Raw genomic sequence first — 45565 nt, forward strand, 5'->3', positions numbered from 1 at the left:
ATCTGGAACTCGCTGTTCCGGTTCATCCTGCCCGCCGTGGGGATCGCCTGCCTGCTGATCGCGGGCAAGGCCACCAACCCCACCGTCGCCAAGGCGGGCTGGGCCGGCGCGGTCTCGATCCTCGCGCTGGTGGCCGTGGTGGCGGCCGCCCTCTACTGGGACCGCGCCGCCGCCCTGCTCGGCCGTGCGCTCGACCGGCTCGTACGGCTCGCGCCCCGGCGGTTCCGCCCGGCCGAGCACGCGGCGTCGGCGGCCATCGAGCGGCTGCGCAGGGACACGGCCGGGATCATCCACACCCGGTGGGCCGGACTGTCGCTGGGGATGGTCGCGTTCCTGTCGCTGCAGTGCCTCATCATGGCCGCCTGCATGGTCGCCACCGACTCCTACCCGGGGCCGGCCGAGACCGTCGCCGTGTTCGCGCTGAGCCGCGTCCTCACCACCGCCCTCGTCACGCCCAGCGGGGCGGGGATCATGGAGGGCGGCGTCGCCACCCTGCTGATCGGGGCGTTCGGCCAGCCCGCGGGCGGGGCCACCGCCGCGGCCGTGCTGTTCGGCTTCTGGACGTACACGATCGAGATCCCGTGGGGCGGGCTCGCGCTCGGCGGCTGGGCGCTGCTGCGCAGGCGGGAGGCGCGGGCCGTCGGGCCGGACGCCGACCCTGACTCGGACCCGGACGCGGACCCGGCCGCCGTGCGGCACTCCCGCGCTCTCTGAGCCTCTCGCCAGTCCTGCCGCGAGACTCACCCCGATATCGCCCGTGATCACCCGGTTGATCGCCTAATATCGCAGGGCGAGAAGGTGAGGGCGCACGGCTTGGGGAAAGCCTTGTGCCCGCTTCGGGGCGCGCATACGGTGACGCCTGACAGACGCCTGCCATCCCGTCCGCCCTGGCAAACGACAACAGCAGAGGAGCGCCCCATGACTCCCCCGACGAGCCCGGTGACGTTCCGGGTCCTCGGGCCGGTGGGGGCGCACGACGGCGCCGCCGAGCTCGACCTCGGCGGGCTGCGGCAGCGGGCGGTGCTGGCCCGCCTCCTCGCCGCGCGCGGCCAGGTGGTGCCGGTGGACACCCTGCTGTTCGACCTGTGGGACGACGACGCGGCCAAGGGCGCGCAGTCGGGCCTGCAGGTGTACATCTCCCGGCTGCGCCGGGTGCTGGAGCCGAACCGGCCGCGCGGCGGGCCGAACCGGCTGCTCGTGACCGTCGCGTCCGGCTACGCCCTGCGCGCCGCGCCCGAGCAGGTCGACGCGCTGCGCTTCGAGGCCACGGTCCGGTCGGCCGGAGAGCGGCTGGAGGAGAACCCGCAGTCCGCCCGGGCCCGGCTGGAGTCGGCGCTCGCGCTGTGGCAGGGCACGCCGTACTCGGACTTCACCGACCAGTCGTGGGCCGAGGCGGAGGTGGCGCGGCTCAGCGAGCTGCGCCTGGTGGCCAGGGAACGGCACGCCGACGCCGGGCTGCGGATGGGCCTGCACGCCGAGACCGTGCCCGACCTGGAGGCGCTGACCACCGAGCACGCCCTGCGCGAGGAGGGCTGGCGGCTGCTCGCGCTCGGCCTTTACCGGTGCGGGCGCCAGGGCGACGCCCTGGCCGCCCTGCGCAGGGCCCGCACGATCCTGGACGACGAGCTGGGCATCGACCCCGGTCCCGCGCTGCGGAAGCTGGAGTCGGACATCCTCGCCCAGGATCCCGGGCTCGACCTCGTGCTGCCCGCGCCCCGCCGGCCCGTCGAGATCACCGCGACCTGGCCGCCGCGCCCGGTCGCGACCGGGGACGCGCCGCCGCTGGAGCCCGAGCCGTTCGTCGGGCGCGACGCCGAGCTGGCCGCGCTCGCCTCCGCCGTGCCCCGCGCGCAGGCGGGCCGGTTCACCGTCGCCGTGATCAGCGGCGACCCCGGCGCGGGCAAGACGACGCTCGTACGGCGGCTGTTCGAGCGGCTGGAGCAGGAGGGCTGGATAGGGGCGACCGGCGGCTGCCCCGACAGCACGGCGACCCCACCGGGCTGGGCCTGGGTGGAGGTGCTGCGCGCCCTCATCTCCCGCAGGGGCGCGGGCGAGTACGCCGCGCTGCTCGCGCCGCTGCTGGACGACGCCGCCCCGGACACGGGCGACGACGAGACGTCGGGGGGCTTCCGGCTGCACCGGGCGGTCGGCGGCTACCTGTCCGCGGTCGCCAGGGAGGCTCCGCTGCTGATCCTCCTGGAGGACCTGCACTGGGCCGACGACCAGACGCTCGCGCTGCTGCGCGCGCTGCCGAGCCTGCTCGCCGCCAGCCGGGTGCTGGTCGTGGTGACCTGCCGCGACGGCGAGCTGAACGACCAGCAGCAGGACGTGCTGGCCGCGCTCGCCCGGCTCGACCCGGTGCGGGTCGGCCTCGGCGGCCTGGACGACGCGGCGGTGGCGGAACTGGTCCGGGCGACCTGCGTGCGCGAGGTGGACGAGGAGGTCGTCAGCACGATCGTCGAGCGGGCCGGGGGCAACCCGTTCTTCGTGAAGGAGACGGCCCGCCTGTTCGAGGCCGAGGCGGACATCTCCGAGGTGCCCTCGGGCGTGCGCGACGTGTTGCGGCGGCGGATCGCCCGGCTCCCCGAGCGGGCCCAGCAGGTGCTGCTCCAGGCCGCGGTGATCGGCCGCGACGTCGACGTGGACGTGCTCGTCGACGTCTCGGGCGACGAGGACGCGGTGGTGGACGCGGTCGAGGCGGCGCTGCTCGCCGGCCTCGTGACCGAGCCCGGCCCCGGGAAGCTCAGGTTCGACCACGACCTGGTCAGGGACACGTTCTACTCCGACGCCTCCCGGCTGCGCCGGTCGCGGCTGCACGCGGCGGTCGCCTCCGTCATCGAGCAGCGCAGCCCGAACGACGTCGCCGCGCTGGCCCACCACTACGACGCGGCGGGCACGGTGGAGACGGCCGCCAAGGCGGTGCGGTACGCCGGCCTCGCGGCCGAGCAGGCCGAGCGGAGGTTCGCCCACCGGGAGGCGGCCACCCTGTGGCAGCAGGCCATCGCCGCCTTCGACCGGGCGCACGCGGGCCGCGGACCCGTACGGAACCGGCTGGAGTTACAGCTGCGCATGATCAGGGCGCTGGCGCTGTGCGGCGACATGACCGCCGCCCGCGCGCACCGGGGAGAGGCGATGGCGGTCGCGCTGCCGTTCGGCGACCTGGAGCTGACCGCCCGCGTCGCGGCGGCCCTCGCGGTGCCGCACAAGGGCATCGCCCGTGACTTCACCCGCACGGCCTGGGAGATCGTCGACGTCACCGAGAAGGCCCTGGTCGAGCTGCCGGCGGGAGAGCAGTCGCTGCGGGCCAGCCTGCTCGCCACGCTCGCCCTCGAACTGGAGGGGTCGGCGACCGAGCGCGGCTACCAGGCGTCGCTGGAGGCCGAGGAGCTGGCCAGGTCGAGCGGCGACCCCGCGCTGCTCGCGATGGCGCTGAGCGGCCGGCTGCGGCAGTCGTACACGCTGACGCAGGTCGACGAGCGGGAGACGATCGGCCGCGAACTGCTGCGGGTCGGCGCGGAGTCGGGTCAGATCGCCGTGCAGACGCTGGCGCATCTCGTGCTGCTGGAGTGCGCGGCGGCGCGGGGCGCCTTCGCCGAGGCCGACGAGCACCTCGCGCAGGCCGAGCGGCTCGGACGGCGTTACGACCTGCCCGCCCCCGCCGCCGTCGGCGCGTGGTACGCCGGGCAGCGGCTCATGATCACCGGCGACTACGCGGGGGCCGAGCGCGCCTACCGCAACGCGGCCCGGCTGACCGCGCGGGCGGGCATGCTCGAAGGCCGCCAGGACCTGCCGCTGATCGCCACGTTCTGCCTGCACCTGGTGGACGGGCGGGCCGCGGAGATGGTCGATCCGCTGAGCGAGGCCCATCAGCGCGGCGCCAAGTGGACGCTCGACGCCTACGCCGTGGCGCTCGCCGCCGCGGGCCACGACCGGGACGCCCGGGTGGTGGCCGCGAGCCGGGAGCCGGTCCGCACCGACTTCCTCTACGAGCTGACGCTCATCTGGCGCGCGCTCGCGGGGATGCTGCTCGACGACGAGGGCCGGATGCGGGAGGCGTACGAGAAGCTAGCGCCCTTCCACGACCGCATCGCCGGGGCGGGCACGGGGGTGGTCGCCCTCTGGCCGGTGGCCAAGACCCTCGGGGACCTCGCCGTACGGCTCGGCCTGCCGTCCCGGGAGCACTACGAGAAGGCGCTGGCCGTGGCCGAGCGGGTGGGTGTGCCGCGCTGGGTCGCCGAGGCCGGCGCGGCGCTCGGCGGATGAGTCCAGGCCCGCGCCGGAACTGTGGACCGGAACTGTCCGGCCAGAACTGTGGAGGCGAGTTCGCGAAGGCCCCTGTCGGTGGTGGGCGCGTTCCCCGGCCGCGTCACACCGCACAACTTCGCGAACCCGTCGCCTCGTTGTTTTCGTCACTCTCAGGTGTACGGAGGGTGGATTGACCGTGAGTTGCCATCTGCTTGCAGACGTGGCGTTCGGTGACGCTAAGGTGAGGCTTGCCTGATGACTCCCCCCGGACCGGTGGTGAGAGCACGTGCGAATCCCTGACCCCACGGCGGCCTCGGTGTTCGGCCTGCCCCTGTGGCTGGTCGTCGCGGTCGGCGCGGTCGCCCTGTTCGGCGCGTTCCAGGCGTACTACTGGATCGGCCGCAGGCTCGGCGACGCCCTCTACCGCTCCCGGGTGGGCCGCAGGATCGGCCGGGAGCGCATCGAGCGCGTGGAGGGCGTGGTGCGCCGGTGGGGCGCGCTCGCCGTGTACGGCTGCTTCTGGGTGCCCGGTCTCCGGCACACCCTGCCGTGGGTGGCCGGCGCGCTGCGGGTGGACTACCGCTGGTATCTGGTGGCGAGCGCCCTCGGCTGCCTGACCTGGGTGCCGGTGACCTCCTTCGGTCTCTACTCGCTCCTGTGGGCCTGGCTGTCGCTCGCCGCCCGGTCCCCGGCGCTGGCCGCCGCGGCCGTGCTCGCCGCGGCCGTCGTGGTCGCGCTGCTCCTGCGCCGCCGCAGGAACCGGCCCGGCGCCCCCGCCCCCGAAGCCGTGCGATCATGTCGGGATGCGTAACGGGGTACTCATCGCGCTGACCGCCGCCGCCCTCGTCACGGCAGGGGCCGCCGCGGCGCCCGCGGACGCCCGCCCGGTGTCCGCGGCACACTCTGGGACAGCACACGCGGCGCGGTCCGCGGCGCCGTCGGTGACGGCCCGCGAGGCCTATCTGGTCGACGTCACGACGGGAACGATCCAGTTCGCCAAGCGCGAGACGCGGCGGGTGCCGGTCGCGAGCCTCACCAAGGTCATGACCGCGTACGTCGTGCGCCGCCGGGCCCGGCTGGACGACGTGGTGACGATCACCAAGGCCGACGTTAAGCACGCGCTGGCCGGCGGCGCCTCGGCGGCGGGGCTCCGGGCGGGCGAGCGGCTCACCGTGCGCGACCTGCTCTACGCGCTCATGCTGCCCTCCGGCGCGGACGCCGCGCACGCCCTGGCCGAGCGGTACGGCCCCGGGACGGCGAAGTTCGTGGCGCAGATGAACGACACGGCGAAGCGTCTCGGGCTGCGCGACACCCGTTACGCCAACCCCGACGGGCTGCCTTCCAAGGGCTACTCCACCGCCCGCGACCAGGCGACGCTGGCCGTGGCCGCGCTGGGGGACCCGGTGATCGCGACCGTCGCCCGGAGCCCCAAGCGTGCGGTGACGAAGTCGCGCCTCCACCGGGCGCACGTGTGGCGCAACACCAACGAACTGCTGAAGGACGGCGCGGTGGGGCTGAAGACCGGCTACACCCGCCAGGCCGGATACTGCCTGTCGTTCGCCGTCACCCGCGACGATCGCACGTACGTCGGGGTGCTGCTGGGCGAGCGCAGCGAACGGGCGCGCTACACCACCGCGCGCAGGCTCCTCGACTGGATCGACGAGCAGGGGCTCGCACTCCCCTGAGTAAGCCCCCTGAGTCAGCCCCCTGAATCGGCTCCTGGGCGGCCTCGGAGCAGGCCGTGGCAGGCGACGGCCGCGGCGGCGACCACGTTGAGCGAGTCGACGCCGAGGTCCATCGCCCGGGGGCTCATCGGGATGCAGACGGGCTGGTCGGCCTCGTGCAGCCAGTGGGACGACAGCCCGTCGCCCTCGGACCCGAGCATGAGGGCGACCCGGCCGGACAGCGGGGCCTCGTCCAGCGGCACGGCCGACTGGTCCGGCGTGAGCGCCAGCAGGCGGAACCCGGCCGCCCTGACCTCCGCCAGCCCGCCGTGCCAGTCGGTCATCCGGGCGTACGGGATGGCGAAGACCGCGCCCATCGACACCTTGACGGCCCTGCGGTAGAGGGGGTCGGCGCAGCGCGGCGACAGCACGATCGCGCCGACGCCGAGCGCCGCCGCGCAGCGGAAGATCGCCCCCACGTTGCCGTGGTCGACCAGGTCCTCCAGGACGAGGATCCGCTCCGCGTCCGACAGGAGGGCGCCGACGGAGGGCAGTTCCGTCCGTTCCATGGCGGCGAGCGCGCCACGGTGCACCGGGAAGCCGGTCACCCCCTCCATCACCTCGTCGGAGACCAGGTAGATGGTGGTCCCGCCGACGACGTCGGCGAGCGCGTCGAGCCACTTGGCCGTGGTGAGCACCGAGCGCACCGGATGGCCGGCCCCGATCGCGCGCCTGATCACCTTCTCGCCCTCGGCGACGAACAGCCCGCGCTCGCTCTCCACGCTCCTGCGCAGGTCGACGTCGCGCAACCGCACGTAATCCGCCAGACGGGCGTCGGCGGCGTCCTCGACCGGGATGACCACCGGCCCAGGGTACGCCGTTCGCGAACCATGCCAGACGGAACCATGCTCAGACGGAGAAACGGCCGTAACACCATGCTTCGCCCTGCCAGTATCGTCCCCTAAGAAATTGTAGAGAAAGGGGGCACCGTGGGCGGACGGCACCGCACAGACGAGCTCGATGGCGGCTTCGAACCCCCGTACGAACCTCCGTACGAGCCCCCGCCGCGGCGGCGGGCCGGGCGGGGCTCGGTGCTCGTCCCCCTGGCCGGGGCGGTCGCCCTGGCCGTGCTCCTCGGCGTCGCGGCGTACGTGGTGGTGAACAAGAGCCCGGGTTGCGCCGGCGAGAAGGTGTCGCTGTCCGTCGTGGCCTCACCCGACATCCAGCCGGCCATCAAGAAGATCGCCTCCAGGTTCGGCCAGGCGGGCAAATCCGTGGACGGCAGGTGCGTCGCCGTGACGGTCAAGGCCGCGCAGTCCGCCGACGTCGCCAACGGGCTGGCCGGCACCGGACCCACCAGCGGCAAGCTCGACCCCGACCTGTGGATCCCCGACTCCAGCCTCTGGCTGACCGGCCTGAAGAGCGCGCCCAAGCCCGCGGCGAACGCCGCCAGCACCCCCGTCGTGCTGGCCGCTTCCAGGGCCGGCGCGGACAAGCTGCAGTCGGCCTTCAGCCCGAGCTGGACCGGCCTGATGAGCGCCGCGAACGCCGCCAACCCCGACGGCCTGGCGAAGAAGGTGCGCGTGCTCGCGCTCGACCCCACCCAGAACGCCGCCGGTCTCGGCGCGCTGCTGGCCGGGGCCGCCGTGCTCAACCAGGGAGGCGGGAGCGAGGAGACGCTCGTCGGCGTGCTGCGCAGGCTCTCGGAGTCGACCGTGCCGTCGCCCGACAGCCTGTTCGCCACGCTGACCAAGGCCGCGGCCCGCATTCCCGTCGGCGTGACCTCCGAGCAGGCCGTCTGGTCGTACAACACGACGACGACCCCCTCGAACCCGGCGGTCGCGCTCTATCCGGCCGAGGGCACGGTCAGCCTGGACTACCCGCTGATCGTCACGGCCCGGGACGCCGCGGCGCGCAAGGCCGCGCAGGCCTTCGCCGCCGAGGTCTCCTCGCCCAGCGGCAGGAAGACCGTCCAGGACTACGGTTTCCGCACACCGGACGGCAAGGGCGGCAGCCTGCTCAAGCCGGACAACGGCGTCAGCGCCAAGAAACCGGCCACGATCCCGCTGCCGGACGCGGCGGCCGTCACCCGCCTCTCCCAGGCCTGGCACCAGATCAAGCTCGGCACCAAGCTGCTCGCGCTGATGGACATCTCCGGCACCATGGCGCTGCCCGCCGACAAGAGCGGCATCACCCGGATGCGCGCGATCACCGACATCAGCGTCGAGGGCCTGAAGCTGTTCCCCGACAAGGCCGAGATCGGCATCTGGGCGTTCTCCGACAACCTGCAGGGCAAGGGCGTCGACTGGAAGCCCGTCGTGCACATCGGGCCGCTGGCCCAGCAGATCAACGGTGTGACCCGCCGTGACGTGATCACGAAGGCGCTGCAGAGCGCGCAGGCCATCCCCACCGGGAACACCGGCCTGAACGACACGCTCTGGGCCGCCTACCAGAAGATGACCAAGGAGTACGAGCCCGACAAGGTCAACACGATCCTGCTTTTCACCGACGGCGTCGGCAACGACGACCCGAACGGCGGCATCTCCAACACCGAGATCCTGCGGAAGCTGAAGGGCGCCTTCGATCCCAAGCGGCCGGTCAGCCTCCTGATCATCTCCTACAACACGCAGAAGGACGAGGACCGGACGCAGATGACCTCCATCGCCAAGGCCACGGGCGGCGCCGCGTTCTTCCCGCAGACGGTGCTGGAGATCCGCAACATCTTCCTCAAGGGCATCGCGCGCCGCCTCTGCGCGCCCGACTGCGGGGACGGCGGGCAGCGGTGACCTCCTGATTCACAAGGGCCGCATCAGTCTCTGTTTTCGCAGGTCATGCCGGTTGGGCATGATTTCGGGCACGGCCGCGCGGCCCGTAAACGGCGCCCGTCAGGGCGGCGTCCCACTCGTGTGGGGATCGGCGACATCCGGTTCCGTCACACGGGGAGGAATATCCGTTGCCCGAATGGCCCGGCGTCGGGCGAGCCGACGACCATCGACTGCTGGAGGCGCTGCGGCGCGGCGACGCCGAGGCGGCGGCCGCCCTGTACGACGCGTACGCCGACCGGCTGAGCGACTATGCCTACACCCTGCTTCGCGACCTGGAGGCCGCGGCGCGCGCCATGCACGACGCGCTGGTCGCCGCGGCCTGCTACGCGGATCGGCTGACCGAGCCCGCCCGGCTGCGGGCGTGGCTGTACGCGCTGACCCGGTCCGAGTGCGCCGCGCCCGAGACCACGGGCGGCCACGCCGGACCGGTGATCGCTCTCGACGAGTCCGCCGATCCCCCGCTCGCCGCGCTCGTGCAGGAGGTGCTGGGGGAACTCGGCGCCGCCGAGCGCGAGGCGCTCATCCTCGCCGTACGGCACGGCCTGACCCCCGCCGAGGCCGGATCGGTCCTCGGGCTGTCCTCCCGGCAGGTGTCGGCGCGGCTCGGCCGGGCCCGGGACCACCTGGAGAACGGCGCGGCGGCCCTCGTGCTGGCCAGGGTCGCCCGGGCCCACTGCCCCGGCCTGTCGGCGCTGGTGGACAACGGCGTGGGCGCCGACTGGCGGGACGGGCCGCTGAGCGACCCGCTGCGCAAGCGGCTGAGCAGGCACGTCGCCGGCTGCGAGATCTGCCGGGAGGGCCGGGGCAGGCACGTGTCGGCCGAGCGGCTGCTGGACATGATCCCCGTCGCGTATCCGCCGCTGTCCGCCCGCCGCCAGGTGATCGACTCGATCCTGCGCACCGACCCCCCGGCCGACGCCACCGCTCCCCTCGACCACCGCGGCTTCCCGGCCGCCGCGGGGCCGAGGCGGGCCCGGCGCAGCGGTGGGCACAGCAGTGGGCACGGGGGTGGGCGCAGCGGTAGGCAAGGCGGTGGGCACGGGGGAGCGCGCAGACGGCCCCGGCCGCTCAAGGTGGCCCCGGTGCTGCTCGCCGCCGCCTGCGTCTTCGCCACCGCGGGCGGGCTCGCGCTGGTCTCCGGGGAGTCCCCCGCCGACCGCCTGGAGGCGGTGCGCGTGCCCCCCGCCGCTTCCCCTGCCCCTTCCCCCGCGCCGGACCCCGCCCTGGACCCCGCGATGGATCCCGCGCTGGATCTGGACGAGGGCGACCCGCCGGCCGACGAGGGCCCGGCCGACGAGCAGGCCGACGACCAGAACGACGGCGACCCCTCCGCGCCTCCGGACGACTCCCCCCACCCGGCCGCGACCGCCCCGCCCCACACCCTCCCACCGCCGGGGCGGTCGCGGCCGACATCCTCCCGTACGACCCGCGCGCCGAGGCCGTCGCTGACCGCCCTGTGCCCGGGCGACCTCGGCGGGGCCACCGGCGCGACGATCACCCTGGCCGCGCGCGGCTCGGTGATCGAGTGGACGGCCGCCGCGTCCGGCGGCGTCACCGTCTCCCCCCGGCAGGGCAGGCTGCGCGCGGGGGCGAGCGGCCGGATCACGCTCGCCGTCGCCGATCCGGCGGTCCCGGGCAGCGGTGTGGTGACCTTCCGGTCGGCCGCGGGCCGGCCGTCCTGCCGGATCTCCTGGGACGGGCAGGAGGGGAACGGCGACGACGGTCCCGGCCCGACCACCCGGCCCAGTGACGACCCCGGTGACGGGTCCACCCCCAGCCCGAGCCCCGCCGACGATCCGGTGTCCTCTCCTTCCTCGTGAGGAGATCCGCACCGGGCGGTAACAATCAGGCGACCTGAGGTGTCGAGGAAAGTTTGAAAGGGGAAAAACGACGCGACCGAGGATTTGAGGGGGCATTGTGGCCCAAGCATGGCTGCCCGGCGCAAGCCGACTTCCCTCCCCCGGGGACTCCGGATCGATGCTCGGAGGAGCCCCGAGGACCGTCTGGTTCATCTGGCCCGCCGATCCCCACGGGGTTTCGGCCAGATCCGTCGCCCAGCGGCTGATCCATCTCCGCCGACCCTCCCACCTGGTGTGGAACCCGGTGACCGGGGAGATCGTCCAGTTGCTCCCGCCCACCCTGGCGGGCGGCGCGCTGGCGGCGGACCGGGGCAGGAACGGACGGGTCTGCGTGCAGATCCACGTCATCGGTTCGGCGAGGGAACCGTTCACCGACACCAAGCTCGACGGCCTGGACGACATCCTGGCCTGGCTCGACTCCTGGGGGGTGCCGCGCCGCTGGCCGGCCGGTCCCCCGCTGCCCTATCCCCACTCCCTGGCGGCGGAGCGCAGCAGGCGCCTGTGGGCGCGGGGCGGGCACTTCGGCCACTCCCAGGTGCCCGGCACCCGGGAGGGCGACCCGGGGTCGATCGACATCGCCCGCATCATCGGAGAGGACGCGCCCGGCCTGGAGGATGCCCTGCCCAGGGGCGGGCTCAGGCTTCTCCAGGAGGTATGAGCGCCCGGATCACCGCGCATCCGCGCCGTACCCCGGCGAGGGAGGCGGAGCCGTACCCCAGCACGAGGCCGTGCACCCGGGGCGGCCCGAGGTGGTGGCGTTCGGTCGTGTCCAGGAGCACGCCGTGTTCCCCGGCCCGCCGTACGAGGCCGGGGACGACGGCGGCGGACAGCGCGACCATCACGTGGAGCCCGGCCGTGTCGCCACGCACGCACGGCCCGAGCGCCTCGACGATGGCGGCCCTCCGGCGGGCGTACTCCAGCCGCATCCTGCGCAGGTGCCGGTCGAGGTCGCCGCGTTCCAGCAGGGTCGTCACGGCCCGCTGGACCGGCCCCGACGTGCGGTCGGCGACGCGCGCCCGGCGCTCGGCGACCCTGCCGAGCAGGTCCGCCGGGGCGACCAGCCAGCCGAGGCCCACGTCGGGACCGAGCGACTTCGACAGCGTGCCGAGCAGCACCACCCGCGCGGGGTCGAGCCCGTAGAGCGCGGGCAGCGGCGCGACGTCGTAGCGGAACTCGGCGTCGTAGTCGTCCTCCACGACGATCGCGCCCGTCCTGCGGGCCCAGGCGAGCAGCCGCTCCCTGCGCGGGATCGGCAGCCTGCCGCCCACCGGGAACTGGTGCGCGGGCGTGGTGTAGAGCACCCGCAGGTCGTCGGGGAGCGCCTCGACGATCACGCCCTGCTCGTCCACCGGGCAGGGCACGACCTCCGCCCCCCGCGAGGCGAACACGCGCCGGGCCGCCCCCCAGCCCGGCTCCTCGACCCCGGCCCGGGTTCCCGGACCCAGCAGCGTCGCCGCGACCAGGTCGAGGCCGTTGCCGGTGCCCCGGGTCACCATGACGTTCCCCGCGTCCACCGGCACCGCCCGGGCCCTGCGCAGGTGCCCGGCCAGCAGTTCGCGCAGCTCCGGGTGGCCGTAGGGGTCGGGGAAGGCGTTCAACGGCAGGTCGCCGGCGGATCGCCAGGCCCGCCGCCAGGCCGCCCGGTCGTACCCGAACACCCACGGCCGCCCCGGCCGCAGGTCCACCACGTCCCCGGGAGCGGCCGACGCCGGGGCGTCCTCTCCCGTCCCGGCCGTGCCGGTGGCGGCGTGGTCCGGGACCGCGTACTCGTACGGCAGCGCGTCCTCGGCGACGTAGGTTCCCGATCCGTGCCGTCCCTCCAGCCACCCCTCCGCGTAGAGCTGCTGGTAGGCGTCGGTCACGACGGTCCTGCTGACCCCCAGCAGGACCGCGAGCCTCCGGGTTGACGGCAGCCGCTCCCCCGCCTTGAGCCCGCCCGTACGCATGGCCTCCCGCAACTGGGCGGCGACCTGGACGGCGAGCGGCGCCGGAGCGGCGCGGTCCACCGTCACCGGCACATCGATGGTCAGGCGCACAGCGTTCTCCGCAAAAGTGTTCTCCGCAAAAGTGGTCTCCGCAAAAGTGGTCTCCGCAAAAGTGGTCTCCCCGCGGCGGCCAGAAGTGGACATGTTCCACCAGTCCACCCTGGACATAACGTAACGGACATGCTCTCCACGACCCCGCGCACCACCCTGAACCGCTCGAAGGACCGGGCCCGCACCGACCGCGCCGACCTGTACGCCATCCTGGACGCCGGTCTCGTCTGTCACCTCGGCGTGCTGGCCGGCGGCTCCCCCATGGTGATCCCCACCGGCTACGGGCGGATCGGCGACACCCTCTACCTGCACGGCTCCACCGGGGCCGCCTCGCTGCGGGCCGGCTCCGGCGCTCAGGTCTGCGTCACCGTGACCCACCTCGACGGCGTCGTGCTGGCCCGTTCCGCGTTCCACCACTCGGTGAACTACCGCTGCGCCATGGTCTACGGCACGGCCCGGCTCGTGGACGACCCCGAGGAGCGGCTCGCCGGGCTGCGGGCGATCACCGAGCAGCTCGCGCCCGGTCAGTGGGACGTCGTACGCCCGCCCGACCGGAAGGAGATGGCCGCGACGGCCGTGCTCGCGCTGCCATTGGAGGAGGCGTCGGTGAAGGTGCGGCAGGGACCGCCCAAGGACGACGAGGAGGACTACGACCTGCCCGTCTGGGCGGGCGTGCTGCCGCTCGCCGTGTCCTGGGGCGTCCCCGAGCCCGACCCGCGCCTCACCCCCGGCATCCCGGTTCCGCCACACGTCGGGGACCGCCGGTACTGACACCAAACCTAACTGAATCATGACTTTTCATCGCAATGGCGGGGTCGTCACTAAGCTACGGTTTCGGATTCGGCGGGGGTCCCGGGCGATGAGGAGACCGTTATGTACGGCCAGACGGACGCCTGGCGCGTCCCCGGCTATACCGAGATCAAGGAACTCGGCGTGGGGGGCGGCGGGCGGGTGGTGCTCGCCCGGCACGACGCCGACGACGTCCCGGTGGCGATCAAGTACCTGTCCGATCAGTTGATGACGGACCTCCACTTCGTCGCCCGGTTCCGGCACGAGGCCCGGCTGCTCGCGGCGATGGATCCCAATCCGCACGCCGCCCGCTTCTACGAGTACGCCGAGACCTCCCGCGGCGCGGCCATCGTCATGGAACTGGTCGACGGCGTCTCGCTGCGCGCGATGCTGCGATCGGAGGGGCCCACCGGCCCCGAGGCCGCGCTCACCGTGCTGAAGGGCTCGCTGCTCGGCCTGGCCTCGGCGCACGAGATCGGGGTCGTTCACCGGGACTACAAGCCGGAGAACGTCATGGTCGAGGCCGACGGCAACAGCAAGCTCGTCGACTTCGGCATCGCCGTCCAGGCCGGCGAGGGCGTGAACGCCTCCGGCACCCCGCCGTACATGGCGCCGGAGCAGTGGTCCGGCGGCAGGGCGGGCCCGGCCGGCGACGTCTACGCGGCCACCGTCGTGTTCTTCGAGTGCCTCACCGGCAGCCGGCCGTTCCGCGCCCAGAACATCGCCGCGCTGGCCCGCCAGCACCAGACCATGCCTCCGCCGGTCGACGAGGTGCCGCCGCCGCTGCGCGGGCTCGTGGAGCGCGGCATGGCCAAGCGGCCCGAGGACCGGTACGCCTCCGCCGAGGAGTTCCTGCGGGAACTGGAGACCGTCGCCGCCGGCGCGTACGGCCCGGCCTGGGAGGAGCGGGGACGGCGGCGGCTCGCGGCGCTCGCCGGGCTGCTGGTGCCGTTCTTCCCCCTCAAGAAGGACGTTCCCGAGGCCGGCACGACGCTGGCCGAGACCCGGCTGGGCGGCCTGCTGGGCCAGGCCCGGATGAAGATCGGCCTGACCCTGGCCGGAATGGTCGTGATCGCGGCCGGAACCGTGGCGCTGGTGCAGACGGTCAGCGGGACCACCCTGCAGGCGGGCACGACGATCGCGACGCCGAGCCCTCTCGGGATCGATCCCTCGACGACCGGCGACACTCCCACTGAGGAGCCGGAGGACTCGGAGCCCTCCCCCGCGCCCTCCCCCGTCTCCACCAGCCCGAAGCCGGTCGCCTCACCGACGCCGGTCGTCCGGCCCACCGCGACCGGCCGGCCGAACGTGAACCCGACCCTCCGGCCGACGCGCAGGCCGACCGTGAAACCGACGGTCAAGCCCACCGTGCGGCCGACGCCGCGGCCCACGGCCCGGCCCACGACGCGGCCGAAGCCCTCGGCGAAGCCCACCTCGCAGCCCGACCCCACGGTCACCGCGTCGATCCCCGGCGACCCGCCGACCACGCGGCCCTCCCCCAGGCCGAGCGCCACCCGGACCTCGACGCCGCCCACGACGCGGCCCACCCCGACCGTGAGCGAGCCCGGCGGCGGTTCGCCCTCGGAGGAGCCCCCCCGGTGACGACCGGCCTCGTTCCCGCCACACTTGCCGTGGAGCGTACGCGTGGACGGCACCGGAGGCGGCGCAGATGCGAGAAGGCGTGACGGTCGCAGGGCACCGGCTCACCGGCCGCACCCGGATCAGCGAGGCCGGCGTCTGGACGGACGCGGTCTCCCCCGGCGGCAGGCCGTCCGGCGTGCTGCGGTTCGAACCAGCGGCGGCGGCCCGGGCGAGGGAACGGCTGGTCGCGACGGTCGCCGACGACCTGCGCCTCCAGCGCGGCGGGGCCGCCGGGCTGCTGCCCGTCGTCGACCTGGTGGCCGCGCGCGACGAGGTGTGGCTGATCACCGGCCGCGCGATGCCGTCCCTCGACGAACTGCTGAGGAGCGCCGGCGGGCATCTCGACGCGGGCAGCGTGGCCGCCGTCCTCCTGGAGACGGCGCAGACGCTCGCCTCCGTACACGCCGCCGGGCTGACGCACGGCGCGTTCGGCGCCGGAACCGTCGTCGTCTCCGAGGACGGCGCGGCGCTGCTCGCCGAGCGCGGCCTGGTGGCGGCGCTCCGCGGCGAGCACGTGCCGCCGGAACACGACGTCGCGGCCTGGGTGACGCTCGCCCGGCGACTCGCCGCCGGACAGACGGCCGGGCCCGAGGCGGATCTCCTGCACCGGGCGATCAGCGCCGCCACCGCCCACGGGCTGGCCGCCGCCCGTGACACCCTGCTCGCCGGGCGCGAGGGGCTGCCGCCCGGGTTCATGACACGGGACCGGCTCGCCCGGGCCGCACGCGACTTCTTCGGGCCTGTTCCCGGCCCTGTGCCCGGTTCTGGGCCCGGCTCTGTTCCCGGCTCTGTGCCGGCCGCGGGCGAGGCGGTGACCCTGCTCGACCTGCCCTCCGGCATGGACGACGACGTGCTGATGCGGTTCGGGCCCGGCGTGCCGACCGAGACCCCGGCCGAGACCACGGCGGCGCAGATCTGGCGGTCGGGCCGGACCTCCGCCGTCGCCCGGGCGCGCCCGGCCGCCGCCCCGCCCCGGCGCCGCCGGCGTACGACGGCCTGGGCGGGCACGGCGCTGCTGGCGATCCTGATCGCGGCGGTGATCCTGTGGCTCCGGCAAACACCCGCCGTGGAGGCCGCGGTGAGCGGCGTCGACGTCAAGGTGGCCAAGAAGACGGTGCGCTGTGACGGCACGGCCGACTTCGTCGGGGTGGTCACGACCAACGGCGGGGCCGGGACGATCCGCTACCTCTGGATCCGCAGCGACGACCGCAAACGGCAGGAGCAGGAGCAGCGGGTATCCTCCGGAGACACGTCGGTACATCTCCCCCTGCACTGGAAGGTGACCGGCCCCGGATCGTTCAAGGGATCGGCGACGCTCCGTGTCCTTTCCCCCACGACGACCGGAAAATCGATTCAGGACACGGCAAGTTTTACCTACAAATGCTGACTTCATTAGTGTGGCGCGCATGACGACGACCCCTGCCGGCTGGTATCCGGACCCGTACGGCTCCCCCCTCCTGCGATGGTGGGACGGCAATCAGTGGACCGACGCCACCCACGCCCCCGGACAGCCGGGGCAGGAGGCCGCGGCCGCACCCGATCAGACGGCACCGCCCCAGACGGCGCCGGCCCACACCGTGCCGGCCCACACCGTGCCGAGTCAGGCTGTGCCGAGTCAGGCTGTGCCGAGCCAGGCCGCACCGGCCCAGCAGTGGACCCAGCCCTCGGGCGGTCCCGGAGGTTACGGCCCCGGAGGCCCCGCAGGTCCCGGTCCTGGGGGCCCTGGAGGCTATGGCCCCGGGGGTTACGGGCCGCCGTGGGGCTATCAGGGTCAGCAGGGCGCGCCGACGGCCCAGCTTCCCGCGCCCCAGTTCGGCACGCAGCAGCGGAGCACGGCGGTGTGGCCGTGGATCGTCGGGGGCATCGCGGCGGTGGTCGTGCTGGCGCTCCTCATCGGCGGCGCGTTCGTCCTCCTGCGCGACCGTGCCGGAACGGTGACCGCCCGCCCTGAGCCGGCGACGACGGCTCCGCCACGGCTGGACCAGACCGTGCCGCCCCAGCCGAGCCCGGAGCAGTCCCGGCCGCTGCCCACGCTGCCGGAGCCGACCGGCGGCCGGATCAACGACTCGGTGTCCGGGCTGTCCTACGCCTTCCCGGGCGGCAAGTGGGTGGTGCCGAAGTCGCAGGAGATCAACAACCCGGCCAACGAACAGTTCCCGCTGTGGACGAGCGGCTACCAGGCGATGTCCCAGCAGGACTACGACGGCAAGGGCAGCAGCTGGGTGGGCAGCGTCTTCGCCGCCGAACTGCCCCGGGTCATCCCCTACACCGGCCCCCAGGACTTCGAGCGGCTCTCCCAGACGATGCTCGTCGCGTACGAACCCGCCTTCTACGGCCTCCCGCACACACGCAAGGTCCTGCGCAGCGAGGCCATGAAGGTGAGCGGCAAGCAGGGCTGGGTCATCGAGTTCGAGATGGACTTCTCCAAGGCGTCCACCGCCCAGAAGCTCGCCTGGAAGACGGAGCGGGGCGCGTTCGTCCTCGTGGACCGCGGCCAGGGGGTCCAACCGGCGATGTTGTACGTCTCGGTGCCCGACAACCTGGACCAGTCGGTCGTCAAGCGGGTGCTGAACTCGCTCCAAGCCCAGTGACGTCCCTATTACGCTTGAGGCATGACTGACCCGCTGGTTTGGATCGACTGTGAGATGACCGGGCTCGACCTGGGCCGTGACGCGCTGGTCGAGGTGGCCTGCATCGTCACCGACGGTGAGCTGAACCAGCTGGACGAGGGCGTGGACGTCGTCATCAAGCCGCCCGCCGAGGCGCTGGAGCAGATGTCGGACGTCGTGCGGGAGATGCACACGGCCTCGGGACTGCTGCGGGCCCTCTCGACGGGGGTGACGCTGGCCGAGGCCGAGGCGGTCGTGCTCGGCTACATCCGGTCCCACATCCCCGAGGCCAAGCGGGCGCCGCTGTGCGGCAACTCCATCGCGACCGACCGCGCCTTCATCGCCCGGGACATGCCTCTGGTGGACGGCCATCTGCACTACCGGATGATCGACGTGTCGTCGATCAAGGAACTCGCCCGCCGCTGGTATCCCCGGGTCTACTTCGCCTCTCCCGAGAAGCAGGGTGGACACCGCGCGCTGGCCGACATCACGGAGAGCATCCGGGAGCTGCGCTACTACCGTGCCGCGGTCTTCGTCCCGCAGCCGGGTCCCGACTCGGCCACCGCCCGCGAGGTCGCCGAGGCCGTCTCCGGATCGTAGGCGGCGGACCTTCGGACCCCCCGGACCTCGGGAGGGACGTGCGGTATCGAGGGCGCGGAGGACTCGAAAATACCGCTACACTTTCTTCGTACGCCGCGAACGGCGGACATGGTGGGTGTAGCTCAGCTGGCAGAGCGCCAGGTTGTGGTCCTGGATGTCGTGGGTTCAAGTCCCATCACTCACCCCAACGGCGAACGGCCGGTCCTCACGGACCGGCCGTTCGTTTTTCCATGAGCGATTATCACCTCCGCGTATACACTCAATGTATAGTCGCGGACATGACCGTTCCCCTCGCGTTGCTCGGCCTGCTGGAACGGGAGCCGAGCCACGGATACGACCTGAAACGCGACTACGACACCCTCTTCGGCCGGGGCAGGCCGCTGCCCTTCGGGCAGGTGTACTCCACGCTGGGCCGCCTGGCCAGGGACGGCAAGGTCGCGGGCCAGAGCGAACCGGGCGACGGGCCGGACCGCAAGCGCTACGCCATCACCCCGCTGGGCAGGCAGGAGGTCGCCACGTGGCTGGCCGAACCGGTCGCGGCCGAGCCGTACCTGCAGACCGTGCTGTTCACCAAGGTCGTGCTGGCGCTGATGCTGGGCCGGGACGCGGCCGGCTATCTGGACGCGCAGCGCGCCACGCACATGCGGCGCATGCGGGAGCTGGCGGAGATCAAGCGCGGCGGCCCTCTGACCGACGCCCTGCTGGCCGACCACGCCATGTTCCACCTGGAGGCGGACCTGCGGTGGATCGACGTCACCCAGGCCCGGCTGGGGGCCCTGGCCGAGGTGGTGCGCGCGTCGTGATCATCGAAGCTCGGGGGGTCAGCCGCTCCTACGGCAGCACGCCCGCGCTGCGGGAGGCGAACCTGTCGGTTGCCGCGGGCGAGGTCGTGGCGATCATGGGTCCCAGCGGGTCCGGCAAGTCGACGCTGCTGCACTGCCTGGCCGGCATCTTCACGCCCGACAGCGGCGAGGTGTGGTTCGACGGACGCCGGTTGGACACCCTGGACGACGGCCGCCGCAGCGAGCTGCGGCGCACCGCCTTCGGCTTCGTCTTCCAGTTCGGCCAGCTCGTGCCGGAGCTGACCGCTGCCGACAACGTGATGCTGCCGCTGCTGCTGGGCCGCACCAGGAGAAAGCACGCCCAGCGGCGGGCGGCCGAATGGCTGGAGCGGCTGGAGCTGGCCGACCTGGGCGGCCGGCGCACCGGGGAGCTGTCCGGCGGGCAGGCGCAGCGCGTGGCGATCGCCAGAGCGCTGGTGACGCGGCCGCGGGTCGTGTTCGCCGACGAGCCCACCGGCGCGCTGGACACGCTCACCGGCGAGCACGTGATGGACCTGCTGGTGGGCCTGGCCCGCGAGGAGGGCGCCACCGTGATCGTCGTCACCCATGACGCCCGGGTGGCCGCCTGCGCCGACCGGGAGGTCGTGGTGCGCGACGGCCGTGTCTCCGACCCGTACACGATCGGGGCCGTCCGGTGATCCGGCTGGGCCTGCGGCTGTCGCTGAGCAGCGGCAGGGAGGCGGCGGCCAGGCTGGCGCTGATCGTCGTCGGGGTGGCGGCCGGCGTCGCGGTGCTGCTGGCCACGCTGTCGCTGTTCAACGCCTTCCAGGCCACCGGCGGCCGTCCCTGCTGGGAGTGCACGACCGGCTCGGCGCCCAGCGGCTGGGCCCTCGACGCGACGGCCGACGGCGCGCTGTGGAACTACCACGAGGACTTCTACGGGGGCCGGACGATCAAGAGGCTCGACGCCGCCGCGCTCGGCACGCGGGCGCCGGTCGTCCCCGGCCTGTCCCGCATGCCGGGCCCGGGGCAGTACTACGCCTCGCCCGCGCTGGCCGGGCTGCTGGACTCGGCACCCCGTGAGGAGCTGGCCGCCCGCTTCCCCGGCACGCGCGCCGGACTGATCGGCGACGCGGCGCTGTCCGGGCCCGACGAGCTGGTCGTGGTGGTAGGACAGACGCCGGATCAGGTCGTCGCCATGCCCGGCGCCAGGCAGGTCGACACGGTCTCCACCGAGCCCGCGTTCGGCGACAGCGCGGACGTCTACCGGTTCGGCTTCGGCATGGCAGCCGTCGGGCTGATCGTCCCGCTGCTGGTGCTCGTGGGCACCGCCACCCGGCTGGCCGCGGCTCGCCGCGAGACCCGCTTCGCCGCGATCCGCCTGGTCGGAGCGACCACGCGGCAGATCAACGTGCTCGCGACGGTGGACGCCGCGCTGGGCGCGCTGGTGGGCGCGCTGACCGGCCTCGCGATCTTCCAGCTCGTCCGGCCGGCCGTGGCCGAGGTGCGGATCACCGGTGCCCGGTTCTTCCCCGGGCTGGTCTCCCCGCACGCCTGGCAGTACGCGGCCGTGCTCTGCGGCGTACCGGTCGTGGCGGCCTGCGCCGCCCTGTGGTCGCTGCGCCGGGTGCGGATCTCGCCGCTCGGCGTGGCGCGGAAGACCGCCGCGTCCCCGCCGCGAGCGTGGCGGGTGATCCCGCTGCTGGCGGGGCTGGGGATGTTCGCGGGCCCGGTGTACCGGAACGGTGAGCCCGACGATCTGCCGGCCGTCGTCGCGCTCGCGCTGGTCATGGCCGGGCTGATGCTGGCCGGTCCCTGGCTGACCATGGTCGCCGCACGGCTGGCCGCCCGGCTGACCCGGGGCGGAGCGACGCTGCTGGCCGCGCGCCGCCTGGCCGCCGATCCGAAGACCGCCTTCAGGTCGGTGAGCGGGCTGGTGCTGGCGGTGTTCATCGGAACGACGATCGCGGCCCTCGTGCCGACGGTGGTCGCCGGCCAGCAGAAGGTGGCCGGGGGCACGCTCAACGACGTTCTGGGCGCCAGGTTCGACCGGCCGGGCGTCTCCGGCCTCTCACCGCGGGCGGGGACGGAGCTCCTCGACCGGCTGCACGCCCGCCCGGGCGTGGACGTGCTGCCGATCTACGCGCGGCCGGTCAATGCCGGCCCGCGGCCCGACGGCCCGCCGCCCATGCCGTACGTCGTCGAGTGCGCCGACCTGGCCCGCTTCCCCGTACTCGGCCGCTGCCCTGTGAACATCGACGGCAGGGACGCCCGGGCCGTGGCGGGCAACTTCGCCCGCATCGTCGGCGCCGACAACCCTCTCACCGTCGACAGACTCCTTCCGCTGGCGGGCCCGGCCAGCCCGCACGCCTCCGCCGACGGGCTCGACCTGGCGGCCATCATGATCACCACACGCGATCCCGCGACACCGGAGCGGCTGCGCACCCTGCTGTCCGGCTACACCGTCGAGGCGCCGATGACCTTCGGCGAGGTCGCCGAGGTCAGGGCGGACCTCTACGTTCGGGCGGAGAACGTCGCGCTGGCCATGGTCGGGCTCACCCTGGTCGCCGGTGCCTGCGGCCTCGTGGTGGCGGCCGGCGGCGGGCTGGTGGAGCGCAGGCGGCCGTTCACCCTGCTGCGGCTGGCGGGCACGCCCACGCGCACCCTGGCCGCGGTGGTGCTGCTGGAGTCGGCGCTGCCGCTCGTGCTGGCCGCCGCGCTCGCCGCCGGCTCCGGCTTCGGCGTGGCCGAGCCGCTCATCGACGCCCTCGCGATGAGGAGCGCGTCGATCGCGATGCCGGGGCCCGTCTACTTCGCCTGCCTCGGCGGCGGCCTGGCCGCCTCCCTCCTGGTGATCCTCACGACGCTGCCGCTGCTGCGGCGCATGACCACGCCCGACAACGCGCGTTTCGAATAGGAGCTCCCATGAGGCTCATGCCTACTGCGGCGATCACGCTGGCGTTACTCGCCCCCGCACTCGCCCCCGCCGTCGCGGCCGTACCCCCCGCGGAGGCGGCCGGCGGAGGCTATTCGGCCACGATCCGGCGCACCGAGTACGGCATCCCGCACATCACCGCCAAGGACTACGGCGGCCTCGGATTCGGGTACGGCTACGCCTTCGCCCAGGACAACCTGTGCACGCTGGCCTCCTGGGTGGTGACGCTGCGCGGCGAACGCTCCCGCTACTTCGGCCCGAAGGCCGAGTCCGACGATCCGGTCCGCCCGGTCTCCAATCTCGCCGGCGACGTCTACTACAAGAGCGTCGCCGCCTCCGGCGTCGTACGGCGGCTGCTGGCCCGGCCCGCGCCGGTCGGCCCGAGCGACGAGCTGCGCCGCCTGGTCGACGGCTACGTCGCCGGATACAACCGCTACCTCGAGGACACCGGCGTGGCGAACCTGCCCGACCCCACCTGCCGGGGCAAGGCGTGGGTCGGCCCGATCACCGCCACCGACATGTGGAACAACCTGCTCGACCTCGCCCGCATGACGTCGAGCTCCTCGTTCAAGGAGGCCGTCACCGGGATAGCCGAACCCGAACCTGAGGGACCGCAACCCAAGCCGGCGGCCGGCAGCAACGCCTGGGCGCTCGGCCGTCAGGCCACGCGCGGGGGCGGCGGCATGGTGCTGGCCGACCCGCACTTCCCCTGGCAGGGGATCCGCCGCTTCTACCAGGTCCAGCTCACCATCCCCGGCGTGCTCGACGTCTCCGGCGGCAGCCTGTACGGCACCCCGGTCGTCCAGATCGGCCACAACGCCAAGGTCGCCTGGACCCACACCGTCTCCCACGCCCAGCACTTCACCGTCTACCGGCTGAAGCTCGCGGACGGCCACAGCTACACCGTGGACGGCCGGGCCGAGCCGATGGGCGAGCAGGAGGTGGAGGTCACCCTGCCGGACGGCACCGTCTCCGGCCACACGCTCCTCACCTCCCGCTACGGCCCGGTGCTCGCCATCGGCCGGACCGACGAGGCCGCGTACGCGCTGGCCGACGCGAACGCCGCCAACCTGCGGGCGGCCGACGAGTGGCTGGCGATGGCCAGGGCGGGCAGCCTCGACGAGCTGCGCACGGCCCAGCGGACCTACCAGGGGATGCCGTTCGTCCACACCCTCGCCACCGACGCGAGCGGGACCGCCTACTTCGCCGACACCTCGCTCGTCCCCCACGTCACCGACGCCGAGGCGGAGCGCTGCGCCAGGCCCTCGCCCGTTCCGGGCCTCGATGCGTACGTCCTGGACGGCTCGACGTCCGCGTGCCTGTGGGGCAGGGACGGCGACGCCGTCGTGCCGGGCGTCTTCGGGCCGGGCAACCAGCCGAGGCTGGTCCGCGCCGACTACGTGGCCAACTCCAACAACACCTACTGGATGACGAACCCGGCGAAGCCGCTCACCGGCTATCCCGAGGCGTACGGCCAGACGGGCACCGATCTGGAGCCGCGCCCCCGGGTCGGCCTCGACATGATCGCCCAGCGGCTGTCCGGCGCCGACGGGCTTGGCACGCCCGGCTTCACGCTGGAGACGCTGCAGGCCACGGTGCGCGGCAAGCGCAACCTCACCTTCGAGCTCATGCGCGACGACCTGCTGAAGCTGTGCCGCGCCCACCCCGAACTCCTGGACGTGCGCGAGGCCTGCCGGACGTTGGAGAAGTGGAACGGGCGCGCCACCCTGGACGGCGAGGGCGCCGTCCTGTGGCGCGAGTTCTTCAGCCGGCTGGGCCGCCCCACCAAGCCGGGAGAGCCGGTCTTCAGCCCGTGGCGGGTCCCGTTCGACCCCGCGCGCCCGCTGACCACCCCGAGCGGGCTGAAGATCGACGACCCGACCGTACGGCAGGCCCTCGCCGACGCCGTGCTCCGCTTCCGGTCCAACCGGATTCCCCTGACGCTCACCCCCGGACAGGCGCAGAGCTACTCCTCGATCCCGATTCCCGGCTGCACAGAAGGAGAGGGCTGCTTCGACCGGGTGCGCACGGGCGGACCGCTGGGCACGGACGGACGCTATCCGGAGGTGAACACCGGCTCCAGCTTCATGATGGCCGTGGAGCTCACCAAGGACGGCCCCCGCACGCGGACCGTCCTCACCTACTCCCTGTCCGCCAACCCCGCGTCGCCGCACCACACGGACCAGACGGCGCTGTTCTCGCGCGGCGGGTGGGTGACCGAGCGCTTCACGCCGGCCGAGATCGCCGCCGATCCGCGCCTCGAAACCGTCACGGTCCACGGGGGGCATTGACCCGGGCAAGTCAGCCCTCTTAGCCCCCATTGGTGGACATTGCGGGTTATGCTGCCTGACAACCGCCGCGCGGGGGCCCCGGCGATCTCTGACGTCTTCGACGGAGGCCGGATGAGAGGCGACGACCACACCGCCCTTGGGTTGAGTAAGCGAGAGAGCGAGGTCATGGAGCTGATCGCGACAGGTCACTCCAATGGCGAGATCGCCCAGCGGCTGTTCCTGAGCGAGAAGACCGTGAAGAACCACGTGAACCGCATCTACGCGAAGCTGGGCGTGGAGTCGCGGGTCAGGGCCATCTGCCGCTGGCGCGGCGAGGCGGAGCCGTCCGGGGAAGGACGGGAGAGGTGCTCAGACGCCGGCGAGGCAGGCGCGGAGACCGGCGAGGCCGTGCTCAAGCTCGTCGGGCTGGACGGACAGGGCAGGGCGTAGCCGCACCGACCGCTCGCCGCAGCGCAGGACCAGGATCGCCCGCTCCTCCCGCAGCCGGGTGACCAGCCCGCCGGGGTCGGGGACGTCGAAGGCGCACATGAGCCCGCGACCCCGCGCGTTGGCGACCAGGCCGTCGGACTCCAGGCCCCGCAGGGCGCCCAGCAGCTTCTCGCCCAGGATGGCCGCTCTCGGGATCAGCCCGTCCCGCTCGATGATCTCCAGCATCCGGCGGGACCGCACCATGTCGGTCAGCCCGCCGCCCCAGGTGGAGTTGATCCGGCCGCTCACCCGGAACACGTTGTCCGGCACCAGGTCCACCCTGCGGCCCGCCATGATGCCGCCGACCTGCACCTTCTTCGCGAAGGCCACGATGTCGGGGGCCAGCCCGAGCTGCTGGTACGCCCAGGGCGTGCCGGTGAGACCCACCCCGGTCTGCACCTCGTCCAGCACGAACAGCGCCTCGTACTCGTGGCACAGGCCCTGCACGGCCCGCAGGAACTCGGGGCGCATGTGGTTGTCGCCCCCTTCGCCCTGGATCGGCTCGGCGATGAAGCAGGCGATGTCGTGGCGGAACCGCTCGAACGCCTCCCTCGCCTGCGCCAGCGCCCGCTTCTCGGCGCGTTCGACGTCCCCGAGGTGGATCGCCGGGACGTCGACGCGCGGCCAGTAGAACCGGGGGAACCGGTCGGTCTTGACGGCGTCGGTGTTGGTGAGCGAGAGCGCGTAGCCGCCGCGGCCGTGGAAGGCCCGGGTCAGGTGGAGGACCCGGGTGCCGAGACCCGGATGGCGGCCGTGGGCTTCATTCCAGCGGCTCTTCCAGTCGAAGGCGCACTTGAGGGCGTTCTCCACGGCCGCCGACCCACCCTCGACGAAGAACAGGTGCGGCAGTTCCGGGTCGCCGAGCACCCGCCGGAACGTCTCGACGAACTCGGCGAGGTGCACGGTGTAGATGTCGGAGTTGGCGGGCTTGTTGGCCGCCACCCGGCCGAGCAGTCCGACGAACCCGGGGTCGCCGGCGAAGGGGTTGACCCCGAGCGGCGAGGAGGCGAAGAACGTGTAGAAGTCCAGATACCTGCGCCCGTCACGGGCGTCGACCAGCCAGGAGCCCGCGCTCCGGTCCAGGTCGAGCACCAGCCGGAAGCCGTCGACGAGCAGGTGCCGTGCGAGGGCGTCGTGCACAGCGCTGGGGTCCATGTCGCCTCCGCGTCAGGCCGGGAGACGAGATGATTCCCTCACAGTCGGTCATCTATGTGAATGGTTTCCGCCTTACTACCGTCCGGGAAGAATATTTTTCAGACGAGAAGTTTTCCCGACTACGGACGCGACCACCCCGGTGATGACGAAACGAAGGCGGTGGTGTACCTTTGCTTCAGAATCCGTGGCCGACACTGGGTTCGGCAAGCTTTTCTGAGGCAGGGACCATGATCGACCGTACTCACCTGGCCCGGCTGCTCGACCGCGAGCGTGGCCTCTTCCGGGAGCGGAACCCGCGCTCGGCTGCCGCGTACGAGCAGGCGAGAGGGCATCTCTTCGGCGGCGTGCCGATGACGTGGATGAACAAGACGGCCGCGGGCTTCCCGCTGTACCTGGCCGAGGCCCACGGCGCCCGCGTCACCGACCTCGACGGCCACGAGTACGTCGATCTCTGCCTCGGCGACACGGGCGCGATGGCCGGGCACTCACCGCGGGCGACCGTGGAGGCGGTCGCCGACCGGTTCGGCCGCCTGGGCGGCGCCACCGTGATGATGCCGACCGAGGACGCCGCCTGGGTCGGCGCCGAGCTCGGCCGCCGGTTCGGCCTGCCGTACTGGAGCTTCTCGCTGACCGCCACCGACGCCAACCGGTGGGCGATCCGACTGGCCCGGGCGATCACCGGAAGGCCGAAGATCCTGGTGAACAGCTACTGCTACCACGGCAGCGTGGACGAGGTGCTGATCGTGGTCGGCCCTGACGGCCGGCAGGTGTCCCGCGAGGGCAACGTCGGCGCACCGGTCGACCCCACTGTGACCTCCCGCGTCGTGGAGTTCAACGACCTGCCCGCGCTTGAGCGCGAACTGGCGTACGGCGACGTCGCGGCGGTCCTGATGGAGCCCGCCCTGACCAACATCGGGATCGTGCTGCCCGAGCCCGGCTACCTGGAGGGCGTGCGCGAGCTGACCCGGCGGCACGGCAGCCTGCTGATCAACGACGAGACCCACACCTTCTCGGCCGGGCCCGGCGGCTGCACGAAGGCCTGGGACCTGCGTCCCGACATCGTGACGATCGGCAAGGCCGTCGGCGGCGGCATCCCGAGCGGCGGGTACGGCCTGTCGGCCGAGGTCGCCGCGCGGATCGAGGCGATGGACGGGCTCGACCTGATCGACATGGGCGGGGTCGGCGGCACGCTGGCGGGCAACCCCCTGTCGGTCGCCGCCATGCGGGCCACGCTGGAGCACGTGCTCACCGACGACGCGTTCACCGCCATGACCGAGCTGGCGACCCGCTTCGCCAAGGGGGTCGAGGAGATCATCGGCGACCACGGCCTGCCGTGGTCGGTCAGCCGGCTGGGCGCACGCGCCGAGTATCGCTTCACCAGCCCGGCCCCGCGCAACGGCGGCGAGTCGAACGCGGCCGGCGATCCCGACCTGGACGACTACCTGCACGTCTACCTGGCCAACCGGGGGGTGCTGCTCACGCCGTTCCACAACATGGCGCTGATGTCCCCGGCCACCACCGAGGCCGACGTGGACCGGCACCACGAGGTGTTCGCGGCGGCGGTCGCCGAGCTGGTCGCATGATCCCGGACGAGATCGACCGGGTCCTGCTGCGCGAGCTGCAGCGGGACGGCCGGGCCTCCTACACCGCGCTCGCCGAGGCGACCGGCCTGTCCGCCCCCGCCGTACGGCAGCGGGTGCAGCGGCTGCGCGACGAGGGCGTCGTGCAGATCGTCGGGGTCACCGACCCGATGGCGCTGGGCCTGCCGGTCATGGCGCTGATCGGCGTACGCGTCGACAGCGACGTGCACGAGGTCGCCGACCGGATCAGCGAACTGTCCGGCGTGATCTACGTGGTGCTCACGGCGGGCTCGTTCGACCTGTTCGCCGAGGTGGTGTGCCGGGAGCCCGCCGAGCTCCTCGCGGTGCTCAACGACCACGTCAAACGGGTGCCCGGCGTCACCAGGGCCGAGGCGTTCACCTACTTCGGGATCCACACCCACCGGTTCGCCTGGCCCGGTGTCTGAAGGGTCGGCGTCCGAAGGGTCTAGAGGGCCTTCAGGAAGCGGGCGGCGATGGGCACGGCGGCGCTCCGCCCGGTGCCGCCGTGCTCGACGAACACGGCGAAGGCGAGGTCACCCTGGTAGCCGATGAACCAGGCGTGGTCCTGGCCGCCCTGCCAATCCTCCGCCGTGCCGGTCTTGCCGGCCACTCCCTCCGGCAGGTGGGCCTCGGCGGCGGTCCCGTCGACGGTGACCGCGCTCATCATGTCGCGCAGCCCCTCCGCCACGTTCGACGGTAGGGGCACGCTCTGCGGCAGCTCGCCCTGGGACGCCTCGTCCGCCAGCGGGCGGGCCGGCCGCCACTCGCCGCTCTTCACCGCCGCCGCGACCAGCGCCATGCACAGCGGGGTCGCCTCGACCGTGCCCTGCCCGAAGGAGTCCTCGGCGAGCGCGTCGGGGTTCTCCGGCCGTTTCAGGCTGCCGCACGTGTAGCCTCCGCCCTCCCCGCCGCCGTTCTCCCCCTGCACGCCGAAGCCGAACGCCCTCGCCTGCTCGACCAGCCTGTCGGCGTTCAGCCGCTCGACCGTCAGCCTGGCGAAGGTGGTGTTGCACGACAGGGCGAAGGCGTGGCGCAGCGTGACCGCCCCATGGTCCTCGTCGTGGTAGTTGGGGATCGCCCGGTGGAAGGGGATCTGGTACACCGCCGGGCACTCCACCGTGGTGTCGGGGGCCAGCCCTCCACCGAGCAGGGCGGCGGCCGTGACCGTCTTGAACGTCGAACCGGGGGCGTACTTGCGCTCGAAGGCGCCCCGTCCGCCCAGACGGTCGGCGACCGCGAGGATCTCCCCGGTCGTCGGTCGTATGGCGACGATGGCGGCCCGCTGCGGCACGCCGTCGAGCGCCCGGGCCGCCGCCGCCTGAACCGACCACTCGATGGTCGTCCGCACGCCGGCCGGTTGCTGCTTGGGCGTGTAGGCGAGGACGACCTTCGACGGCGATGCCGGGTTCTCGACCCGCAGCTCCCACCCCACCTCGACACCGTTCGTGGGCGCCGCCACCTGGCCCACCAGCCCGTCGAGGTACGCGTCGGCGTCCGAGTCCTGGGGAAACTCCTCTCCCTCCCGGGTCACCGGCCGCAGCGGCCCGGTCGTCGGCGTGGTCCTGACGAGGCGGCCACCGGCTTCGATCTCGGGAAACAGGACGGCCGGCGTCCACAGGACCTTCCAGGTGGCGTCCCGTACGGCCAGGCGCAGGACCGAGTCGAAGCGCCAGGGCCCCTTGTCCGGCTCGTCCCGCTCCTGCGTGAAGGGCACCTCGGCCGTCTCGTCCCCGTCGCGTTTCACGGTCCCGGGCGTGATCCGCATCGAGTTCGACAGCGCGGCGTCCTCGAACTGGCGGTGCTGGTCGGCGAAATCGGCCGGCGGCTCGTCGACGAGGTCGCGCATCGCCTCGTAGTCGCCCTTGGCCCAGGCGTCGAAGTAGGCGGCGGCCGTCTCGTCCGGCGAGCCGTCCGGACGCAGTTCGAGCGTTCGCGGAAGGGTGGGGGACGCGACCGGCGTGGCGACCATCACCGGCTCCTGCCTGCCCGAGCCCACGAGGCCGACCACGCCGAAGACGAAGATGGCCGCGGCGACCGTGACGAGGGCGAGCAGGGCCCTGTTCCGCATACGGTTCTCATATCACGCGAAAGGAGCCAAAGGTGGCAAGGAGCAAAGAACCGTTGCCAGGCCGCTATCAAGTGACCTTCGGCGAGGTGGAGCTCCTGCGCGACCTCGACCGGCCCGACGGGTGGATGCTGATCAGGGACGGCGTGCCCCAGTCGTACGTGGACCTGACCGATCCCACCTATCTGGACTTCTCCTACGTACAGCTCATCGCCGCCGTGATCGACTGCCTGCCGGAGGGCCCGCTCGACGCCGTGCACGTCGGCGGCGGAGCCTGCACGATCCCGCGCTACGTCTCCGCCCGCAGGCCCGGGTCCCGGCACATCGTCGTCGAGCCGGACGCCGGACTGGTCCAGCTCGTACGAGACCAGCTGAGGCTCAAGTCCGTGCCCCGGCTGAAGGTCCGGGTGGCGGACGGCCGCACGGCGACCGCCGCCCTGCCGGACGCCTCGGCCGACCTGTTCGTGCTCGACGCGTTCTCGGGCGCGACCATGCCGGTCGAGCTCGCGACCGCGGAGTACATGGCGGAGATCGCCCGTGTCCTGCGTCCCTCCGGTACCGCCCTGATCAACGTCGCGGACGGCAAGGGCCTGCCCTTCGTCAAACGGGTCGTCTCCACTGCCGCCCGCGTGTTCCCCCATACCGCGCTGCTCGCCGAACCCGGCATCCTGCGCGGCCGCAGGTTCGGCAACGTCATCCTGACGGCGGCCCCCGGGCAGTTGCCCGTCGAGACACTGACTCGCAGGGCCGCGGGCGGCCTAACCCAGGCCCGATGCGTCGCGGACGGGGACCTGACCCGGCTGGTCGCCGGGGCCGCCCCCATCCACGACGGGGACTCCATCCTCGCCCCCGTACCCCCTGCCGACCTGTTCGGCTGACCGGCCAGCGGCATCGAAGGGCCCGCCGTCATAGGCGCCGCCGGGCACTTTGGGGGGTTCGGGAGTCTCGGGGGTTGCGGTAGGTGAAGGCCCAGCGGTCGGCTCCGATCTTGCGGCGGGTGTAGCGGTTCGGGTGGCGGTAGCGGTCGCGGTTGTGGAACTGGCACGCCGGTCCCAGCAGTTTGAGGTCGGTCAGCCCGCCGCTGCACCAGTCCTCGGCGTGGTCGATCTGGCACAGGGTGGCGGGCAGCGGGCAGCCGTCCACCCAGCAGGTCGCATACCGGGCGAAGACGGCTCGCCGCTGCGCCGGGGTCGCCAGACGGACCTTGCGGCCCATGTCCAGCACCTGCCCACCGGCGTCCATCACGATCCGCACCAAAGTGCTGGTACGGGCAAGCCGATGCACGCCGGCGACAGGCAGCAGATGCCCGGTCGCCAGGATCAACCCCGGCAACCCCCGCAACCACACCCCCGGCGGCGGACTGTTCACCCCCACCCCCGGCCACGCGTCATCGTCGCGTTCCACCCCCGGCGGAGCATCGGCTCCTGTCCGGGACGTCCCATGCGGCGCCCCACCTGGCGTGAAGGCATGCCAGTAGCCCTCCGCCGGGCAGTCGTCGGCAGGGCAGTCCTCGCCGGGGCAGCCGTGAGCACGGCGATCCCCAGGGCACTCCCCGCTTGGACTGTCCTCCGTGTGAGCGCCAGTGGCGTCGTCGCTCTTGGTCGGGGGATCAGTCGAGGGATCAGGGGCATGCGTCTGCTCCGCACGAGCGCGCTGCGGATGCCACGCTCGGTGTCTGTGCGTCTCTGCCTCGTCGGCGTGCCCCTGCCGAGTGTCATCGACCTCGCCGACCTCACCAACCTCGCCGAGGTCGGCACGCTCGTCGCCGTGGACCGAATCGAAGTACGGCCAGACGACGGCCGGGCCGCCAGTGGCCGGGCGCTCGGGAGCAGAGGGCTCACTGTCGGCCTCGGTTGTGGCGGCGCAAGGCGTGCCGAAGCCCTCCCTGACGCAGGCGTCAGAGCCGGGGACGGAACCAGGGCCGCAGGAGCCGAGGTCAGGAGCAGGGCCGTCGCTCGGGTCGGCGTCTGAGGGGTCGCTGGTGGGGTGGTCGGCTGTGGGATCACCTGAGGGGTCGGTGCGCGAGGGGTCACTGGTGGGATGGTCGCCCGATGGGTCGCCTGAGGGATCGGCGCCTACGGGCTCGCCTGAGAAGTCGGCTGGGGGGTCGTCGGGAAGGGATTCGGCGTTGACCAGCACCAGGAGCTCGGTCGCGATCTTGTTCTCCAAGAACGCGATGAACGCATCGGCGTTCCGCACACTCGGGGTGCGGTCGTCGCCCTCGGCCTTCGGCTTGGCGTAGACGTCCAGCAGGTGCTGCAACCGCGCGGCCGCCTCGACCGGGAGGTAGAACTCTCCCTCCAGCCCGCCGTTCCTGCGCCGGCGCACCCGGAAGAACCGGCGGTCGAAGTCGGCCTGCTCGTCGCTTTCGTGGCCGTCGGGGTCCAGCACCGCCCGCAGATACCGCCCCGCCTTGGCCACCTCCGCCGCACCCGCCGACCCCGCCAACTCCAACAGAATCCCCTCGGCGGTGATCGCCTGCTCATCGGTCAACCCCGCAGTGGCCGTGCAGATCGCCTCCACGATCCCCTCCGCCAGGCTGCCCTCGGCGAACCGCTCACGCACCCGCGACAGACGACCCAACTCCATGCCCATCGTCACCAACCGACCGGCTCCGGGGGTGGTCATCCCGCCGACGGATCGCAGCCACAACCTGGTGGAGGCGTGCCCGTGGTTCTTCGCCTCCCCGGCCCGATGCACCCGCCCCACCCGGGCGGCCAGCGCCGAGGTGATGCGATCGCGGGCCGCCAGCAACTCCTCCGCCTCGGCCAGGCACACCTGTGCCGACTCAGGCACCGGCACCAGCGCCACCGCCCGCGCCGCCTCACCAACCGCCGCCACCGCCACCCACGACGACGAACCGCTGCCACCGGCATCCTGATCACGGCCCGCATCGTTCCGGCCGGCGCCCTCGGCACCGCCAGACGCACCACCAGAAGCACCAACGGAAGCACCGCCGGAAGCGCCGCTGTAGGTACCCGGGTACCCCCAGCGCCATCCCGGAGAAGCGGCGTCAGGAGAAGCACAACCAGGAGAAACACCGTCAGGAAAAGCACCGTCGGCAGCACCGCCAGCGGTGCGCCCTGCATCCGTGCGCGCGGCATCCGTGCGCGCGGCATCGGCATCGGCACCGGCGGGGGCGCCGCTGCCGGCATCTCCTGCGTGAGGGGCAGCGGCGGCGGAGCCGACTCCAGGGCCGAGGATGTCGGCATGGTCAGGAGCGCCATCAGGGGCGAGGCCATTCACGGTTTCGTCAACGCTGGAGTCGTCAACGCTGGAGTCGTCAGCGGCAGCGGTACCCGCACGTGTCGTAAATGCTCGAACGAAGGGGAAATTCGCCGGGATACCGTGCCGGCTCGCGTGCTCTCGCGTATCGGGATCGACGATCGGCACGTATTCACGGGCAAGTGCGCCCTCGGACGACCAAAGGGGCGAGCCGGCGATGAGCTGATCCCACCAGTCGCCATCACCAGTATCGTTCGAACGACGGAGGCGCTCAGGATCAGTGTCGAACAGATTCATCACACCTCCCCTGCCGATTCGAAATCCTGTATGAATTCTTCCACACCAGAGCGCCACGAACACCCTGAGCAGCGATTTTGCTGGAGTCACAGGCGCGCAGGGATGACGCTGCGACAGCGAATCAAATAAATCGGCATATATCACTGCGCAACGTACTGCACGGCGCCGTCAGCTCCCGAAACAAATTGCACAGCCACGTGCCGATCAAAGCCACCGCATAAGGGGGTCCAGCCGTGCGAAAGCGCCCATAAAAGCCGCAGCATGGGGCGGGACGACTCCGCGAACCGTGCTCGGGCGCAGCGGCGTGACGCCGCACCCGCGATGCGCAGGGCCGGCGGCAGCGCGAGCAGCGCGAGCAGCGCGGGCAGCGCGGGCAGCGCGGGCAGCGCGGGCAGCGCGAGCAGCGCGGGCAGCGCGAGCAGCGCGGGCTTCGATGATCGGGAGCCCGCGCTTCAGGGTTGTGCGGATCCTGCCTCGTGGTCGGCGACTATGGCGTCGATGCGGGCGGCGAGTTTGTAGTCGAGGTCGGTGAGGCCGCCCGCGTCGTGGGTGGTCAGCGCCAGATGCAGGGTGCGCCACCGGATGTCGATGTCGGGATGGTGGTTCAGTGCCTCGGCCTGCTCGGCGATGTCGTTGACGATCGCGATGGCCGTACGGAAGTCGCGGGCGACGACGGTCCTGCGGATCGTGTCACCCTCGCGACGCCACTCGGAAGCCTCGTACATGGGTTCAGGACATCACGAAAACCCGCCGATTGTGTAGATTCGCCGGGTGGATGACGGGGTGGACGAGCAGGTGAACGAGCGAGTGGACGAGCTGCGGCGTGAGCTGTGCGAGTACGGCCGCAGGGCGGCGGAACTCGGTCTGGTGATCGGGACCTCGGGCAACCTGAGCGCCCGGGATGGCGACCTGGTCGTCGTCACTCCGTCCGGAGTGGCGCTCGACCGGCTCCGGCCCGAGGACTGCCCGGTCCTCGACCTCACCGGCCGGGTGGTCGACGGCGGGACCAAGCCCTCCTCGGAGACGCCGACGCATCTCGCCCTGTACGAGGCGACCTCCGCGCGGGCCGTGGTCCACACCCACTCGGTCTTCGCGACCGTCGTCGCCTCCACCATGACCGAGCTGCCGCCGGTCCACTACAACGCGCTGCTGCTCGGCGGCACGGTCCGGGTCGCCCCGTACGCGACGTACGGCACGCCGGAACTGGCGCGGGGCGTCCTCGCCGCGATCGAGGGCAGGCAGGCCGCCCTGATGGCCAGTCACGGCGCGGTGACGATCGGGAACGGCCTGGAGCAGGCGTTCGAGGCGACCCGCCTGCTCGAATGGCTGTGCGAGGTCTACGTCCGCGCCCTGGGGGTGGGCCGGCCCGCGGTGCTCACCGAGGACCAGCTCACCGCCGTGATCGAACGCGCGCTCGCCGGCTGACCCCCGCGCCCGGAACCCGGGATGCGAAGCTCAGCCCAGCACGGCCTTCCTGGCGAGGCCGAGCGGCAGGCCGCCCGACCCGGCGATCGTGTCGTGGAAGGTCCGCAGGTCGCCCGCGTAGTCGGCCCTGATGCGCTCGATCTCCAGTGCGCCGGTGAGGTACGAGGGAGCCTGGGTGGGCCAGGCGCAGTAGCGGCTGACCTCTCCCGCGGCGGTCCCCGGCGACAGGGACGCCTTCGTGGTGAGGAACTCCTCCGCCTGCTCCGGCGTCATGTCGTCGCAGTGCAGCGCGGTGTCCACCACGATGCGGGCGGCCCGCCAGATGCGGCAGTCGAGGTGGGCGAGCTCGGTCTGCGGGGTGTCGAAGTAGCCCTGCTCGTGCATCAGCTTCTCGACGTAGAGCGCCCAGCCCTCCACGAAGTACGGCGTACGGAAGATCTTGCGGGCGCGGCGCGGATTGCCGGCCATCCACCCGAGGTGCCAGTGGTGCCCGGGGTAGGACTCGTGGACGCTGATCGAGGGCATCTGGGCCCGTGAGTTGGTCCGCAGCCGCTGCCGCACCTGCTCCTCGGTGAAGCCGTCCGGCGTGTACGGCACGAAGAAGATCCCGTCCCGCGAGGCCGACAGCGGCGGCGGGGCGAGGTAGCTCGCCACGGCGATGATGGGCCGCTGGAACTCCGGAGACGGCTCGACGCGGCACTCCTCCCCCTCCGGGAAGGTCACCAGTCCCCGCTCGCGGACGAAGTCGCGGGCCCGCAGCGTCTCGGCCTCGTACTCGGCGCGCATGGCCTCCAGGGTCGGCGGGTGGTCGTCCATGAGCGACTCCATCGCCTCCCGCCAGGTGCCCGGTCCGAGGCGGGACGCGACCTCGGTCATCCGCCCGTCGAGCTCGGCCCAGGCCTGCCTGCCCTTCTCGTGCAGCTCGGGGGCGCCGTACCCGAGCATCTCCCGCTCGCGCAGCAGGGCGGAGTAGAGCTCCTCGCCCATCCGCCAGCTGCCCCCCGGCCGGAAGTCCTCCAGGAAGCGGACCAGCCCGTCGAAGGCGTCGGCGGCGGGCTCGGCGGCCCGGGCGAGCCGCGCCCGCAGCTCCGGGTCGCCGACCTGGGCGGGCAGCGTCTCGGTCAGGAACCGGCGTCCCGTACGCGCCTGGTCGAGGCCGCGCCGGACCAGCAGGTCGGCGGCGATCTCAGGGTCCAGGTTCGCCCGGCAGGCGGCGAGCACGGCCGGCACCTCGGCGAGGCGTGCGACGGCGGCGTCGACCAGCTCGGCCTCCGGCTTGAGGCGCTGCTGGAACGGCGTGAACATCGAGGCGAAGACCAGACCGAGGTAGGCGGCCGGATCGCGCCGCCACTCCGGCCAGCGGGCCAGCGCCACGGCGCCGCGCAGATGGGCGGCGACCAGGTCGCGGTCGATCTCGTCCCCCGGATCCTCGGGGGTCGCCTCCGACAGCTTGCGCAGCCATTCCTCGGCCGCCCGCTCCCGTCCCGTGAAGGCGGCCTCGCTGAAGTCGCCCAGCGTGCGGTCGTACCCGTCGGCCCCCAGCAGAGCGGCCATGACCGGGTTCTCGGCCAGGTACCAATCGATGAACTCGTCCACCAGCGTCATAGCGCCCGACTCTATCCGCGACACTTGTGTGGAAGCCCCCAGATAAGGAGCAATCGGTGCCCCTGCAGATCACCGGAGCCCCCAGCGACCCCGACCTGATCCGCCTGCCCTGGGACCTCCCCCTCGAAGAATGGCCCGTCCACCACCTGGTGACGCTGCCGCGCGGCATCTCCCGGCACGTCGTGCGCTTCGCCCGGCTGTCCGGCCGGGTCTACGCGATCAAGGAGATCAGCACCCGGTACGCCAAGCGGGAGTACCGCCTGCTGTGGGATCTGGCCCGGCACGACGCGCCGTCGGTCGAGCCGGTGGCCGTGGTGACCGGGCGCACCGCCGCCGACGGCTCGGAGCTCGACTCCGCCCTGATCACCCGGCACCTGCAGTTCTCCCTGCCGTACCGCGCCGTGCTGTCGGGCTCGGTGCGGCCCGACACGCTGACCCGCCTGCTCGACGCGCTCGCCGTGCTGCTCGTACGGCTCCACCTGAGCGGCTTCTACTGGGGCGACTGCTCGCTGTCGAACACGTTGTTCCGCCGGGACGCCGGCGCGTTCGCCGCCTATCTCGTGGACGCCGAGACCGGCGACCTCCACCCCGCGATCAGCGAGGGCCAGCGCGCCCACGACATCGACGTGGCGCACGTGAACATCTACGGGGAGATGCTCGACCTGGAGGCCGGCGGGCTGCTCCACCCGACCATCGACCCGCTGGTCTTCGCCGACCAGCTGGTCGAGCGTTATCACCGGCTGTGGGACGAGCTGACCGAGGACGAGATCATCGAGGAGGTCGACTGGCACCGGGTCGACCAGCGGGTCCGCCGGCTCAACACCCTCGGTTTCGACGTGGCCGAGATGATGGTGCGCCGCAAGGCCGGCACGTCCCGGCTGATCGTACGTCCGAAGGTCGTGGACGCCGGGCACCACCAGCGCCGGCTGCTCCGCCTGACCGGCCTCGACGTGGAGGAGAACCAGGCCAGGCGGCTGCTCAACGACCTCGACGCGTTCCGGGTGTCGAACGGGCTGCGGCACGAGGACGAGGCGATCGTGGCGCACCGCTGGCTGGCCGAGGTGTTCCAGGCGGTGGTGAGCGCGATCCCGGCCGCGATGCGGCGCAAGCTGGAACCGGCCCAGCTCTTCCACGAGGTGCTCGACCACCGCTGGTACATGTCGGAGGCGGCCGGCAAGGACGTCGGCCTGGACGCCGCGGTGCGGTCCTACGTGGACAACGTCCTGGTGCACAAGCCCGACGAGAAGGCCGTCATCGTCACCGCGGATCCGCTGTCCCCCTGAGCTACGTGAGGGTCTCCAGGTAGCGGGCGGCGTCGGGGACGCGGTCCTCGCCGAAGACGCGGACGCCGTTCAGCTCCAGCAGCGCGGTGGTCACCCCCTGCCCCTGGGTGGTCCTGCCGCGGTGGGTGCCGTCGTAGATCCGCAGCGACCCGCACGACGGGCTGCCCTCCTTGAGGATCGCGATCCGTACGCCGGAGGACCGGGCGGCGGCGAGGGCCTGCCGCGCCCCGGACAGGAACGCCTCGGTCACGTCGGCGCCGTCCGGCGTCAGGATCCGGGCCTCCCCCACCAGCACCGCCGCGCCGCCCGCTCCGCCCTCGATCTCGGCCGGCGGGCGGGGCACGGGCAGCCCGCCCTCGACCTCGGGGCAGAACGGCACGAGCCGCCCCTCCGCCCGCCACCGGGCGAGCAGGTCGTCGTCGCTCGTCTTGGCCCCGCCGTCGTACCGCACCCGGCGGCCGAGCAGGCAGGCGCTGACCAGGATCCGTTCCACGCCTCCCATTCTGGCCGCCGTACGAGGCTCCCCGCGCCCTGCCCACCGAGACGCTCGATACGAGGAAATTTCATGAAAATCGGGATTACCAGTCCGGGGAGAACAATTCTTATTCTTATGGATTAATCCATTCATCCCAGCCCGTTTCCGACTCGGGTGGCCCGTCCACCTGCTCCTCTAATGTTGGCCGCGCTGTATCGGCGAGGCGTGACGTGACGGGAGTGACGGGTTGATCGGGATAGAGGACTGCCTCTCGGAGGCCATGTCGATCCCTGGCGCGCTCGGCGCCATTCTGGTCGACCACACCAGCGGAATGGCCGTCGCGGCGAGGGGGATCGCCGATCCCGGCCGGGCGGCCGCCGGGCTCAGCGCGGCCTACCGCGCCACGCTCGACGGCGTCGCGACGGCGTCCGAGGAGACCGGCCTCCGGGTCGAGGACGTGATCGTGACCACGGGCACGTCCTACCACCTCGTACGGCCCATGGAGATGATGTTCGACGGCCCGCTGCTGCTGTGCGTACGGCTGGACGTGGAGCGGGCGAACCTCGCCCTGGCCCGGCTGCGGCTGCGCGCCGTCACGGACGAGCTGGTCGCCTCCTGATGGGAACCCGGCCCGGGTCCGCTCCAGCTCTGGACACCGTGCTCACCGGTCTCGCCCAGGACGAGGCCACCGGCTCGCTGCGGGTGGGCAAGGAGGGCACGGTCTACCTCGTACGCGGCCGGGTGTCGTACGTGGACTGCGCGGCCACGCCCGGGGTGGAGGACCTGCTCGGCGGGTCGGGCCGGATCGACGCCGCCGGGATCCGGCACGCGCGGCAGGAGGCCGGGCCGGGCGGGGACGGCGGCGCGCTGCTCGTGAGCAGGGGTGTGCTCAGCCGGGGCGAGCTGGAGTTCTGCGTGCTGTCGGCCACGCTGGACGCCGCGTTCTTCCTGCTCGCCCCGAGGACGCTCCGGACCAGGTTCAGGGCGGGCGACGCGCACTGGCTCGGGGTCCACTGGTTCTTCGACGTGCCGGGGCTGCTGCGCGAGTGCGCCAGGCGGCGGGCGCGGCTGGAGCGGGCGTGGCCGTCGGCCGAGCTGGACGCGCGGCCGGTGACGCCCCTGCGGCGGATTCCCGGCACCCACGCGCTGCTCACCCGGTTGCAGTGGGAGCTGCTGCTGGCCGCCGACTCCACCGCCACTCCGGTCGAGCTGGCCCGCCGTCTCGGACACCCGGCCTACTCCACGCTGCTGGCCGTACGGGAGCTCGCGGCGGCGGGCCTGCTGGCGACAGATCAGGCGGAACCGGACGGACAGCCGGACGAACGGCCGGACGAAGAGCCGGCCGCGCTGCCCACGCGCGTGCCCCGGCCGGCGGCGGTTCCGGTCGCCGGCGCCGTGACCGACGTGAACCTGCTGCTCAGAGTGCGTGACGCGCTGGAGGCGCTGTAGTGATCGGGTGGCTCAAGCGGGCCGGAAGGGATGCCTCGGTGGATCTTCGCCACGACATACATCGGGAGCTGGTCGTCCTGCGCGAGCGGGCGCCCGAGATCACCGGGGCGCTCACGTGCACGGTCGACGGCATGCTCGTGACCACGGACCTCTCCACAGGCAACGGCACAGGCACCGAGCAGACGGCGGCGCTGACGTCGGCACTGCTGTCGCTGAGCCGGAAGATGACCGATCTCGCCCAGATCGGGCGGCTGGAGGAGACGCTGGTCTCCGCGGCCCAGGGGCACACCGCGTGCTACGCCGCGGGACCCACGCTCGTCCTCACCGTTCTCGCGGGCCCGGGGGCGAACCTCGGCCTGCTCCGGATCGAGGGACGCAGGGCGGCGGACAGGATCGCCGCCATCGCCGGACGCGGATAGCGCCAGCGGGCGACCGCGGACACGAACACCAACCAGGAGAGAACGCATGGCGAACATGGATGTCTCCCTCAAGGAGATGCTGACCATCGACGGCGCGGTCGGCGCGGTGGTGGCCGACTATGGAAGCGGGATGGCGCTGGGCGCGCTCGGCGGGTCCAAGGATCTCGACCTCCAGGTGGCCGCGGCGGCCAACACCGAGGTGGTCAGGGCCAAGCTGCGGGCGATCGAGGCGCTCCAGCTGAACGAGACGATCGAGGACATCCTCATCACGCTGGGCTCGCAGTACCACCTCATCCGGCCGCTGACCGGCCGCGGCGGCAAGGGCCTGTTCCTCTACCTCGCCCTCGACCGCGCCCGGGCCAACCTGGCGCTGGCCCGGCACCAGCTCCGCTCGATCGAGGACAGACTGGAGATCTGACCTCGCGAGACCGCCAAGGAGGCCGCCGGGGGCGGCCTCCCACTCACCTCGACCCGCTTTTGACCGCTTCTGTACGGTTGCGTGGTGAGGTGTCGTAAATGACCCGCCGAAGGCGGATTCTTGTTCTCCTGATCTGCTGCATGAGCCTGCTGATCGTGTCGCTGGACAACACGATCGTGAACGTCGCGCTGCCCGCCCTCGGGCGGGACCTGCACGCGCCGGTCTCGGGCCTGCAGTGGACGGTCGACGCCTACACACTGACGCTCGCCGGCCTGCTCATGCTGGCCGGGTCCACGGCTGACCGCGTGGGCCGCCGGCGCACCTTCCAGACCGGGCTGGTGATCTTCTCGGCCGGGTCCCTGCTGTGCAGCCTCGCGCCGAGCCTCGCCTGGCTGGTCGCCTCCCGGGTCGTCCAGGCCGTCGGCGGGTCGATGATGAACCCGGTCGCCATGTCGATCATCACGAACACGTTCACCGACCGCAGGGAGCGGGCCCAGGCGATCGGCGTGTGGGGCGGGGTCGTGGGGATCAGCATGGCGCTCGGCCCGGTGATCGGCGGCCTGCTCACCGACAGCGTCGGCTGGCGGGCGATCTTCTGGATCAACGTGCCCATCGGCCTGCTCGCGGTGTTCCTCACCTGGCGTTACGTGCCCGAGTCCAAGGCGCCGGCCGCACGCCGGCTCGACCCGGCCGGGCAGGTGCTGGTCATCGTCCTGCTCGGCACGCTGACGTACGGGATCATCGAGGGCCCGGCGGCGGGCGCCGCGGTCAGCGCCGCCTGTTTCGCGGTCGCGGCGGCGGCCCTGGCCGGGCTGGTCGCCTACGAACTGCGCAGGCCGGAACCGCTCATCGACATGCGGTTCTTCGGCAGCGCGCCGTTCTCCGGAGCGGCTCTCATGGCGGTCTCCGGCTTCGCCGCCCTGGGTGCGTTCCTCTTCCTCAACACGCTCTACCTGCAGGGACACCGCGGCCTCTCCGCGTTCGACGCCGGGCTGTGCACGCTGCCCGTCGCGGTGAGCACGATGATCGTCGGGCCGCTGTCCGGCCGGCTCGTGGGCACGCGCGGCCCGCGCGCGCCGCTGGTCGCCGGGGGCGTCTGCCTGGCCGCCGCCGGGGCGCTGCTCGCCCAGGTGACGCTCACCACGCCCCTCCCCCTGCTGCTCGGGATCTACGTGATCTTCGGTGTGGGGTTCGGCATGCTGAACCCGCCGATCACCAACACCGCGGTCTCCGGGATGCCGCTGGAGCAGGCGGGAGTGGCCGCCGCGGTCGCCTCGACCAGCCGCCAGGTCGGCCAGTCGCTGGGCGTGGCCATCGCCGGAGCCGTCGTGGCGGCCGCCTCCGGCGCGCGCTTCGTGCCGGCCGCGCGCACCGGACACTGGATCACCGCCGCGTACGGCCTGCTCGTCCTGGGCCTCGCCGTCCTGACCACCGGCCGCTGGGCCAGGCGTACGGCGGAGCGCACGGCCGCCCGGCTGTCGGAGGGCCGGGAGGAGGCTCTGCGGGCCGGATAGCGCCCGGCTCACCCGGGACTCTTGACCCTGTGGTCCTTGAGGTGGAGGTCGCCGCCGATCCTCAGCCGGAGCCGGTCGAGGACGTCCCGGGGCGCGAGGGCGGTCCAGATGTCGCCGACGAGGTGGGGGCTGTACTCCGGCGCCTGGTCCATCCACTCGTCCTTGCCCCGCTGGGTGGCGAAGGTGGTGAGGAAGAAGTCGCCGATCGGCGTGTGGCAGTGCCCCTGGCGGAGTTCCGCCGCGTCGATCTGCATCTTCGGGGTGCAGCCCGCCCGCGCGGCGAGTTGCTCGACGGTGGGCGGCGGGCCGTACGTGGGAGTCGCGTCGGGGCCGGCGCAGGCGGAGGACAGGGCGGACGACAGGACGGTGGCCGCGACGGCGGCGAACGCGAGGGCGCGGTGACGCGGAAGTCTCAACACCTCCGAGGTACGCGGGCACGGGGCCGGAGGGTTCACCTTGGCCAAATCGCCATAGAAGGCGTTTAGGGGACATACCAGGCGAAAGACTCACTGGTAGCTACAAACCGAATGAGTGAGGAGCGACGTCTTGGCTGTCAACCCTTCCTCCGGAGTCCGTGCGAGCAGCCAGCCCTGGCTGCACCAGAGGGGTGTGGAGATCCAGTCGTTCGGCACGGTCCGGGACTTCCCCGTCGGCCTGCCGAGAGAGACCCGGGAGTACTCCTGCCAGCGGCTCAACCAGATCCTGGCCGACACGCAGATCCTGTACAGCCTGTACAAGAAGCACCACTGGCTCATGCGGGGGCCGACCTTCTACCAGTTGCACCTGCTGCTCGACAAGCACGCGAGCGAGCAGTTGCCGATCATCGACGCCGTCGCCGAACGGATCCAGACGCTCGGCGGGGTCGCGGTCGGCGATCCGCGCCAGGTGGCGGAGATGACCGTGATCCCACGGCCGCCGGACGGTGTGGAGGAGGTGCCCGCCATGCTCTCGCGGCTTCTCGAAGCCCACGAGACGATCCTGGTCGCCGCGCACGACGCCGCCTCCCGGGCGGCCGACATGGGCGACGACGGCACCAACGACCTGCTCGTCTCCGAGGTCGTCCGTACGGGCGAGCTGCAGGCGTGGTTCCTCGCCGAGCACCTCGTCGACACGCCGCTCGTACGCACCTGAGCGGATCCCGGCAGCGGTCGCGGCAAGCAGGGCCCGGCAGCAGGTCCCGGCAGCAGGGCGCGGCCGGAATGTCGGTCGGGGGCGTTAGGTTGACGGCGTGCTCACCCCACGCGTGCTCACCCCCGCCCTGACCACACGTGCGCTCAACCGCGCCCTGCTCGACCGTCAGATGCTGCTGCGCCGCCACACCATGAAGGCGTCGGCCGCGATCGAACGCCTGGTGGGCATGCAGTCCCAGGCGCCCCTGTCGGCGTACGTCGGCCTGTGGACGCGGCTGCTCGGCTTCCGGCACGAGGACCTGGCCGATCTGCTCGTCGACCGTTCCGTCGTGCGGATCGTGCTGATGCGCGGCACGATCCACCTCGTCAGCGCCGACGACTGCCTGGCCCTGCGCCCGGTCGTGCAGCCCGTCCTCGACCGCTGGCTCCGCACGTCGGTCGCGGGACGCCTGCCGGAGGCCGACCTCCGGGAGGTGGAGGCCGCCGCCCGCGCGCTGATGGAGGAGCGGCCCCTCACGTTCACCGAGCTCGCCGCACGGCTGGGCGAGCGGTGGCCGGACGGCGAGGCCCTGGCGAGGGCCGTACGCGGGATCGTGCCGCTGGTGCAGGTGCCGCCGCGGGGCGTGTGGGGCGCCTCGTCGCAGGCCCGCCACGTCCCGGCCGAGTCGTGGCTGGGCCGCCCGCTCGGCGACGGCTCGGCCGCCGGTGACATGGTGCTGCGGTATCTCGCCGCCTTCGGGCCCGCGTCGCTCGCGGACCTGCGGACCTGGTCCGGCCTGACCGGGCTCCGCTCGGTGGTGAAGCGCCTGGACCTGGTGGCGTACCGGGACGAGAACGGCGTGGAGCTTCTCGACGTGCCGGGCGCGCCGCCGCCGGAGCCGGACGCCGAGGCGCCGGTGCGGTTCCTGCCCGAGTTCGACAACCTGCTGCTCTCACACGCCGACCGGAGGCGGGTCATCGCCGACGAGCACCGGCGGCGGGTGTTCACGGTGAACGGGATCGTCCGGGCGACGATCCTGGTCGACGGGTTCGTGGCCGGGCTGTGGCGGATCGAGCGGGCCGGGGAGACGGCGACCCTGGAGATCGAGCCGTTCGCACCGCTGGACTCGGCGGCCCGGGACGCGCTGGCCGACGAGGGTGAGCGCCTGCTCGGGTTCGCCGCGGACGGCGCCGCGTCGCACACGGTCCGCTTCCTGGAGTAGCCCGCGCCTCCGGGACGGGAGGCGTCCGGCGGCGACGACCGATGCGTAGGGACAGGTATGGGGACAGGCATGGGGACAGGCGTGGAGACTCTCACGGTGACGGTGGACGCGCAGGCGAGCCCGGAGCGCGTCTTCGCCGTGCTGACCGACTGGCCCCGGCACCACGAGTGGATGCTGCTGACCCGGGCGTGGGTGGTCGAGGGCGACGGCCACAGCAGGGGCAGCAGGCTCGCGGCGACGACCGGGATCGGCCCGCTGTCGTTCCTGGACACGATGGACGTCACCGGCTGGCGTCCCCCGGACGAGGTGGAGGTCCGCCACACCGGCCGGGTCGTCCGCGGGACGGGGAGGTTCCAGGTGCTGCCCCGCCCCGGCGGCGGGAGCAGGATCCTGTGGGAGGAGCACCTGCACCTGCCATTCGGGGTGGCCGGCCGGATCGGCTGGCGGGTCGCCGGGCCGCTGAGCGCCGTCTTCCTCCGGCTCTCCCTGCGCCGCCTCGCCGCGCTGGCCCTGCGCGCTCCCTGAGACGACCCTGCCGATCAGCCGGCCGCCATGTCGAAGAAGCGGCGCTCCAGAGCGGTCGCGCGGCGGAAGACGTCCAGCACGCGGGCCCGGCCGCTCTCGTCCAGTCCCGGGCCGAGCCGGTCGAGTTCGCGGCGCAGGAAGCCGACCCACGCCTCGAACTCCGGCCCGCTGTGCAACTCGACCCACTCGCGGTGGACGAAGCTCTCGCCCTCGGCGGGGATCCGGGTGGCCCAGCCGAGATAGGTCCACTCGGCCACGCACAGCACGGCCATGATCAGCGGATAGTCCTGGCTGAGGCGCACCTCGTCCATCAGCGCGCGGAACTCGATCGTCACCGGTTCCAGCACAGGCGGGGCCGGGTCGCCGCCGACCGCGGCGAGCGCGCGGTGGAAGTAGCCGCGCTCGGTGTCGGCCACCGTCTGCCCGAGGAAGCGGCCCACGGCCACCCGCGACTCGAAGGAGTCGGCCGCGGCGACCGCCGCGCCGAGCAGCGCCGTGAAGGCGTCCACGAACTGGAAGTCCTGCTCCAGGTAACGCCGCATGCCGGCAGTGCCGCGGCTGATCGCCGCGGCGAAGGGATGCGTGACCACCGCCGTCCAGTCGGGCTCGCTGCGGTCCCGCAGCCACGCGCTGAACACCTGTTCGTCGGTCATCCGCCATTCCTCCCCGGCACGTTCGGCGTGAACGTTTCACGATGATCTCGTACGGCGCGCCGCGTACGCACGAGACCCCGCCGGTGACCGTTGACCACCGTCGGACAGGTCCGTACCTTGAGCCTGGCGTTCCTACTCATGAATGTCGTTCACGTCCATGAATTCCTCGTGGGGCCAGGATTCATCCCCTCGGTCAGGGGTCCTGCACGACACGCAAGGAGCTCGGGTGAGAACCAGAACCAGAAACGCAGCCGGGGTAGTCGGCGCCGTCGCCGGGGTCGTGGCCCTGGTCGGCGGTGTGTTCACCGGCGTCTCCAACGCCGCGCCGACCACCGGCGCCTACCGCATCGTCAACGGCGCCAGCGGCCTGTGCCTCACCG

General features: G+C 72.6%; 40 protein-coding genes and 1 tRNA gene (1 of these 41 running past the window's edge). 31 read left to right on the plus strand and 10 right to left on the minus strand.

Annotated elements, in window-relative coordinates; all coding sequences use genetic code 11:
• From FED44_RS23910 to FED44_RS23925, 4 genes are all read left to right on the plus strand, one after another.
• On the plus strand, positions 1-714 hold the 3' portion of the coding sequence (locus tag FED44_RS23910) for a lysylphosphatidylglycerol synthase domain-containing protein (protein ID WP_244302191.1). It extends 477 nt beyond the left edge of the window; 714 of the gene's 1191 nt are visible here — the last part of the coding sequence; its start codon lies beyond the left edge, outside the window; it ends in the stop codon at positions 712-714.
• A 204-nt stretch (positions 715-918) separates the two neighbouring features.
• Positions 919-4263, plus strand: coding sequence for a BTAD domain-containing putative transcriptional regulator (locus tag FED44_RS23915; protein ID WP_138462112.1), 3345 nt, complete (start codon positions 919-921; stop codon positions 4261-4263).
• Between the two features lie 268 nt (positions 4264-4531).
• Positions 4532-5056, plus strand: coding sequence for a DedA family protein (locus FED44_RS23920; protein ID WP_138462113.1), 525 nt, complete (start codon positions 4532-4534; stop codon positions 5054-5056).
• Positions 5049-5930, plus strand: coding sequence for a D-alanyl-D-alanine carboxypeptidase family protein (locus FED44_RS23925; protein WP_138462114.1), 882 nt, complete (start codon positions 5049-5051; stop codon positions 5928-5930). The genes FED44_RS23920 and FED44_RS23925 overlap by 8 nt, the downstream gene beginning before the upstream one ends.
• 14 nt (positions 5931-5944) lie before the next feature.
• On the opposite strand, the gene FED44_RS23930 is transcribed toward FED44_RS23925, so the two are convergent.
• Entirely contained in the window at positions 5945-6772 is an 828-nt protein-coding gene (locus FED44_RS23930; RefSeq protein WP_138462115.1) for a TrmH family RNA methyltransferase, read from the minus strand.
• Between the two features lie 126 nt (positions 6773-6898).
• Here FED44_RS23930 and FED44_RS23935 point away from each other — a divergent pair, with 126 nt between their 5' ends.
• The 3 genes from FED44_RS23935 (at position 6899) to FED44_RS23945 (ending at position 11251) form a co-directional block, all read left to right on the plus strand.
• Positions 6899-8695, plus strand: a complete 1797-nt coding sequence (locus tag FED44_RS23935; protein WP_138462116.1) for a substrate-binding domain-containing protein — start codon at positions 6899-6901, stop codon at positions 8693-8695.
• 167 nt (positions 8696-8862) lie between these two features.
• Positions 8863-10554, plus strand: coding sequence for a sigma factor-like helix-turn-helix DNA-binding protein (locus tag FED44_RS23940; protein WP_138462117.1), 1692 nt, complete (start codon positions 8863-8865; stop codon positions 10552-10554).
• A gap of 157 nt (positions 10555-10711) precedes the next feature.
• A complete protein-coding gene (locus FED44_RS23945) occupies positions 10712-11251 on the plus strand; it encodes a hypothetical protein (protein ID WP_117408607.1) in 540 nt (179 codons plus the stop codon).
• Here the strand turns inward: FED44_RS23945 and pdxR are convergent.
• Positions 11229-12629, minus strand: a complete 1401-nt coding sequence (pdxR, locus tag FED44_RS23950) for a MocR-like pyridoxine biosynthesis transcription factor PdxR (RefSeq protein WP_244302193.1) — start codon at positions 12627-12629, stop codon at positions 11229-11231. The two genes, FED44_RS23945 and pdxR, sit on opposite strands and share 23 nt — an antisense overlap.
• Positions 12630-12758: 129 nt before the next feature.
• Between pdxR and FED44_RS23955 the strand changes: the two genes are divergently transcribed.
• From FED44_RS23955 to FED44_RS38195, 11 genes are all read left to right on the plus strand, one after another.
• Positions 12759-13400, plus strand: a complete 642-nt coding sequence (locus tag FED44_RS23955; protein WP_138462119.1) for a pyridoxamine 5'-phosphate oxidase family protein — start codon at positions 12759-12761, stop codon at positions 13398-13400.
• Positions 13401-13502: 102 nt separating this feature from the next.
• Entirely contained in the window at positions 13503-15020 is a 1518-nt protein-coding gene (locus FED44_RS23960; protein WP_244302194.1) for a serine/threonine-protein kinase, read from the plus strand.
• A gap of 67 nt (positions 15021-15087) precedes the next feature.
• Entirely contained in the window at positions 15088-16446 is a 1359-nt protein-coding gene (locus FED44_RS23965) for a protein kinase family protein (protein ID WP_154956637.1), read from the plus strand.
• 19 nt (positions 16447-16465) lie between these two features.
• A complete protein-coding gene (locus FED44_RS36560) occupies positions 16466-17650 on the plus strand; it encodes a DUF2510 domain-containing protein (protein WP_208759140.1) in 1185 nt (394 codons plus the stop codon).
• A gap of 21 nt (positions 17651-17671) precedes the next feature.
• Positions 17672-18268: an oligoribonuclease gene (gene orn, locus FED44_RS23975; RefSeq protein ID WP_138462121.1), complete on the plus strand. Its 597-nt coding sequence runs from the start codon at positions 17672-17674 to the stop codon at positions 18266-18268.
• Between the two features lie 111 nt (positions 18269-18379).
• Positions 18380-18455, plus strand: a tRNA-His gene (locus tag FED44_RS23980).
• A 91-nt stretch (positions 18456-18546) separates the two neighbouring features.
• Entirely contained in the window at positions 18547-19071 is a 525-nt protein-coding gene (locus FED44_RS23985; protein ID WP_167521573.1) for a PadR family transcriptional regulator, read from the plus strand.
• Entirely contained in the window at positions 19068-19748 is a 681-nt protein-coding gene (locus FED44_RS23990) for an ABC transporter ATP-binding protein (RefSeq protein WP_111698006.1), read from the plus strand. The genes FED44_RS23985 and FED44_RS23990 overlap by 4 nt, the downstream gene beginning before the upstream one ends.
• A complete protein-coding gene (locus tag FED44_RS23995; protein WP_138462123.1) occupies positions 19745-21967 on the plus strand; it encodes an FtsX-like permease family protein in 2223 nt (740 codons plus the stop codon). The genes FED44_RS23990 and FED44_RS23995 overlap by 4 nt, the downstream gene beginning before the upstream one ends.
• 8 nt (positions 21968-21975) lie before the next feature.
• Positions 21976-24276, plus strand: a complete 2301-nt coding sequence (locus FED44_RS24000; RefSeq protein WP_138462124.1) for a penicillin acylase family protein — start codon at positions 21976-21978, stop codon at positions 24274-24276.
• Positions 24277-24417: 141 nt separating this feature from the next.
• Positions 24418-24705 (plus strand): helix-turn-helix domain-containing protein, encoded by a 288-nt coding sequence (locus FED44_RS38195; protein ID WP_279633909.1) that lies wholly within the window; start codon positions 24418-24420, stop codon positions 24703-24705.
• Here FED44_RS38195 and lat read toward each other — a convergent pair.
• Positions 24625-25899, minus strand: a complete 1275-nt coding sequence (lat, locus tag FED44_RS24010; protein ID WP_138462125.1) for an L-lysine 6-transaminase — start codon at positions 25897-25899, stop codon at positions 24625-24627. The genes FED44_RS38195 and lat overlap by 81 nt on opposite strands.
• A gap of 227 nt (positions 25900-26126) precedes the next feature.
• Between lat and FED44_RS24015 the strand changes: the two genes are divergently transcribed.
• Positions 26127-27482, plus strand: a complete 1356-nt coding sequence (locus FED44_RS24015) for a transaminase (protein WP_138462126.1) — start codon at positions 26127-26129, stop codon at positions 27480-27482.
• Positions 27479-27925 carry an Lrp/AsnC family transcriptional regulator gene (locus tag FED44_RS24020; protein ID WP_111698011.1) on the plus strand — a complete coding sequence of 149 codons (447 nt, stop codon included), beginning with the start codon at positions 27479-27481 and terminating at the stop codon, positions 27923-27925. The genes FED44_RS24015 and FED44_RS24020 overlap by 4 nt, the downstream gene beginning before the upstream one ends.
• A gap of 20 nt (positions 27926-27945) precedes the next feature.
• On the opposite strand, the gene FED44_RS24025 is transcribed toward FED44_RS24020, so the two are convergent.
• Positions 27946-29568, minus strand: a complete 1623-nt coding sequence (locus tag FED44_RS24025) for a penicillin-binding transpeptidase domain-containing protein (protein ID WP_138462127.1) — start codon at positions 29566-29568, stop codon at positions 27946-27948.
• 32 nt (positions 29569-29600) lie between these two features.
• Here FED44_RS24025 and FED44_RS24030 point away from each other — a divergent pair, with 32 nt between their 5' ends.
• The gene (locus FED44_RS24030; RefSeq protein ID WP_244302195.1) at positions 29601-30443 is read left to right on the plus strand and encodes a spermidine synthase; all 843 of its coding nucleotides are present in this window, start codon (positions 29601-29603) and stop codon (positions 30441-30443) included.
• Positions 30444-30471: 28 nt separating this feature from the next.
• Here the strand turns inward: FED44_RS24030 and FED44_RS24035 are convergent, their stop codons facing one another.
• Complete coding sequence (locus FED44_RS24035; RefSeq protein WP_167521574.1) at positions 30472-32406, minus strand: HNH endonuclease signature motif containing protein; 1935 nt, start codon at positions 32404-32406, stop codon at positions 30472-30474.
• A 1133-nt stretch (positions 32407-33539) separates the two neighbouring features.
• On the minus strand, positions 33540-33812 hold the full coding sequence (locus FED44_RS24040) for a 4a-hydroxytetrahydrobiopterin dehydratase (protein WP_111698014.1): 273 nt from the start codon (positions 33810-33812) through the stop codon (positions 33540-33542).
• 46 nt (positions 33813-33858) lie between these two features.
• Here FED44_RS24040 and FED44_RS24045 point away from each other — a divergent pair, with 46 nt between their 5' ends.
• A complete protein-coding gene (locus tag FED44_RS24045) occupies positions 33859-34512 on the plus strand; it encodes a class II aldolase/adducin family protein (protein WP_244302197.1) in 654 nt (217 codons plus the stop codon).
• A gap of 30 nt (positions 34513-34542) precedes the next feature.
• On the opposite strand, the gene FED44_RS24050 is transcribed toward FED44_RS24045, so the two are convergent.
• Positions 34543-36117: a DUF885 domain-containing protein gene (locus FED44_RS24050; protein WP_138462129.1), complete on the minus strand. Its 1575-nt coding sequence runs from the start codon at positions 36115-36117 to the stop codon at positions 34543-34545.
• 56 nt (positions 36118-36173) lie between these two features.
• Here FED44_RS24050 and FED44_RS24055 point away from each other — a divergent pair, with 56 nt between their 5' ends.
• Positions 36174-37400: a DUF4032 domain-containing protein gene (locus FED44_RS24055; RefSeq protein ID WP_187406120.1), complete on the plus strand. Its 1227-nt coding sequence runs from the start codon at positions 36174-36176 to the stop codon at positions 37398-37400.
• Between the two features lies 1 nt (position 37401).
• Here FED44_RS24055 and FED44_RS24060 read toward each other — a convergent pair whose 3' ends face one another.
• Positions 37402-37893: a 2-thiouracil desulfurase family protein gene (locus tag FED44_RS24060; protein ID WP_138462130.1), complete on the minus strand. Its 492-nt coding sequence runs from the start codon at positions 37891-37893 to the stop codon at positions 37402-37404.
• A 262-nt stretch (positions 37894-38155) separates the two neighbouring features.
• On the opposite strand from FED44_RS24060, the gene FED44_RS24065 reads away from it, so the two are divergent.
• From FED44_RS24065 to FED44_RS24085, 5 genes are all read left to right on the plus strand, one after another.
• A complete protein-coding gene (locus FED44_RS24065) occupies positions 38156-38494 on the plus strand; it encodes a roadblock/LC7 domain-containing protein (RefSeq protein ID WP_244302199.1) in 339 nt (112 codons plus the stop codon).
• On the plus strand, positions 38494-39324 hold the full coding sequence (locus FED44_RS24070; protein ID WP_138462131.1) for a MarR family transcriptional regulator: 831 nt from the start codon (positions 38494-38496) through the stop codon (positions 39322-39324). Before FED44_RS24065 ends, FED44_RS24070 begins: the two co-directional genes overlap by 1 nt.
• Positions 39325-39362: 38 nt before the next feature.
• Positions 39363-39743 carry a roadblock/LC7 domain-containing protein gene (locus FED44_RS24075; protein WP_138462132.1) on the plus strand — a complete coding sequence of 127 codons (381 nt, stop codon included), beginning with the start codon at positions 39363-39365 and terminating at the stop codon, positions 39741-39743.
• Positions 39744-39789: 46 nt separating this feature from the next.
• Entirely contained in the window at positions 39790-40161 is a 372-nt protein-coding gene (locus FED44_RS24080; protein ID WP_111698019.1) for a hypothetical protein, read from the plus strand.
• A 98-nt stretch (positions 40162-40259) separates the two neighbouring features.
• Positions 40260-41675, plus strand: coding sequence for an MFS transporter (locus FED44_RS24085; RefSeq protein WP_167521575.1), 1416 nt, complete (start codon positions 40260-40262; stop codon positions 41673-41675).
• Between the two features lie 8 nt (positions 41676-41683).
• Here FED44_RS24085 and FED44_RS24090 read toward each other — a convergent pair whose 3' ends face one another.
• On the minus strand, positions 41684-42091 hold the full coding sequence (locus FED44_RS24090; protein WP_138462133.1) for a hypothetical protein: 408 nt from the start codon (positions 42089-42091) through the stop codon (positions 41684-41686).
• Positions 42092-42221: 130 nt separating this feature from the next.
• Between FED44_RS24090 and FED44_RS24095 the strand changes: the two genes are divergently transcribed.
• From FED44_RS24095 to FED44_RS24105, 3 genes are all read left to right on the plus strand, one after another.
• Complete coding sequence (locus FED44_RS24095; protein WP_111698021.1) at positions 42222-42806, plus strand: Dps family protein; 585 nt, start codon at positions 42222-42224, stop codon at positions 42804-42806.
• A gap of 97 nt (positions 42807-42903) precedes the next feature.
• Positions 42904-44007 carry a winged helix DNA-binding domain-containing protein gene (locus tag FED44_RS24100; protein ID WP_244302201.1) on the plus strand — a complete coding sequence of 368 codons (1104 nt, stop codon included), beginning with the start codon at positions 42904-42906 and terminating at the stop codon, positions 44005-44007.
• Positions 44008-44088: 81 nt separating this feature from the next.
• Positions 44089-44532 (plus strand): SRPBCC family protein, encoded by a 444-nt coding sequence (locus tag FED44_RS24105; protein WP_182885845.1) that lies wholly within the window; start codon positions 44089-44091, stop codon positions 44530-44532.
• 14 nt (positions 44533-44546) lie between these two features.
• On the opposite strand, the gene FED44_RS24110 is transcribed toward FED44_RS24105, so the two are convergent.
• Positions 44547-45185: a TenA family protein gene (locus FED44_RS24110; protein WP_138462134.1), complete on the minus strand. Its 639-nt coding sequence runs from the start codon at positions 45183-45185 to the stop codon at positions 44547-44549.
• Positions 45186-45565: the final 380 nt, after the last annotated feature.

Origin of the sequence: Microbispora triticiradicis, from assembly GCF_005864065.1 — a bacterium.
In the GTDB taxonomy this organism is placed as follows: Bacteria; Actinomycetota; Actinomycetes; order Streptosporangiales; family Streptosporangiaceae; genus Microbispora; species Microbispora triticiradicis.

What these genes read in the sequence shown, in the direction of transcription:
- FED44_RS24085 (WP_167521575.1), top strand. Translation starts at nt 40,260, where the DNA reads ATGACCCGCCGAAGGCGGATTCTTGTTCTCCTGATCTGCTGCATGAGC.
- orn (WP_138462121.1), top strand. Translation starts at nt 17,672, where the DNA reads ATGACTGACCCGCTGGTTTGGATCGACTGTGAGATGACCGGGCTCGAC.
- FED44_RS23945 (WP_117408607.1), top strand. Translation starts at nt 10,712, where the DNA reads ATGCTCGGAGGAGCCCCGAGGACCGTCTGGTTCATCTGGCCCGCCGAT.
- FED44_RS24110 (WP_138462134.1), bottom strand. Translation starts at nt 45,185, where the DNA reads ATGACCGACGAACAGGTGTTCAGCGCGTGGCTGCGGGACCGCAGCGAG.
- FED44_RS24015 (WP_138462126.1), top strand. Translation starts at nt 26,127, where the DNA reads ATGATCGACCGTACTCACCTGGCCCGGCTGCTCGACCGCGAGCGTGGC.
- FED44_RS23915 (WP_138462112.1), top strand. Translation starts at nt 919, where the DNA reads ATGACTCCCCCGACGAGCCCGGTGACGTTCCGGGTCCTCGGGCCGGTG.
- FED44_RS24025 (WP_138462127.1), bottom strand. Translation starts at nt 29,568, where the DNA reads ATGCGGAACAGGGCCCTGCTCGCCCTCGTCACGGTCGCCGCGGCCATC.
- FED44_RS24050 (WP_138462129.1), bottom strand. Translation starts at nt 36,117, where the DNA reads ATGACGCTGGTGGACGAGTTCATCGATTGGTACCTGGCCGAGAACCCG.
- FED44_RS24040 (WP_111698014.1), bottom strand. Translation starts at nt 33,812, where the DNA reads ATGTACGAGGCTTCCGAGTGGCGTCGCGAGGGTGACACGATCCGCAGG.
- FED44_RS24070 (WP_138462131.1), top strand. Translation starts at nt 38,494, where the DNA reads ATGGGAACCCGGCCCGGGTCCGCTCCAGCTCTGGACACCGTGCTCACC.
- FED44_RS24080 (WP_111698019.1), top strand. Translation starts at nt 39,790, where the DNA reads ATGGCGAACATGGATGTCTCCCTCAAGGAGATGCTGACCATCGACGGC.
- FED44_RS23955 (WP_138462119.1), top strand. Translation starts at nt 12,759, where the DNA reads ATGCTCTCCACGACCCCGCGCACCACCCTGAACCGCTCGAAGGACCGG.
- FED44_RS36560 (WP_208759140.1), top strand. Translation starts at nt 16,466, where the DNA reads ATGACGACGACCCCTGCCGGCTGGTATCCGGACCCGTACGGCTCCCCC.
- FED44_RS23925 (WP_138462114.1), top strand. Translation starts at nt 5,049, where the DNA reads ATGCGTAACGGGGTACTCATCGCGCTGACCGCCGCCGCCCTCGTCACG.
- FED44_RS24065 (WP_244302199.1), top strand. Translation starts at nt 38,156, where the DNA reads ATGTCGATCCCTGGCGCGCTCGGCGCCATTCTGGTCGACCACACCAGC.
- lat (WP_138462125.1), bottom strand. Translation starts at nt 25,899, where the DNA reads ATGGACCCCAGCGCTGTGCACGACGCCCTCGCACGGCACCTGCTCGTC.
- FED44_RS24000 (WP_138462124.1), top strand. Translation starts at nt 21,976, where the DNA reads ATGAGGCTCATGCCTACTGCGGCGATCACGCTGGCGTTACTCGCCCCC.
- FED44_RS23965 (WP_154956637.1), top strand. Translation starts at nt 15,088, where the DNA reads ATGCGAGAAGGCGTGACGGTCGCAGGGCACCGGCTCACCGGCCGCACC.
- FED44_RS23960 (WP_244302194.1), top strand. Translation starts at nt 13,503, where the DNA reads ATGTACGGCCAGACGGACGCCTGGCGCGTCCCCGGCTATACCGAGATC.
- FED44_RS23985 (WP_167521573.1), top strand. Translation starts at nt 18,547, where the DNA reads ATGACCGTTCCCCTCGCGTTGCTCGGCCTGCTGGAACGGGAGCCGAGC.
- FED44_RS24020 (WP_111698011.1), top strand. Translation starts at nt 27,479, where the DNA reads ATGATCCCGGACGAGATCGACCGGGTCCTGCTGCGCGAGCTGCAGCGG.